The 57671-nt window shown below is 39.2% G+C and carries 44 protein-coding genes (1 of these 44 running past the window's edge); 31 read left to right on the forward strand and 13 right to left on the reverse strand.

Annotated elements, in window-relative coordinates; genetic code table 11:
• Positions 1–143: 143 nt before the first annotated feature.
• Complete coding sequence (locus tag CWC11_RS18140) at positions 144–386, reverse strand: hypothetical protein (RefSeq protein WP_104642520.1); 243 nt, start codon at positions 384–386, stop codon at positions 144–146.
• A gap of 242 nt (positions 387–628) precedes the next feature.
• Here CWC11_RS18140 and CWC11_RS18145 point away from each other — a divergent pair, with 242 nt between their 5' ends.
• Positions 629–1180, forward strand: coding sequence for a TIGR00645 family protein (locus tag CWC11_RS18145; RefSeq protein ID WP_138683811.1), 552 nt, complete (start codon positions 629–631; stop codon positions 1178–1180).
• Between the two features lie 287 nt (positions 1181–1467).
• Here the strand turns inward: CWC11_RS18145 and CWC11_RS18150 are convergent, their stop codons facing one another.
• Positions 1468–3093 carry an alpha-glucosidase family protein gene (locus CWC11_RS18150; RefSeq protein WP_138683812.1) on the reverse strand — a complete coding sequence of 542 codons (1626 nt, stop codon included), beginning with the start codon at positions 3091–3093 and terminating at the stop codon, positions 1468–1470.
• A gap of 653 nt (positions 3094–3746) precedes the next feature.
• Between CWC11_RS18150 and CWC11_RS18155 the strand changes: the two genes are divergently transcribed.
• The 6 genes from CWC11_RS18155 to CWC11_RS18180 all read left to right on the forward strand — a co-directional run bounded on the left by CWC11_RS18155 (position 3747) and on the right by CWC11_RS18180 (position 15876).
• Complete coding sequence (locus CWC11_RS18155) at positions 3747–6548, forward strand: TonB-dependent receptor (RefSeq protein WP_138683813.1); 2802 nt, start codon at positions 3747–3749, stop codon at positions 6546–6548.
• Between the two features lie 121 nt (positions 6549–6669).
• Positions 6670–8163, forward strand: a complete 1494-nt coding sequence (locus CWC11_RS18160) for a tryptophan halogenase family protein (protein ID WP_138683814.1) — start codon at positions 6670–6672, stop codon at positions 8161–8163.
• A complete protein-coding gene (locus CWC11_RS18165) occupies positions 8163–10016 on the forward strand; it encodes a glycoside hydrolase family 13 protein (protein WP_138683815.1) in 1854 nt (617 codons plus the stop codon). The genes CWC11_RS18160 and CWC11_RS18165 overlap by 1 nt, the downstream gene beginning before the upstream one ends.
• Before the next feature lie 90 nt (positions 10017–10106).
• Entirely contained in the window at positions 10107–11966 is a 1860-nt protein-coding gene (locus CWC11_RS18170; protein WP_138683816.1) for an alpha-amylase family glycosyl hydrolase, read from the forward strand.
• Complete coding sequence (locus tag CWC11_RS18175; RefSeq protein ID WP_138683817.1) at positions 11959–13455, forward strand: MFS transporter; 1497 nt, start codon at positions 11959–11961, stop codon at positions 13453–13455. The genes CWC11_RS18170 and CWC11_RS18175 overlap by 8 nt, the downstream gene beginning before the upstream one ends.
• Before the next feature lie 9 nt (positions 13456–13464).
• Positions 13465–15876, forward strand: a complete 2412-nt coding sequence (locus CWC11_RS18180; RefSeq protein ID WP_138683818.1) for a glycoside hydrolase family 15 protein — start codon at positions 13465–13467, stop codon at positions 15874–15876.
• Between the two features lie 104 nt (positions 15877–15980).
• Here the strand turns inward: CWC11_RS18180 and CWC11_RS18185 are convergent, their stop codons facing one another.
• The gene (locus CWC11_RS18185; RefSeq protein WP_138683819.1) at positions 15981–16997 is read right to left on the reverse strand and encodes a LacI family DNA-binding transcriptional regulator; all 1017 of its coding nucleotides are present in this window, start codon (positions 16995–16997) and stop codon (positions 15981–15983) included.
• 279 nt (positions 16998–17276) lie between these two features.
• Between CWC11_RS18185 and glk the strand changes: the two genes are divergently transcribed.
• The 7 genes from glk to CWC11_RS18220 all read left to right on the forward strand — a co-directional run bounded on the left by glk (position 17277) and on the right by CWC11_RS18220 (position 28513).
• Positions 17277–18269 (forward strand): glucokinase, encoded by a 993-nt coding sequence (gene glk / locus CWC11_RS18190; RefSeq protein ID WP_138683820.1) that lies wholly within the window; start codon positions 17277–17279, stop codon positions 18267–18269.
• A 36-nt stretch (positions 18270–18305) separates the two neighbouring features.
• Positions 18306–19319, forward strand: a complete 1014-nt coding sequence (locus CWC11_RS18195; RefSeq protein WP_138683821.1) for a LacI family DNA-binding transcriptional regulator — start codon at positions 18306–18308, stop codon at positions 19317–19319.
• Between the two features lie 323 nt (positions 19320–19642).
• Positions 19643–21493: a phosphogluconate dehydratase gene (gene edd / locus CWC11_RS18200; RefSeq protein ID WP_138683822.1), complete on the forward strand. Its 1851-nt coding sequence runs from the start codon at positions 19643–19645 to the stop codon at positions 21491–21493.
• 34 nt (positions 21494–21527) lie between these two features.
• Positions 21528–22148 carry a bifunctional 4-hydroxy-2-oxoglutarate aldolase/2-dehydro-3-deoxy-phosphogluconate aldolase gene (locus CWC11_RS18205; RefSeq protein ID WP_138683823.1) on the forward strand — a complete coding sequence of 207 codons (621 nt, stop codon included), beginning with the start codon at positions 21528–21530 and terminating at the stop codon, positions 22146–22148.
• Between the two features lie 9 nt (positions 22149–22157).
• Entirely contained in the window at positions 22158–23162 is a 1005-nt protein-coding gene (gene gap, locus CWC11_RS18210; RefSeq protein WP_138683824.1) for a type I glyceraldehyde-3-phosphate dehydrogenase, read from the forward strand.
• Positions 23163–23566: 404 nt separating this feature from the next.
• The gene (locus CWC11_RS18215) at positions 23567–26497 is read left to right on the forward strand and encodes a TonB-dependent receptor domain-containing protein (RefSeq protein WP_138683825.1); all 2931 of its coding nucleotides are present in this window, start codon (positions 23567–23569) and stop codon (positions 26495–26497) included.
• A gap of 126 nt (positions 26498–26623) precedes the next feature.
• Positions 26624–28513, forward strand: a complete 1890-nt coding sequence (locus CWC11_RS18220; protein ID WP_249330767.1) for an alpha/beta hydrolase family protein — start codon at positions 26624–26626, stop codon at positions 28511–28513.
• 122 nt (positions 28514–28635) lie between these two features.
• On the opposite strand, the gene CWC11_RS18225 is transcribed toward CWC11_RS18220, so the two are convergent.
• The 3 genes from CWC11_RS18225 to CWC11_RS18235 form a co-directional block, all read right to left on the reverse strand.
• Positions 28636–29922: a leucine-rich repeat domain-containing protein gene (locus CWC11_RS18225; protein ID WP_138683827.1), complete on the reverse strand. Its 1287-nt coding sequence runs from the start codon at positions 29920–29922 to the stop codon at positions 28636–28638.
• A 70-nt stretch (positions 29923–29992) separates the two neighbouring features.
• Entirely contained in the window at positions 29993–30706 is a 714-nt protein-coding gene (locus CWC11_RS18230) for a YebC/PmpR family DNA-binding transcriptional regulator (protein WP_058549057.1), read from the reverse strand.
• 293 nt (positions 30707–30999) lie between these two features.
• A complete protein-coding gene (locus CWC11_RS18235) occupies positions 31000–32781 on the reverse strand; it encodes an ABCB family ABC transporter ATP-binding protein/permease (protein ID WP_138683828.1) in 1782 nt (593 codons plus the stop codon).
• Positions 32782–32885: 104 nt separating this feature from the next.
• Here CWC11_RS18235 and CWC11_RS18240 point away from each other — a divergent pair, with 104 nt between their 5' ends.
• The 7 genes from CWC11_RS18240 to CWC11_RS18270 all read left to right on the forward strand — a co-directional run bounded on the left by CWC11_RS18240 (position 32886) and on the right by CWC11_RS18270 (position 38262).
• Positions 32886–33347, forward strand: coding sequence for a hypothetical protein (locus CWC11_RS18240; RefSeq protein WP_138683829.1), 462 nt, complete (start codon positions 32886–32888; stop codon positions 33345–33347).
• Positions 33348–33456: 109 nt separating this feature from the next.
• A complete protein-coding gene (gene secD / locus CWC11_RS18245; protein WP_138683830.1) occupies positions 33457–35295 on the forward strand; it encodes a protein translocase subunit SecD in 1839 nt (612 codons plus the stop codon).
• Positions 35288–36220, forward strand: coding sequence for a protein translocase subunit SecF (secF, locus tag CWC11_RS18250; RefSeq protein ID WP_138683831.1), 933 nt, complete (start codon positions 35288–35290; stop codon positions 36218–36220). The genes secD and secF overlap by 8 nt, the downstream gene beginning before the upstream one ends.
• 114 nt (positions 36221–36334) lie before the next feature.
• A complete protein-coding gene (locus CWC11_RS18255) occupies positions 36335–36811 on the forward strand; it encodes a GreA/GreB family elongation factor (protein ID WP_138683832.1) in 477 nt (158 codons plus the stop codon).
• Positions 36812–36954: 143 nt separating this feature from the next.
• The gene (locus CWC11_RS18260; protein WP_138683833.1) at positions 36955–37188 is read left to right on the forward strand and encodes a hypothetical protein; all 234 of its coding nucleotides are present in this window, start codon (positions 36955–36957) and stop codon (positions 37186–37188) included.
• Between the two features lie 69 nt (positions 37189–37257).
• A complete protein-coding gene (locus tag CWC11_RS18265; RefSeq protein WP_349304432.1) occupies positions 37258–37590 on the forward strand; it encodes a hypothetical protein in 333 nt (110 codons plus the stop codon).
• A 300-nt stretch (positions 37591–37890) separates the two neighbouring features.
• The gene (locus CWC11_RS18270; protein ID WP_138683835.1) at positions 37891–38262 is read left to right on the forward strand and encodes a hypothetical protein; all 372 of its coding nucleotides are present in this window, start codon (positions 37891–37893) and stop codon (positions 38260–38262) included.
• A 67-nt stretch (positions 38263–38329) separates the two neighbouring features.
• On the opposite strand, the gene CWC11_RS18275 is transcribed toward CWC11_RS18270, so the two are convergent.
• Entirely contained in the window at positions 38330–38668 is a 339-nt protein-coding gene (locus CWC11_RS18275) for a zinc ribbon domain-containing protein YjdM (RefSeq protein ID WP_138683836.1), read from the reverse strand.
• 305 nt (positions 38669–38973) lie between these two features.
• Here CWC11_RS18275 and CWC11_RS18280 point away from each other — a divergent pair, with 305 nt between their 5' ends.
• The 3 genes from CWC11_RS18280 to CWC11_RS18290 are packed head-to-tail and all read left to right on the forward strand — an operon-like array spanning position 38974 to position 42012.
• Entirely contained in the window at positions 38974–40368 is a 1395-nt protein-coding gene (locus CWC11_RS18280) for a RimK family ATP-grasp domain-containing protein (protein ID WP_138683837.1), read from the forward strand.
• Positions 40369–40372: 4 nt separating this feature from the next.
• Positions 40373–41482: a GNAT family N-acetyltransferase/peptidase C39 family protein gene (locus tag CWC11_RS18285; protein ID WP_138683838.1), complete on the forward strand. Its 1110-nt coding sequence runs from the start codon at positions 40373–40375 to the stop codon at positions 41480–41482.
• 17 nt (positions 41483–41499) lie between these two features.
• Positions 41500–42012, forward strand: a complete 513-nt coding sequence (locus tag CWC11_RS18290; RefSeq protein WP_138683839.1) for an MgtC/SapB family protein — start codon at positions 41500–41502, stop codon at positions 42010–42012.
• A gap of 31 nt (positions 42013–42043) precedes the next feature.
• Here the strand turns inward: CWC11_RS18290 and CWC11_RS18295 are convergent, their stop codons facing one another.
• Both CWC11_RS18295 and CWC11_RS18300 read right to left on the reverse strand, forming a co-directional pair.
• Positions 42044–43270, reverse strand: coding sequence for an EAL domain-containing protein (locus CWC11_RS18295; protein WP_138683840.1), 1227 nt, complete (start codon positions 43268–43270; stop codon positions 42044–42046).
• 75 nt (positions 43271–43345) lie between these two features.
• Positions 43346–44356, reverse strand: coding sequence for a GlxA family transcriptional regulator (locus tag CWC11_RS18300; protein ID WP_138683841.1), 1011 nt, complete (start codon positions 44354–44356; stop codon positions 43346–43348).
• Positions 44357–44480: 124 nt separating this feature from the next.
• Here CWC11_RS18300 and CWC11_RS18305 point away from each other — a divergent pair, with 124 nt between their 5' ends.
• From CWC11_RS18305 to CWC11_RS18315, 3 genes are all read left to right on the forward strand, one after another.
• Positions 44481–46388 carry a beta-ketoacyl synthase gene (locus CWC11_RS18305; RefSeq protein ID WP_138683842.1) on the forward strand — a complete coding sequence of 636 codons (1908 nt, stop codon included), beginning with the start codon at positions 44481–44483 and terminating at the stop codon, positions 46386–46388.
• 353 nt (positions 46389–46741) lie between these two features.
• On the forward strand, positions 46742–48556 hold the full coding sequence (locus CWC11_RS18310; RefSeq protein ID WP_138683843.1) for a CBM96 family carbohydrate-binding protein: 1815 nt from the start codon (positions 46742–46744) through the stop codon (positions 48554–48556).
• A 223-nt stretch (positions 48557–48779) separates the two neighbouring features.
• The gene (locus CWC11_RS18315; RefSeq protein ID WP_138683844.1) at positions 48780–49805 is read left to right on the forward strand and encodes an energy transducer TonB; all 1026 of its coding nucleotides are present in this window, start codon (positions 48780–48782) and stop codon (positions 49803–49805) included.
• A gap of 75 nt (positions 49806–49880) precedes the next feature.
• Here CWC11_RS18315 and CWC11_RS18320 read toward each other — a convergent pair whose 3' ends face one another.
• Positions 49881–51065: an acetyltransferase domain-containing protein gene (locus CWC11_RS18320; RefSeq protein ID WP_138683845.1), complete on the reverse strand. Its 1185-nt coding sequence runs from the start codon at positions 51063–51065 to the stop codon at positions 49881–49883.
• Positions 51066–51205: 140 nt separating this feature from the next.
• A complete protein-coding gene (locus CWC11_RS18325; protein ID WP_058549073.1) occupies positions 51206–51622 on the reverse strand; it encodes an MgtC/SapB family protein in 417 nt (138 codons plus the stop codon).
• A gap of 347 nt (positions 51623–51969) precedes the next feature.
• On the opposite strand from CWC11_RS18325, the gene CWC11_RS18330 reads away from it, so the two are divergent.
• Positions 51970–53475: a BCCT family transporter gene (locus tag CWC11_RS18330; protein ID WP_249330769.1), complete on the forward strand. Its 1506-nt coding sequence runs from the start codon at positions 51970–51972 to the stop codon at positions 53473–53475.
• A gap of 154 nt (positions 53476–53629) precedes the next feature.
• Positions 53630–54004: a hypothetical protein gene (locus CWC11_RS18335; protein WP_138683847.1), complete on the forward strand. Its 375-nt coding sequence runs from the start codon at positions 53630–53632 to the stop codon at positions 54002–54004.
• Here the strand turns inward: CWC11_RS18335 and fghA are convergent.
• Together fghA and CWC11_RS18345 are read right to left on the reverse strand one after the other, a co-directional pair.
• Positions 53958–54800: an S-formylglutathione hydrolase gene (gene fghA, locus CWC11_RS18340; protein WP_138683848.1), complete on the reverse strand. Its 843-nt coding sequence runs from the start codon at positions 54798–54800 to the stop codon at positions 53958–53960. The genes CWC11_RS18335 and fghA overlap by 47 nt on opposite strands.
• A 68-nt stretch (positions 54801–54868) precedes the next feature.
• Entirely contained in the window at positions 54869–55990 is a 1122-nt protein-coding gene (locus CWC11_RS18345) for an S-(hydroxymethyl)glutathione dehydrogenase/class III alcohol dehydrogenase (protein WP_089347549.1), read from the reverse strand.
• A gap of 131 nt (positions 55991–56121) precedes the next feature.
• Here CWC11_RS18345 and CWC11_RS18350 point away from each other — a divergent pair, with 131 nt between their 5' ends.
• Both CWC11_RS18350 and CWC11_RS18355 read left to right on the forward strand, forming a co-directional pair.
• Positions 56122–56994, forward strand: coding sequence for a LysR family transcriptional regulator (locus CWC11_RS18350; protein ID WP_171038450.1), 873 nt, complete (start codon positions 56122–56124; stop codon positions 56992–56994).
• 136 nt (positions 56995–57130) lie between these two features.
• Positions 57131–57671 carry the start of a lipoprotein-releasing ABC transporter permease subunit gene (locus CWC11_RS18355; RefSeq protein WP_138683850.1) on the forward strand. 677 nt of this gene lie beyond the right edge of the window, so 541 of the gene's 1218 nt are visible here — the first part of the coding sequence; its start codon is at positions 57131–57133; its stop codon lies off the right edge, out of view.

Here is a 57671-nt window from a genome sequence, read left to right on the forward strand (position 1 = left end):
TTAGAACAACTAAATAGCGAATTTTTTGCCTAGCTATCAACACATTTTTCCAGCCTCAAAATAAATCAATTAATTAAGCGAATTGGTATCAAATGTTTTCGCAACGGCTTTATTAGCAGTACATTCAACTAGGTGTATTGGTATTAAATCTTAACAGAAGATACTTTTTTATAACCTTCAGATTCAAGCTCATCATTTACGCATCTTAATACGTAGGCATTTATCTCTTCATTGCTTACGTCATCATCTTTAGCCCAGTTAACACACATTTCTGTGTACTCTTTTATCATTTCGGCTGAAGCTGTTGGCGTATCGTCTGCTACCGCGTAAGTCGCAGATACTGCAAATAGTGGAGCTACGATTAATGCTAACAATGCTTTTTTCATTCGTTTATTCCTAAATAAATGGTGTGATGACTGATTTAACTAGTCTAAATTAAAGTACAAATCAGTAGTGCCCAATCCAGAACAATTCTGTTGGTAAGTTGATTTTTAATCGAAAACGAAATAAAAGATAACGAAAAATTTTTATCGTGAAGATGAGAAAATTACGCTTAAATTATATTATAAGTATTTGTGTTGTAATAATTTATAAGCTAAGGTCGCTTTTTTTATAAAAAGTAAAATGAATGGCTGATCAGCAATCAAATGTCCCTCACGCACCTCGTACAGTACACAAGGTGGAGCAAGGGTTAGAATCGTTTATATTTGCAGGGCGTTGGTTATTCGCGCCGTTTTTTGTGGGCTTATTGTTTGCAGTAATACTATTACTTATAAAGTTTTTTAAACAACTTTATTTAATGGGCATTGCAACCTTTAGCGCAACAAATCAAGAATTACTCGTTGGTATACTTACACTGGTTGATACAGCCTTATTAGCAGGTTTGCTTTTGATTATTATTTTTAGCGGCTATGAGAACTTTGTCTCAAAGCTCAATATTGAGGGCCATGAAGATAGGCCATCTTGGATGGGGAAGGTTGGCTTCTCTGGTTTAAAAATGAAACTTATTAGCGCTATTGTAGCTATATCTGCGGTTGAGCTTTTAAAGGTATTTATTAATTCAAATATTCACTCAAGTGATGAGTTATTTTGGAAGGTGATTATTCATATTACTTTTGTAAGCTCAGGCGTATTATTTGCGCTCACTGACTATTTAAATAGTAAAACACAATCACATTAAAAAGGTTAAGTTATACCAATTCGCTTAATTAAGTGATCTATTTTGAGGATGGAAAAACGTGTTGATAGCTAGGCAAAAAATTCGCTATTTAGTTGTTCTAAATGAGAATTTTTTAACGCAGATAGCGATACGTTTAGCCCCACAAAATGATTAAGTATTATTGCGGATTGGTATTAGTGCTTTGGTGGCAGCTATTTCGTCTCATACCGACAAAAGTGGCCGCAAGCTTTAAGCGCACAAAAAAAGCCCGATAAAATCGGGCTTTTAAACTCTATGTTAGGGCTTTATTAATTTACAAAAGCAAAATAGCACCCAAAACCGCTTATGCTTAAGATATTACCATCTAAAGTGGCATTACAATGAGATAGTGAATCATGCGCTTGAGTCACTGTTTTACTCAGCTCAAACGTTTGATTTGTGCCAGCTAAATTAAACACACATAGCATTGTTTGCTCGTTTAACGTTCTGTAAAAGGCAAGAATTGGCTCAGCAGTGTCAATAAACTCAATGTCACCTTGTAATAATACAGCATACTCTTTACGCCATGCCATAAACTCACGGTAGGCATTAAGTATAGAGTCTGAATCTATATCCTGAACAGATACAGCACTTTGAGTGTGCGCGATATCTACGGGTAACCAAGGTTTTGCATTACTAAAACCCGCATGTTCTGAGCCATTGTTCTCCCACGGCATCGGTGTTCTGCAGCCATCACGACCTTTAAAGTTTGGCCAGAAAGTAATGCCATATGGGTCTTGTAAGTCTTCAAATGATACAGACGCTTCACCTAAACCTAGTTCCTCACCTTGATACATACATACACTGCCTCGTAATGAAGCAAGGAGAGCTGTAAGCATTTTACACTGAGCAGGGTCTATTTCATCGTTTTGGCTCCAACGACTTGCTACACGCTCTACATCGTGGTTACTGAACGCCCAACACGGCCAGCCCTCAAGCATTCGCTGCTCAAGTGTTTGTACAGTTTCTCTTATGTATTTACTTGAATAATCATCAGTAAGTAGTTCAAAGCTGTAACCCATGTGTAGTTTGTCACCACCTTGAGTGTACTCTGCCATTGTTGCCAATGAATCTTCTGATGAAATTTCACCTAACGATACAGTGCCAGGGTACTTATTAAGTAATGCGCGTATGTCTTGCATAAACTCAATATTTTCTGGCTGAGTGTTATTATAATAGTGATACTGAAAGGCATACGGGTTGTCTTCACTAAAACCACGGCCTTGGCGTTTATCTTTAGGTTTAGCTGGATTATCGCGCAGTTGTGCATCGTGGTAGCAAAAATTAATTGCATCTAGCCTAAATCCATCAACCCCTTTTTTAAGCCAAAACTCAACGTTATCTAGTACTGCTTTTCTTACTTCTGGGTTATGAAAGTTTAAATCAGGCTGTTCGGTTAAAAAGTTATGTAAATAGTACTGACCACGACGAGGCTCCCATTGCCAAGCACCGCCACCAAATATAGATAACCAGTTATTAGGCGCTGTACCATCTTCTTTAGAGTCAGCCCAAACGTACCAATCTGATTTATCATTATTTTGGTTTTCACGACTATCTAAAAACCATTGATGTTGGTCTGATGTATGACTTAATACTTGGTCAATTATAATTTTGATGTCGCGTTTATGTGCTTGATCTATTAACTCATCAAAGTCGTTCAAGTCACCAAAAATAGGGTCTATGTCGCGATAATCGCTAATATCGTAACCAAAATCTTTCATTGGGGATTTGAAAAATGGAGAGATCCAAATAGCATCAACACCAAGGCTTTTAATGTAATCAATGCGATTAATTATCCCTTTAAGATCACCAATGCCATCGTTATTGCTGTCTTGAAAGCTTCGCGGGTAAACCTGATAAATAACCGCACCTTTATACCACTGCTGTTGGGCCATGCTTTTCTCCGTCGTTCCACACAGTATTTATATTGTTATTAGTTTGATTGAAACAATCACTAAATTTTCAAAAAGCATACGTGAAGGGGGCTACTCTGTAAAAAGGCTGCATACGTATGCAGTTAATTTACTTATATATAAACGGTTTTTAATGAGTTTGTTTTGCGCTGAATCTTTTTACTGTGCGCTTTACCAATCAAGCTTTTTACTTATAAATAAAATAGAACGATCTGTTTTAGTGCTTATTTTAAAAGGCTTGCACGGTATTGGTGAAAGTGGTGAATGGTCTGACCAATTTAACTGTTTGGTATTTATAAAAAATTGTTATGTAAATTTAATAAAATGCCTTAGTTAACGCTATTTACAGACCATTTCATGTGGTTTTTATATAATATTTATATTCGTATTTATAAAACTTATTAACAATCATATTGCACCAAATTAAGATTTTAAAAATCAATAGCTTAAATGCCTTTCTGTGAATATTTTGTTAATTATTTTTAGTTTTCGTAGTGTTGAATACGTATGCATAAAGTTGTTAATAAAATAATTCGAGCGTTAATATTGATGCTGACAACAAAATTAGCTCGCCTGTTTGACTATCACTCAAATAAAGAAGCGAGTATCACAATATGGGTAACGGGAAAAACATCATGTCTATGTTCAAACCAAGTATATTAACTTTGGCATTAGCAACTGCAGGTTTAGCAAGCTTTACCTCTGTAGCAGCGCAAGAAGATACAGTTAAAAATGATGACGTTGAGGTTATCGAAGTAAAAGGCTTTCGTGGCAGTGTTGTTGAATCTATCAACACAAAACGCTTTTCTACACAGGTTGTAGAATCTATCTCTGCAGAGGATATAGGTAAACTACCTGACTCATCAATTGCTGAGTCTATTGCACGCTTACCAGGTTTAACAGCGCAGCGTTTAGATGGTCGCGCAAGCAGAGTATCAATTCGTGGTTTTGGTGAAAACGAAAGTGGTACTACCTTTAACGGCCGTGAACAGGTATCTATTGGTGATAACCGTGGCGTAGAGTTTGACCTTTACCCATCAGAAATTATGAGCGGCGTTACGGTATATAAAACGCCAAACGCAAGTATCGAAGCAGAAGGTATTGCCGGTGTTATTAACATGCAAACCGTGCGTCCTTTAAGTAAAGGCGAGCGTGTATTCCAAGTTAATGGTCAATACGAGCAAACCAGCTTTGATAAACTAAACCCAGACGGTAACGACGATGGTTACCGCGGTACTATTTCATACATTGATCAGTTTGCTGATGACACCATAGGTGTTGCATTTGCCTTAACTTCAATGAGCTCACCAAACCAAGAAAAACGTTGGAACGCTTGGGGCTACCCCGAAAGAGAAGTAGGTGGCCAAACATATTCAATTTTAGGTGGTGCAAAACCATTTGTACGTTCATCGACACTTGAACGTGATTCAGCCATGCTCGTACTAGAAGCTGCACCGACTGACAAACTAAATATGACGTTTGATGCATTATATGTAGATTTTACAGATGAAAAAATCTTACGTGGTATCGAAATTCCATTTGCATGGGGGCAAGGTGCACGAGACGAAGACTCATTTGTAATAGATGAGGAATCTGGTTTTATTACGAGTGCCGTTACCGAAGGTCAACGAGTTGTTGTTCGTAATGACTACGAAGAGCGTGAAGCAGAATTAACCGCGTTTGGTTTTAATACTAAATACGATATTGACGATTCATGGTCAGTTGAATTTGATGCAAGTTACTCGCATGTAGATCGTAAAGTGTGGAGCCTTGAAAGTTACTCAGGTACAGGGCGCGGTGATTCACGTGGTGTTGCAGATAACTTAGGTTACACCTTTAATGGCAGTAATACAGGTGCTACGTTTACTCATGACTTAGATTATAGTGATTACAGCCTCATTCAATTAGGCGGTCCTTTATCGTGGGGCGCAAGTAAGGCATTAAATAATCAATATGGTTTAATTGATGTTGATGGAAATGACATTTCTGGTTATAAAGATCAGGCACAGGATGGATTCATAAATGCACCAACGATTGAAGATGAGCTGTCTACGTTAAAGCTAGCTGCATCTAAAGTATTAGAAAACGAATACTTCAGCTCAATTGAGTTTGGTATGTCTTATAAAGAGCGTGAAAAAACAAAAGATTCGCAAGGTTTCTTTATGACGTTATCTGGCTTTTCGCTTGATAATCCTGGCATGCTAGCTGTGCCAGAGCAATATCGCATGGGTAGTGTTGACCTAGGCTTTATTGGCATGGGTGACATGATTGCTTACGATGTTAATGGGTTAGTAAATGACGGTTACTACAGCTTGTTAGATGAAAGCTTAACGAATACTAGCCATTTAACAAAATCGTGGACGGTAAAAGAAGAAATTACCTCAGTATTTGCACAGGCTAATATTAATGCCGAAGTAAGCGGCTTAGCACTTACAGGTAATGTGGGTGTACGTTATGTTCATACCGACCAGTCATCGCAGGGTAATGCATTTAACACTGTTGATGATATTGTAGTGGCATCACCTACCAATATTAGCCACGACTACTCACACGTATTACCAAGCTTAAACTTATCACTTGCGATTGATGAGCAACAAACAGTTCGGTTTGGTGCGGCTAAAACAATCTCTCGTGCACGTTTAGACGAAATGAATGCATCAATTGACGCATCATATAATACTACACAGGATGAAAATGGTAATTACTGGTCTGTATCCGGTGGTAATCCTAATTTAGAGCCAAAAGAAGCAACTGGTTACGATTTAACGTACGAGAACTACTTTAGTGATGAAGGTTACTTCTCTGCTGCATTTTTCTATAAAGACTTAACGCAGTGGATTTTTGATGGTAAATACGAAATTGATATGTCAGGTGTTGCAGATCCATCTAATGGAGAAATTCCAGCTACATCAGAGGGCACAGGTAGCGGTAAAGTAAATGGTGGCGGCGGTGACCTATACGGTTACGAACTATCTCTTGCGCTACCATTTAAAATTTTCCACCCGTCACTTGAAGGCTTTGGTTTAATTGCAAGCCATACCGGTATTGAGTCTGATATTGAAGATCAAAACGGTAACGAGTACGAACTTCCGGGTCTTTCAGATAAAATTCAAAGCTTAACAGTTTATTACGAAATGAATGGTATTCAACTGCGTACCAGCATGCGTAAGCGTAGTGCCTTTAAAGGTGATGTATACGGTTTAGGTTTTAACACCGAGCAAGTAGATATCCTAGGTGAAACAATTTGGGATGTACAAGCTGGGTATGACTTTAGTGAAGCTGGTGTTGAAAGCCTTGAAGGTTTATCAATTCAGTTCCAAGTACAAAACTTAACAGAAGAGCCGTTTACATCGCTTTCTGGTGATAACGCGCTACAAGTTCGCGACTACCAAGATTACGGTCGTACTTACTTGTTAGGCTTTAGCTACAAGCTATAATTAAGGTTGTGTGTAGGAGCCCTTGTAATTTGTGTTACAAGGGCTTTTTTATAGCTACTTTATTTAATACCAATCCGCAATAATACCTAACCATTTTGCGGGGCTAAACGTGGACAATAATATGAAACCAATAAAACACGTTGTCATTGCAGGCGGTGGCACAGCAGGGTGGATAGCAGCAGCCTTGCTTAATAAAGTGTTAGGTAAAGTAATTAACATAACGCTGATTGAATCAAGCACAATAGGCACTATAGGTGTTGGTGAAGCAACAATTCCGCCTATTATTCAACTTAATAATGCGCTGGGTATAAACGAGCTAGATTTTATAAACGCCACCAATGCATCTATTAAATTAGGTATTGAGTTCGAAAATTGGAAAACTCCCTCTCATAGCTACATGCATGCTTTTGGCTCATTTGGAAAAGACTTTCCTTTTTGCGATTTTTACAATTTTTGGGTAAAGGGAAAAATTACCGGCTCTGAAGATAGCCTATGGGATTTTTCGTTAAATTACCAAGCAGCTAAACAGCATAAATTTGCACCTTTAAATACCATACCTAATACGCAATTACCCGGCTTAAGTTATGCGTATCACTTTGATGCAACACGCTATGCAGAATACTTAAAAACGCTTGCTACTTCGCGTGGCGTTAAACACATAGACGCTAAAATAGAGCAGGTTAATCAATGTCTGCACTCAGGCAATATTACAAGCCTCACACTTGATGATGACACCCAAATTAATGGCGATTTATTTATAGACTGTACCGGTCAGCGTGCTTTGTTAATAGAGCAAACACTTAATACAGGCTTTGTCGATTGGTCTCATTATTTACCATGTGATAGCGCCGTTGCTGTGCAATCTCAAGGTACTGATTCTCTAAAACCTTATACTCGCTCAATTGCGCATAGTGCAGGTTGGCAATGGCAAATTCCGCTGCAAAACCGTGTGGGTAATGGGCTTGTTTACTGTAGCCGATACTTATCTGATGAGTCGGCCACGCAGTTACTATTAAATAATTTACCCGCTGAGCCCATTACAGCACCACGCGTTATAAAATTTAAAACAGGACGGCGCTTAAAGCAGTGGTATAAAAATGTGGTTTCGGTTGGGCTCGCCAGTGGCTTTTTAGAGCCGTTAGAGTCAACCAGTATCCACTTAATACAAAGTGCAGTAACCCGCTTAATAAAGCTGTTTCCGCATAATGGTATTAGCGATGCGTTAGTTGCAGAATTTAATAAGCAAAGCGTGACAGAAATAGAGCACATACGCGATTTTATTATTTTGCATTACAAACTAACAGAGCGAGAAGACTCGGCGTTTTGGCGTCAGTGTAAGCAAATGGAAATTCCCGATTCATTAGCTCATAAACTCAATTTATTTAAACACACAGGCAAAGTAGTTCGTGAAGACGATGAACTATTTGCAGAAGTTGCTTGGCAGCAAGTGTTTATAGGCCAAGGCCTTATTCCCGATGATTACAATAGTATTGTTGACTCATTAAGCAGTGAACAACTTAACGATTTATTTTCTACATTAAAAACTCTTATTACTTCAACGGTAGAACAATTACCTACTCATAAAGATTTTTTAGCAAAAATTAAAAAGGCCTAATGATGCGATTTTTAAATACACTTTTATTTGTAAATGCGTGCACCTTACCAACCATTAGCTATGCACTTGACGTCGAACCTGCCAATTGGTGGGTAGGCATGAATAAAAACACGATTAACATCATGGTGCATGAGCAAAATATTGCAAACGAGCAAATTAAATTAGCTAAATACAATGGCGTTAAGTTAAATAAAGTAACGCGCACAGATAACCCAAATTATGTGTTTTTGAATATTACTGTTACCGATGTCGCTAAAGCAGGAACGCTTAAATTTAATAGCAGCGAAGCGAGCCAAAGTTTTGAGTTTCCACTACTTGCGCGTGATAAAAACAGTGCAAAGCGCCAAGGCTTTACATCTAACGATACCCTTTATTTAATCAACCCAGATCGCTTTGCTAATGGTGATGAGCAAAACGATACTGTTCCTATCATGCTAGAAGCGGCAGATCCTAGTATAAAGGGCGGGCGTCACGGTGGTGATATACAAGGGGTTATAAACGCATTACCGTATTTAAACGATTTAGGCGTTACACAGCTTTGGTTAACGCCAGTACTTGAAAACAACATGCCAGATTACTCTTATCATGGTTATGCAATTACTGACTTTTATAAAGTTGACCCACGTATGGGCTCAAATCAGTTATATAAAACGCTCTCGGTAAAAGCAAAAAAGCAAGGCATAGGCCTTGTAATGGATATGGTACTAAACCATTTTGGGTCAGAGCATACATGGGTTAAAGATAAGCCTACCAAAGATTGGATTAACTTTAATGGTGAGTTTAAAAAAGGTAAAAACGCCACAAGCCATGCACGCCAAACTATACAAGATCCACACGCCAGTGAGTACGACAAGCGCCAATTTAACGATGGTTGGTTTGTAGAAACCATGCCTGATTTAAATCAGCGCCAACCACTGTTAAGCGAGTATTTAATTCAAAACGCTATTTGGTGGATTGAGTACGCTGATTTAAGCGGTATTCGTGTTGATACCTACTCTTACTCAGATAAAGCATTTTTGAGTGATTGGACAAAAGCCATTATGCAAGAATACCCAGATTTTAACATTGTAGGAGAAGAGTGGACATCTAATCCTGGAATTGCCTCTTATTGGCAACGTGGTAAAAATAATCAAGATGGTTATACATCAAGCCTACCAAGCGTGATGGACTTTTCTTTGCAAGAGTCGGTAATTCAAGCGCTAAATGAAGATGAAAGCTGGAATACGGGCTGGGTTAAAGTCTATGAGTCGTTGGCGAATGACTTTTTATACCCTGATACCAATAACATTATGGTATTTGCTGATAACCACGATATGAGCCGTGTATACACCGAGCTTGGACAAGATGTTGCAAAAACTAAAATGGCCATGACGTTATTTTTAACTACGCGCGGTATTGCACAAATGTATTACGGTACGGAGGTTTTATTAGATAACACTCCGAGTAAAGACCATGGTGATATTAGAATAGACTTTCCGGGTGGATTTAAAGGCCAAACAAGTAATGCATTTACAGGTAAAGGGCTTACCTTGCAGCAAAAAGACATGCACAAAACAATTAGTACCTTGCTTAACTTTAGAAAAAACAGCACAGCGCTAGATAAAGGCAAATTAGTGCACTTTACGCCTCAACAAGGTGTGTATAGTTATGCGCGTATTAGCGACGAGCAAACTGTATTGGTATTTATGAATAAAAACACAAAAGAGCTAACTAAAAATATTGAGTATATGCAGGAGGTAATACCAAAAAATGCTAAAGCGCTTAACTTATTTACCAACAAAACACAGTTGCTAGGTAATACAGTGGCTTTACCGCCAATGAGTGCAACGGTATTAGTTATAAATACCCCTTAATAGTTTACCTGAATACGTATGCAGCAACTGTATGGTTGCTGCACTAATCTTTAGTATAAAGTTATAAAAATACTGACAAAAAGACGCACAATGAAAAAATCAGTTTATGTACCCGCAATACTGTGTAGCGCACTTATTGCTATGGGTTGTTCAGAAAGTAACAAACCCGAGCAACCACATGCGCCAGCACAAACAAAAAACGAATTAACCAAGCCTGTTGTATACCAAGTATTTACTCGCCTATTTGGTAATACCAACACTTCTAATATGTCATGGGGCACTAAAGAGCAAAATGGTGTAGGCAAATTTGCCGATTTTAATGACGCAGCTTTAAAAGGTATAAAAGAGTTGGGTACCACACATGTTTGGTACACCGGCGTGCTACACCATGCGTTAGTTGGGGATTATACTGATTATGGGATTTCTCAAGATGACCCTGATGTAGTTAAAGGCAGGGCGGGCTCACCTTATGCTATTAAAGACTATTACGATGTAAACCCTGATTTAGCAGTTAATGTTACTCAACGCATGGATGAATTTAGCGCACTTATTGAGCGTACACATAACCATGGCATGAAAGTAATTATTGATATAGTGCCTAACCATGTAGCACGAAATTACCAATCCCTTGGCAAACCTAAAGGCGTTAAAGACTTTGGCGCGCAAGACTACACCACTAAAGCGTACGATAAAAATAATAACTTTTACTACGTACCAGGGCAGTCTTTTCAGGTGCCAACATCGCCAGAGTATAAAGTTTTAGGGGGTAATGAACACCCATTAGCGGATGGCTTTTTTGATGAAACTCCCGCTAAATGGACAGGTAATGGTGCCCGTGCAGCAAAACCCGATATAAATGACTGGTACGAAACAGTAAAAGTTAATTATGGCGTAAAGCCTGATGGCAGCTACGACTTTGTCCAATTGCCAAGTGAATACAAAAATAAAGACTACCGTGCTCATTATGCATTTTGGCAAGATAAAGAGCTTCCTAACAGCTGGTACAAATTTAGAGACATAGCACTTTTTTGGCTCGATAAAGGCGTTGATGGCTTTAGATACGACATGGCCGAAATGGTGCCCGTAGAGTTTTGGAGTTTTTTAAATTCGTCGATAAAAATGCAAAAAAGCGACGCCTTTTTGTTAGCTGAAGTTTACAACCCGCTAATGTACCGTGCGTATATTCACCAAGGTAAAATGGACTACCTTTACGACAAAGTAGGCTTTTACGACACACTAAAAGCCATTATGCAGGGTAAGCAAGCTGCTAATACTATTTTTGCAGCCCAAAGCCAAGTTACCGATATTGAAGCGCACATGCTGCACTTTTTAGAAAACCACGACGAGCAACGTATCGCAAGCCCTGACTTTGCAGGTAATGCTGCGTGGGGTAAACCGGCTATGGTGGTTTCAAACTTGATGAGCCGCGCACCCACGTTATTATATTTTGGCCAAGATGTGGGAGAGGATGGCTCAGAAAACGCAGGATTTGGCACAGCTACACGCACCAGTATTTTTGATTACATTGGCGTACCGGCGCATCAAGCGTGGATGAATAACGGCAAGTTTGACGGCGCTAATTTAACAAAAGAACAAGTAGCACTTCGTGATTACTATAAAGCCATTATGTCACTTAACAGCTTGCCTGCTGTAGTAGGTGGTGAAATGACAGAGCTTAACGTAACAAAAAGCGAGCGAGTTGTTGGCTTTATGCGCAAACTTGGCCAACAAACGCTGTACGTTTTAAGTAACTTTAGCAAACAACCTCAAACTATTACGGTTAACTTATCAAAAGCGCAATTAGCGGCACTTAGCGATCACACACAATTGCATGACTTACTTGAGCAGCATAGCACCGAGATCACATCAGGGTCGCAAGGCGCCACATTCACACTCACACTTGATGCATTTAGCAGCGCAGTATTAACAAATAAGGCTAATAATGAATAATCAAAATAATAGCGACAAGCCAAATTTAAGCTTTTGGCAAATATGGAACATGTGTTTTGGCTTTTTAGGCATACAGTTTGGTTTTGCCCTGCAAAACGGTAACGTGAGCCGTATATTTCAAACATTAGGTGCACAAGTAGATGACATACCCATTTTATGGGTTGCAGCACCGCTTACCGGTTTAATTGTACAGCCAATTATTGGTTACTGGAGCGATAAAACATGGGGACGTTTTGGCCGCCGTCGTCCGTTTTTCTTTGTAGGCGCGGTGTTAACAACGCTTTCATTATTTATTATGCCGCACTCGCCTACACTTTGGATTGCCGCAGGTATGTTATGGATTATGGATGCGTCAATCAACGTGACCATGGAACCGTTTAGAGCACTTGTAGGCGATAACTTGCCAGAAAAACAACGCGCTACCGGTTACGGTTTACAAAGCTTTTTTATTGGTATTGGTGCGGTACTAGCCTCAGCATTGCCATGGATGATGACTAATTGGTTTGATGTAAGCAATACGGCAGCGTCAGGGCAAATTCCTGAGTCTGTTAAATACTCATTTTATTGGGGTGGGGTTGTGTTACTCGTTGCTGTGCTTTGGACCGTTGCACGTACAAAAGAGTACAGCCCAGAACAATTAGCTGAGTTTGAAAAGCAAAGTGCTCAACCTACTATCAGCAAGCTGGTTGATATTAACTTTAATAAAGGCGCCATTATTTTTGTGGTGTTAGGTTTAGCAACCCTTGCATTAGTAATGGGGTTATCGCTTGAAAAAGAGCTTTACCTACTTGCTGGTGGTTTATTAGCGTTTGGTATTGTGCAGTGGATTGCAGCGGCCCTTAAAAGTGTTAATAAAACCCAAGGTGGTTTTTACCAAGTAGTACAAGATGTATTTACTATGCCAGAGGCCATGAAGCAGCTTGCATGGGTACAGTTTTTTAGCTGGTTTACGTTATTTGCCATGTGGATTTACACCACCGCCGCGGTAACAAGCTTTCATTATGGTAGTAGCGATGCAACCTCTAAAGCATTTAACGATGGTGCAGATTGGGTGGGTATTTTATTTGCCGCTTACAATGGTTTTGCCGCGATTGCCGCGATGTGTATTCCGTTTTTAGTTAAAAAAATGGGTTTAAAAGGCGCCCATTGTTTTAATTTATTACTGGGTGCATTAGGCCTTGGCAGCTTTATGTTTATTCAAGACCCTAAAATGTTACTTATTCCTATGATTGGAGTGGGCTTTGCGTGGGCGTCTATATTATCGCTGCCTTATGCCATGTTAAGTAACGCCTTACCAAGTAACAAAATGGGCGTTTACATGGGTATTTTTAACTTCTTTATTGTTATACCGCAGTTACTTGCCGCCAGTATTTTAGGGCTTATTTTACGTCACGCATTTTCAAATCAGCCTATTTACGCATTATTAATTGGCGCAGCCTCGTTCGTTGTTGCCGGCATTGCTGTAATGCGCGTTAAAAATTCTAATTAAGGACACACAATGAAAAAATATAACCTTATAACTGCCTCACTTTTAACATTGGGTTTAACTGCCTGTGGTGCACAAAACACAAGCACAGATAACAAAAATACCGCTGCACAGGTTAAATCAGCTCCTGGCGCACCAGGTGTAGAGCCATTTTGGGCTTATGCAGGTAAAACAGGGATTGGCACGTCTTACGAGCAATACCAAAAAGGCCAATACAGTGATTCAGCTGCAACAGGCGATGTATCTAAGGTATGGTTTTCAATTGCTAAAGGTATGATCACCGAAACCATGTTTGGGCTTATCCACCAAGCGCAAATTAAAGACATGCAGTTTGTTGTTACAGGTAAAGACTTTACTGTAACCGAAGCTGATGAATTAGATGTCACCATAGATTACTTATACAAAGATGCGCAAGGGCGCCCACTTTCGCTTGCCTACAAAGTAACAAGCACAGATAATCAAGGGCGCTTTAGCCTAGAAAAACACATATTTACCGACCCAGACGGGCAAACATTATTTGTTCGCAGTGTATTTAACACTGAACTTGAAGGGTTAAAAGCCTATGTTGTTGTAAACCCTTATATAAACAACAACGGGTTAGGTGACTTTGCTAAAACGACTGAGCAAGGCCTTGTAGCATGGGAAGACGATAACTATTTATCACTTCAATCAGCAACCCCTTTTAAAGCTAAAACAGTAGGTTTTACAGGCGAAAGCGATGGTATTAACGCACTTAAAACAACTCAAGCGCTAAACACTCATTATACAAATACTGGTGAAACTGCAGGTAACGTAAGTATGTTGGCAGAGCTTGGTGGAATAAGCGCTAACACCACCTTCGATTTAGCACTTAGCTTTGGTAAAACGCAGCAGCAAAGTATTCAGCAAGGCGAGAAAAGCTTAGCTAAAGGCTATCAAGCAGTGCTTGAACACTATAACGGTAAAGGTGAAGCGCTCGGCTGGCAAGATTACCTACAAAGCCTTAAACCACTTAATACCATGGTTGAGCAAACCGCCGATAACGGTAAGCTTTTATACACCAGTGCCATGGTTTTAAAGGCACAAGAAGATAAAACCAATGCCGGTGCGCTTATTGCGTCATTGTCAAACCCATGGGGCGAAACCGTATCTGCTAAAGAAGGCTCAACCGGTTATAAAGCGGTATGGGTGCGCGACTTTTACCAAGTAGCCATGGCATTTATGGCGCTCGGCGATACCGCCACCGCAAAAACAGCATTCGAATACCTTGAAAAAGTACAAGTAAACAGCAAAACCCCGGGCAATAACGGCGATACAGGCTGGTTTTTACAAAAAACACATGTAGATGGTGAGCTTGAATGGGTAGGTGTACAACTAGATCAAACAGCTATGCCTATAATGCTTGCTTGGAAGTTACACAAAGCCAATGTACTTAGCGATGAAGAGCTAAAAAGCTGGTACAGCAAAATGTTAAAGCCCGCGGCTGATTTTTTAGTTGATGGCGGCCTTGCTAAAATTTTATGGAACGATACGCAAATTACACCACCGGCAACCCAACAAGAACGCTGGGAAGAGCAAGAAGGTTATTCGCCTTCGACTACTGCGGCAATAGTCGCTGGCCTTATTACAGCCAGTGATATAGCAACGCTTAGTGGCGATGATAAAAACGCAAAGCGCTACTTAGATACGGCTAAAAAGTATAACAACGATATTGAATCGCACATGTTTACCACTAAAGGTAACTTAAAAGGCGAAAATAGTGATGGTGAATACTTTATTCGCATAGGCCAAGATACCGATGGAAACTCAGACACTAAAATTAACGCTAATAATGGCCGTGAAGGGTTTAATAAAAAGCAAATTTTAGATGGTGGGTTTTTAGAACTAGTACGTTATGGTGTACGTGGTGCTAACGACGAAAGCATTGTTAAAACACTGCCTGAGTACGATGATGAAACGCTTGAAGATAACCTACAAGTTAAATACAGCTTTAGCTTTGACGATGGTAGCGGCACATTTGCAGGCTACCGCCGCTACGGTAATGATGGCTACGGTGAAGATGAAGTAACAGGCACTAATTACGCAGAAGTCGGCAGCAACACACCAGGCCAACGCGGTCGTGTATGGCCATTTTTTACAGGTGAACGTGGCCATTATGAAATAGCTGCTGCCAATGCAAACAACGCCCTTGATGATGCAAAACAAGCCCAAATCAAAAACAGCTATGTTAAAGGCTTAGAGCAATTTGCCAATAATGGCCTAATGCTACCAGAGCAAGTATGGGATGGCGTAGGTGTAAATAAAGCAGGTTATAAGCTAGGTGAGGGTACTAATTCAGCAACACCACTGGCATGGACACATGCTGAGTATGTTAAACTGGTTCGTTCATTGAGTGATAAACAAGTATGGGATCATTACCCAGTTGTAGAGAAAGCCTTAAAGTAGAGTTACTTTGAAAAATTTAAAAGCCATGGTTAATAGCCGTGGCTTTTAGGTTTTAAAATGAGGCTTGAACGTTAAGCTGTTATATTAGTTTTAGTTATAGTGACTTAGCTGCTCCCCCTGGCAATCAATGCTGGTGGTAAAAGGGTGCTTTGTACTTCTTCTTCACGTATTAATTTAAGTAGGTTTTCTACTAGCATTTGCCCTGCAACGGTAGTGTCTTGCGCTATTGTAGTAAGCGGTGGATTAATATAGCTCGCAATAGCTATGTTATCAAAGCCCACAACGGCCACATCGGTAGGTACTTTTATGTTGGCTTCTTTAAGTGCGCGAATAGCGCCAATTGCGATTAAATCACTGGCGGCAAATAGTGCGTTAAACTTAATGTTATTAGCAATAAGTGAGCGTGTTGCATGATATCCCGACTCCTCAGTAGAGATAGCGTTAGCCATTTTTCGCTCATTTACAGTTACGTTATTAGCTAACAGCTCGTCTTTAAAGCCTTCAAAGCGAGCAAAAAACTCTGGACTGTGATCAGATGCATCGCCAATAAATGCACAATCTGTACGGCTATGAGCAATTAAATGAGCTGCTGCAAGTTTGCCTCCGCCGTAATTATCACAGCATACGGTGAGATCTGGGCGGTTATCTACAGTTGCCCCCCAACAAACAAACTTGGTATTTTGATCGAGTAGGGTTTTAAATTTTGGTTGAAAGTCTATGTAATCACCGTAGCCGAGTAAAATTATGCCATCGGCTCTGTGGCTATCCTCGTAATCTGCTTGCCAATCAGCACTTGCAGATTGAAACGAAACCAGCAAATCGTAACCTTCTTTTGCACATGCGCGAGTAATACTGCCAAGCATAGATAAAAAGAATGGGTTTATTTGTGATTCGTCAGAGGTAGGGTCTTCGAATAATAATAAAGCTAGAGTACTGCTTTGCTGAGTACGTAGGTTACTAGCATTTTTATCAACTTTATAATTAAGTTGCTTTGCTATGTCGTGCACGCGCTTGCGAGTTTCTTCATTAACAAGAGGGCTGTTACGTAAAGCACGAGATACCGTTGATTGTGAAACCCCTGCATAATGGGCGATGTCAAATGAGGTGGCTTTACCTTTCATTGTTACAACTTAATTAAATGCTAAATAATTGTGTCATTTTCGACTATTAATGAATTATTTCAAGCTTTTTACGATTTATTATTGATCTAGCCCTGACACCGGTGTCATAATGTCAATGTTTTATCATTTTGTTGTCAAAACGTATTAGCTGCTACTTAAAGTGGCAGCCTTTTTTACTGTGATAGCTACTTTGAGGTGATAGCTCAAAGTGTATAAATAACAACGCAATGCCGTTGTAAAATAATAAGCATAAGCCGCTTACACAAAAGAGATAATACCATGAGCCAAAATTCTTCTGCCCAGTTTACTCCCATTTTAGTCGCCGATATAGGCGGTACTAACGCTCGCTTTGCATTAATCACCGATTTTAACGAGCAATCAAAGCAATTTGTTATTGAGCATATTAACATATTTCCTAGTGCAAACTTTGGTTCTTTAGAAAGCGCTCTTGAACAGTATTTAACAACTATTCCCCACGTAACGCCAACTCACGCATGTTTGGCAGTTGCAGGCCCAATAAAAGCAGGCCAAGTACATTTAACAAATTTAGGTTGGCACTTTAGTGTTAACGAGTTTAAAGCACATTTTAATCTAACTCAGTTAGAAGTGATTAATGATTTTGCTGCATTTGCCTATGCCGCTCCTTATTTAGACTCAACGCAGAATATTACCATTAAACCAGGGCAAGCCGATGCTAACGCGAATATAGGTGTAATGGGCCCAGGTACAGGTTTTGGCGCTGCGTGCTTAGTGCGTACCGCGCAATCTACGGCAGTGTTAAGCTCTGAAGGCGGCCATATGACGCTTGCACCGGTAAATGAGCTTGATTCTTTATTAATAAATGAGCTTCGTAAAGAGCATCCTCATGTTTCAATCGAAACTATTTTTTCAGGCCCAGGTATTGCTCATTTATACAAAGCAATGGCTGCAGTGAAAGGTGTTCCAGCTAAAAATTTAGATGCCGCGCAAATTAGCAGCTTGGCTAACAGCGGCGAGTGTGAAGTGTGTGATGCAACACTTAACCAATTTTGTGATTGGATAGGCAGTGTGGCTGGCGACTTAGCAGTAGTGTATGGGGCATTGGGTGGATTGTTTATAGGCGGTGGTATTTTACCTCGTATGCAAAGCAGATTAATAGAGAGCCGTTTTGTAGAGCGTTTTTCGCAAAAAGGTGTAATGTCTCAATATGCAGGCCAAATTCCGGTTACGCTAGTAACACAAGATAACATTCCGCTTATTGGCGCTGGTGCGTGTTTATATAACAGCAAATAGTTTTTTGCTTAATGGTTGTATTTGGATAATGAACAAATGAAAAAAGTAACCATAAATAGTGTAGCAAGCCATGCGGGCGTTTCTAAAAAAACGGTATCGCGGGTTTTAAATAACGAGCCTAACGTAAGTGCTGCCACACGCGAAAAAGTGCTTAAAGTATTTAAAGAGCTTGATTATACGCCAAACCCAATAGCACGCGGACTTGCGCAAAATCGTAGCTTTATTATTGGCTGTTTGTACGATAACCCAAGTAAAAGTTATATAACGCGAGTGCAAACAGGTGCACTTGCTGCCTGTAAAGAGAATAACTACAACTTATTAATACACCCATGCGAATTACGTGGCGATGATTTAATTAACGATATAGAACAGTTATTACAAACATCACGTTTAGATGGCGTTGTACTTACTCCGCCATTTGGTGATTTTGAAAAGCTCGCTAATTTTTTAAAAGCTAAAAAAATACCGTATGCACGCGTAGCATCAGCACTGCTCGAAGATGATTCAATTTCAGTGCGTAGTAACGATGAGCAGGGCGCTTATGAAATCACTGAGCATTTAATTTCGCTTGGTCACAAATCTATTGCCTTTATTAAAGGGCACCCTGATCACAGTGCAACTCAGCAGCGCTTTAAAGGTTACAGACGAGCTTTAGCTAGTCATGGAATAGAATTTGACGAGCGCTTGGTAGAAGAGGGTAACTTTAGTTATCACTCAGGTGTAGATAGTGCACGCAGTATTTTAGATTTATCACCAAGGCCTACGGCTGTATTTGCATCGAACGATTACATGGCGGCAGCGGTACTAAAGCTTGCCACACAACGCCAATTACGCGTGCCAGATGATATATCTATAGCAGGGTTTGATAACGCGCCAATTGCACGCCACATTTGGCCAGGCTTAACAACTATTGCACAGCCAGTTGAAGAAATGACTAAACAGGCTGTAACACAGCTTATTTCGCATATATCACAACCTCAAGAACAGCCGTATCAGGTAACACTTGAATCACGACTAATAACGCGAGAGTCCACAGCGGTCATAAAGTAAACTTTATTTGTTTTTCACAGTAACCCGAATATGAGTGACGCTTATTCGGGTTTTTTTTGTGCGGATTTTAGTAAATAAACTAAAATTACTATGTTCATTAATTGGTCACGTTAAAATTTTACACTATTTTTGTTACCCAGGGTTGACACCGGTGTCAATGCTATGCGTTAATACAGTGACACCGGTGTCAGGGTTGTTGTGAGAGGCTCCCTGGTAGCGTACCTTTGAACGGGTAAATCAAAGATGCTCAGGGCAGTTATTTACGTGGAGTCTGTAATTGCTACTGAGCCTTTTTCCTCTAACTAATAGAGATGAGCTAAATTATGTTGCACCCTCGCATTGAAGAAGTCACCCAACGCGTTATCGAACGCAGTAAACAAACCCGTCAAGATTATTTAGATCGTATTTCGCACGCAAAAAAACAAACAAGAGTTCGTGCCGGACTAGGCTGCGGAAACATCGCTCACGTTATGGCTGCGTGTAGCAGCGACGACAAAGCGCGCTTAAAGGCTGATGAGCAGCCTAATCTTGCTATTATCAACTCATATAACGATATGCTTTCGGCCCATGTGCCATACAAAGACTACCCAGATTTAATTAAAGACCTTGCAACTAAGTACGACGCAACAGCACAAGTTGCTGGTGGCGTACCTGCAATGTGTGATGGTGTTACGCAAGGGCGTGACGGCATGGAACTATCGCTTTTTTCTCGCGATGTTATTGCAATGTCTACAGCTATTTCATTATCGCATGACGTGTTTGATGGCGTATTTTGTTTAGGCGTGTGTGACAAAATTGTCCCTGGTTTATTAATTGGCGCATTATCATTTGGCCATTTACCTGTGTTCTTTTTACCAGCAGGCCCAATGCAATCTGGTATCCCAAATAAAGAAAAAGCACGTATTCGTCAAAAGTTTGCACAAGGCTTAGTAAGCCGCGAAGACTTGCTAGAAGCTGAAAGCGCGTCTTACCACAGCGCGGGTACTTGTACGTTTTACGGTACTGCTAACTCAAACCAAATGCTTATGGAAATAATGGGCTTGCACCTTCCAGGTAGCTCATTTATCAACCCATACACAGAGCTTCGCGATGGACTAACAGGTAATGCTGTAGAAACCATGCTTAAGCAACTTACAGATGATAAAGAAAGCCCATGTTTAGCAGATGTGATCAGCGAAAAAACCATTATTAATGGTTTAGTTGGCTTGCTTTCAACAGGTGGCTCTACTAACCACGCTATTCATATTGTTGCTATTGCAAAAGCGGCTGGTATTCAAGTTACTTGGAAAGACATGTCTGATTTATCAGAAGTTGTTCCACTACTTACGCGTATTTACCCGAACGGCTCAGCAGATGTAAATCACTTTCAAGCTGCAGGCGGAATGGGCTTTTTAATGCGTGAACTTGCAAGCGCTGGCTATTTACATACCGATGTTAAAACAATGCTAGGTGATGGCCTTGCACCGTACATGACAGAGCCGCGTCTTGATAAAGACGAAAGCTTAATCATGAGCGATTCAAATGGCCCAACTAAAGTTAAATGGGTAGATTGTCCTGAAAACTCTCTTGATGAAGAAGTACTTCGCCCAATTAACAACCCATTTAGCAAGCAAGGTGGCTTACAACTACTTACTGGTAACTTAGGTAAAGCAGTAATTAAAGTATCTGCTGTAGCAACCGAGCACCAAGTAGTAACAGCGCCTGCTAAAGTATTTAGCTCACAAGGCGAACTGCAAGAGGCATATAGCCGTGGCGAATTAAACCAAGACTTTATTGCTGTACTTAAAGAGCAAGGCCCTAAAGCTAAAGGTATGCCAGAGCTTCATAAATTAACGCCGGTAATGGCAACCCTTCAAGACGAAGGCTTTAAAGTAGCCATTGTTACTGATGGTCGTATGTCGGGTGCATCAGGTAAAGTGCCTGCTGCAATCCACTTAGCGCCAGAAGCTGTTGAAGGTGGCATTATTGCAAAAATTCACGAAGGTGATTTAGTAACTCTAGATGCGCCTAACGGAATATTAAAAGTACATGTTAGCGATGAAGAACTTGCTAAGCGTGAACTACAACTTAGCCAACCAAGCTTAACGTTTGGTACAGGCCGAGAGTTATTTACTGGATTTAGAAATATTGTAAGCAGCGCCGATTTAGGTGCGAGTGCTTTTGGACTTGAATAATAATTGCCACACACTGGGTAATGAGGAACAAGTAATGAGTATTGAAAAAATCTTAGCATCGGCACCCGTAGTGCCAGTGGTTGTAATCGAAAAACTAGAAGATGCAGCACCACTAGCTAGAGCGTTATATAATGGTGGCTTAAAAGCCCTTGAAATTACGCTACGTACACCTGTTGCTGTTGAAGCAGTAAAACTTATGAAGGCAGAAGTTCCAGAAGCTTTCGTTGGTACAGGTACAGTGGTTGATAAAGCAAGCTTTGACGCTTCAGTAGAAGCGGGCGCTGATTTTATGGTAAGCCCAGGCGTAAGTGATGAATTATTAGCATTGGCTAAAAATTCAGATATTCCATTTTTACCTGGTGCTGCAACTGCGAGCGAAGTTATGCAGTTAGCAAGTCATGGTTTTAAGTATTTAAAATTCTTCCCAGCTGAAGCCGCTGGCGGAACAGCAATGCTTAAGTCGATTGGTGGCCCATTACCACATATTACTTTTTGCCCAACCGGTGGCATTAGCCTAGCAACTGCACCTAACTACTTAGCGCTTAAAAACGTTATTTGTGTTGGTGGTACGTGGATGCTAGATAAACAACTTATTGAAAATAAAGACTGGCAAGCCATTGAAGCGCTTGCTCGCCAAGCAAGTGAACTTAAATAGGAGTCTAAAATGATTAATGTAGCAATTAACGGTTATGGTCGTATCGGTCGCAATGTATTACGAGCGCTTTACGAGTCAGCACAAAACAGTGAAATTAAAATTGTAGCAATTAACGATTTAGCACCTGCTAACGTAAATGCACACTTAACACAGTTTGACTCAGTTCATGGTCAATTTTCTAAAAAAGTAACACTTGCAGATAACACCATGCTAATAGGTGATGACGTAATTACGCTTACTCAAGAGCGTGACCCTGCAAACTTACCGTGGAAAGAGCTAAACGTAGATATCGTTTTAGAATGTACGGGATTTTTCACTAAGCGTGAAGACGCGGCTAAGCACATTACAGCTGGTGCTAAAAAAGTAATTGTATCAGCACCTGGTAAAGACCTAGACGCAACTGTAGTACATGGTGTTAACAGCGACGTAATTAACGCTGATAGCAACATCATCTCTAACGCTTCTTGTACTACTAACTGTTTAGCGCCAATTGCAAAAGCAATTAACGACACAGTAGGTATTGAACAAGGTAGCATGACAACAATTCATGCTTACACAAACGATCAAAACTTATCTGACGTTTATCACCCAGATCTATACCGTGCGCGTAGTGCAACACAATCTATGATCCCAACTAAAACAGGTGCTGCTGCAGCTGTTGGCTTAGTACTTCCTGAGCTTGCGGGTAAATTAGACGGTATGTCGGTACGTGTACCTACTATCAATGTTTCTTTAGTAGACTTTACGTTTATCACTAAACGCGACACAACAGCTGAAGAAATCAACGAAGTAATGAAAGCCGCAGCAACGGGTTCAATGAAAGAGATCTTAGAATACAACGAGCTTCCGCTTGTTTCTATCGATTTTAATCACAACCCAGCTTCATCAATTTTTGATGCAACGCAAACTAAAGCTGATGGCAAATTAGTTAAAGTAATGGCTTGGTACGACAACGAGTGGGGTTTCTCAAACCGCATGTTAGACCAAGTTAAAGCATTAGGTCAGTACTTATAATTGACCCTGTAAAAGTTTAGCTTTATCCAACCAAGCCGCGTATATCGCGGCTTTTTTGTATTTATAGAACATTTATATTTAACCTCCAAATCTAAAAACTCAAGCTCCCTAATTTACAAAGTTAACAATAAGTACAGATGTAACTGGTGTGTTTACAGTTGTTTACAAATGAAAAGCATGGTTCTTAATTTTAATTTAGCTATATGTCATTGAATTTAATTGTTTTTATGTTTGAATTCAACTTTTCAATTAACACTTACTATCTTGTTTATGTTTTTGAAGCCCCTCGATGTTGAAATTATGGTTTTATTAATACTATTATTAACAGCTAGTTAACGTTGTTAGGTGTTGACTGGTTTCATAATTATAAAAACCATAGGTAGCTATGGCCCAGGGAGAAATAAATGTTTAATAATAAAGTATCTAAAGCAGTCAGTTTAGCATTAGCATGCTCAGCTCTGTCTTACACATCGTTCTCATTTGCAGCAGAAGAAGAAAGTGCAGAAAAAGTAGAAAGAATCCAGGTTACTGGTTCTCGTATCAGAACTGATAGCTTTGCTAGTGAAGTTCCAATCGATATTATCACTGTAGAGGATGCCGAAAATGAAGGTATTAAAACGCTTGGTGACTTGTTAAGAACTAGTACAGCAGCTGCTGGTTCAAACCAAATTACTTCTGCGCTTAGTGTTGGATATGTTACTGCTGGTGGTAAAGGAACAGAAACTGTTTCACTTCGTGGTTTAGGTGCATCTCGTACGCTTATTCTATTAAATGGCCGTAGAGCAGGCCCTGCAGGTACTCGCGGAGAAGTTTCAGGCTTCGATTTAAATACTATCCCACTTTCTACTGTAGAGCGTGTTGAAATTTTAAAAGATGGTGCCTCATCTTTATACGGTTCAGATGCAGTTGCGGGTGTTATAAATATTATTACTAAAAAAGGCGACTCAAAAACAGTGACTGTTGATGTTAGCCAACCATTTGAATCAGGTGGTGAAGAACAACGTATAAACTTCTCTTACGGTGAAGAATTTAGTAAAGGTTCTTTTCGTGTAACAGCAGATTATAAAATTACAAAAGAATTAAAACGCGGAGACCGTGATTTTCTTGATTGTTCTGAAAGATTATTAACATATGAAGACGGCTCTTCAGCGGATCCTATCGATCCTCGTACTGGTGAAGCTCACTGTAATGAAACAGGTTATGGATTATGGGTATATAGTGGTGGAGCTTCTAATATAATTGGCAGTGGTCCGCAGCTTGCTTATGATTACGATGGATTCTTTGGTAATAATGGTTACAGTAACTATAACACCACAGCTTCAGAAGCTGGTGATTTAAGAACGCCTGATGGTTGGTACCCAGTTTCTTATGATAAAGAAAGTGATGGTTGGTGGAATATGGATCATCCGTTCCGCGATGAAGAAACCATGAACCCAGAAAATAAAGTATGGTCAGTATATGCGTTAGGTGATTATCAAATTACTGACGATATTACAGCTTATGCAGAGTTTATTCATAGCTCTAGGAATACAAAGACCCAAAGCTACCGTCAATTTTGGACTGCTGATGTTGGCATAATCCCAGCTGATAACTTTGATGGTTTCTCTGGAGACGCTTACTTCCTACCAGTAGCTTTATCAGACCATTATTCTTCAGATACCACTGTAGATTATACCCGTGTTGTTTTAGGTGCTACTGGTAGTATTGGTTTTTGGGATTGGGATGTTTCTTACCAGAATAGTTATAACGACGGTGAATATAAAAATGATATTTTTTACCGTGACTCATTGGTTATGGCTCAGCTAAATACTGCAAACGGCACATCGTGTAATGGTGAAGTTACAGAGTTTTCAAATAAAACTTGTGTAGATTTACCATGGACTGATCCTCAGTTCTTATACGGTAACCCTTCTGATGAAGTTAGAAACTTTATCTTTGGTGAAGATATTGGTAATACTGTTTATAAGCAGCAAACTTTTGAAGCTTATATGACTGGCGATATAGTGGAAGTTCCTGCAGGTTCAATTGCGACTGCATTTGGTATTTCAATCCAAAAAGACGAAATTGATGATACTCCTGGTGAAAACACGCTAAACGGAAACTCATGGGGCTTATCAGGAGCAGGTAAAACTGCTGGTTCTCAAATTTCTCGTGCGGTATATGCTGAGTTTAAAGTTCCACTAATTAATGATATGGATTATGTTGATTCATTAGATCTAACAGCATCAGCACGTTGGACTGATGTGTCTACTTACGGCAATGATACAACGTTTAAGCTAGGTTTGAACTGGGTTATTGTTGATGGTCTAAGTGTTCGTGCAAATCGTGGTTCTTCTTTCCGCTCTCCTGCATTGTTTGAGCTATTCTTAGCAGACCAATCTGGCTTTAGTGGTCAGTTATCGATTGACCCGTGTTTAGATTGGGCTAATGAACAAGCGGCAGGTAATATCACTGATACTGTAGCTAATAACTGTCAAGCTGCGGGTATTCCTGCTGATTACACTGCTGGCGGAAGCTCTGCAATTATCTACACTAGCGGTGGTGCTGGTCGCTTGAAAGCTGAAACAGCAATAAATGAAAACATTGGTGTTGTATGGACTAGTCCTGAAGATACTTTTGCTGCGTCAATTGATTACTATGACATTGTAATCTCTGATGAAGTAACTAGTTTATCTGGTAGCCAAATAACGAGCAGATGTTTTGAATCTAAAGATTTCGCAAACGAGCCTCTATGTGATCTATTTACTCGCCGCAACGGTGATAACAATGATTACGGTATAGATGAAGTTAGAAGTGGTTATGTAAATGTTGCAAACCAAATTGCACGTGGTGTTGATTACAACTTTACTTATCAAGATGATTTTGATTTTGGTTCACTTCGTATGCGCCTAGAGCATACAATGCAAATTGAACGTAAATATAAGTTATTTGAAGACAGTGAAGAAAATAACTACGTAGGTGAATTAGGTGAGCCTAAGCATACTGGTAATGTTTCTTTAACTTACTCAAAAGATGACTACAGCTTAACGTGGACAACTCGTTATGTAGATTCAACTAATGATTACGAATACTACAATGATTCGAAAGAAACTACTTATCAAGGTGAAACTGTTTATGCTACTCGTGAGACAAGATGGGTAACCTATCATTCACTTTCTGGTACAGTTGATACTGATATGGGACTTAAAGTAACAGCAGGTATTGCTAACTTATTTGATGAAGAGCCTCCTATTTTATCAGCTAGTGGTACTTTAAATGTTGGTAATGCGGCATTGTATTCTCAATATGACAGAGTTGGTCGTCGTTTCTTTGCGAACGTAACTTATAGCTTCTAATTATTGGATATTTCTAAAGCTCTCAATATGAGAGCTTTTTTATTTTAAGGACGTAAATAAATGTATTTCTCTCGGTTGTTTTTTTTGTTGATTTTAATATGTTCGTTCAATGTAAGTGCGGTTAAAGTGGAGCAATCTGTTTTATCTGCTTACGCTAAACATTCACAATTTATTGATATTAAAATATCGCCATCGGGTGATTATATCGCATCAACATCACGTAATGATGAAGGTGTGATTAGCTTAACGGTATTAGATTTAAATAAAAATGAAATTATATCCGTAACACGAGGCAAGGGTAATGAATCTGTAAGTACATTTACATGGTTAAATGAAGAAAGATTATTACTTACTATGGCAAGAGAAGTCGGATCGTTTGAGCTACCAAGACCCACTGGTGAACTTATAGCAATGGATGCAAATGGTAAAAGAAAAGTCATCTTAACAGGCCCTCGTTCTAAAACTGGGGATATTAGGTTCTCATCTATTATTGATATTTTACCAACTGAACCAGATCAAGTGTTGATTTATAGCGTGGAATGGACTGCGTCTGAGCCATATTTAGACTTATATAGAATGAAAGTAACTACAGGTCGTAAACGTAGCTTAGGTAGGGTTCCTATGCGAGTTTACAAAGGAAGCGGTGTTGCTGTTTACACTAATAAAACTGGCGAACCATTAGCAGCCCAAGGCATCGATCCTAATAGAGGTAATAAAGCAGTACTTATGGCCCGTTTAAGTATTGATGATGATTGGAAGGTTATACTTGAAACTAATCAATATGAAGGCTCTTTTACTCCACTAAAATTTATTGATAATGAAACTTTAATAGGTTTAAGTGATTTAGAAACTGATACACAATCAATAGCAACATTAAACATAAGAACTAAGAAGCACACTGTGCTGGCATCACATAATGAAGCTGATTTATCCCCTGTGTTTAGTGTTAAAACAGGCCAAGCAGATGAGATAGTCGCAGGGGCATATGAGTATGATGAGGTAGGTATCGTATTTCTCGATGATGTAGACGATCCTGCAAATCAAGCTCTTATTAAGAGCTTAATGGGCACTTTTAAAAATCAAAATGTACGTGTTACTTCTTCTACGTACGACAATAAAACAATGATATTGAGTGTTTCATCAGCTAATACTCCTCAAAAGTTTTATGTGTATGATAATGAAAAACGTAAACTTTCAGTATTAACAGCTAGCAAACCATGGCTAAAATCTTCTTTAGTTCCGAAAACACAAATCATTACTTATAAAAATCGTGATGGTGACCTTTTAACAGGGCTTTTAACGTTACCGAAAGATAAATCGACTAATTTACCGCTTATCTTATTACCTCACGGTGGCCCACATGGAGTTCAAGACTCAATAGCAAATTTGAATTCAGATGTAAAAGTACTCTCTAGTCACGGCTACGCTGTTTTTCAGCCAAACTATAGAGGCTCAGGTGGATATGGTCGCTCATTTTTAACGAGCGGTTTTAAAAACTGGGGGACATCTATGATTGATGACATGACTGACGGCACCCGAACACTTATAAAACAAGGTATTGTCGATAAAACCAGAATGTGTGTTTATGGCGGTTCTTATGGTGGTTATGCAGCACTTCAAAGTGTTATTAGAGAGCCAGAACTGTATAAATGCACAATAGGTTTTGTAGGTGTTTATGATTTAGATTTAATGTACACCGAGGGAGATATTAAAGAGAATGAATCAGGTACTAACTATCTAGATACAGTATTACCTTCAGGTAATCAAAGAATTGCTCAATCACCAGTACATAATGTAGATAAAATTAAAGTGCCTGTTTTTATTATCCAGGGTGAAGAAGATGTTCGAGTACCGAAAGAACATGCATTTAGGTTAAGAGATGAGCTTAAAAAGCGCAATATGCCTTTCGAGTGGATGATGAAAAGCGGTGAAGGGCATGGTTTTTATAAGCCAGAAAATAATATTGAGCGTTGGACTGAAATGCTTGATTTTCTTCATAAACACATAGGTAAATAGTTTCTATACTATATAAATAAAGCCACTCAATGAGTGGCTTTTTGTTTTGTGGTTTTTAACTGATAGGGGTTCTTTAAAGCTCTGCTGAGTATATTAAAAGCGTGAGCAATTTTAAGGTCTACCTAGCTTAATTTTGATTCAATTATCTTAAAATTTGGTCTTTTTGAAATCTCATGTTGCTTTGCCAGCTGAGCTATATGGGACATTTTACCAAATAGTTCGCTTTGCTTATCTGCTGTGCTAACAGTACTTAGTAAATCCTCAATTAAACACCCAAAAGCGCGCACTTCTATTAATTGTATTTGCTGTTGCTGATATATCCTGAGCATAGCTAAGTTTGTAGCCGCACCAAAATCGCCAAATAAAACGTCATATTGTTCATTTATCATGGTGTTGTGTGCGTAAATATCGCCATGGCTTACGTAATTGTCATGTAGGTGAGTTAGCGTATTTGCCATCTGTTTTGCTATTTTATAAACAGCTTCAATAGGGTAATTACAACCATCATTAAATGTATCGCGGGTACACGTTTCTAAACTTGGTGGTAAACCCAAATTTGTATAATTGGTATCTATTAATTCCATTACTAAGCCAAGCTGTGTGCTTTGCTCTATATAGCTTAATACATTTATTAGGTTTGTATGATTTGCAGCTTGTAGGCAACAATTTACTTCATCAAGTGGGTAGCCATCGCTTGTAATTGCTCCTTTAAAAAGCTTTACCGCCACATTGTTATTTTCTGCATTTGCAAGGTGTATAACGCCCGATGCACCTTGGCCTATTACTTTTTTAAGCTGAAAATTTTCAAGCGGGGTATTTTGTAAAGTACTTTTAGTTAAGCACTCAGCTTTATTAAATTTATTACCTGCAAAGGCTAGCCAGGCAAGTTTTGGTAATTCTAATAGCCAATCATCAATTTTTGTTAAGTTGTTTGCAGAGAGCCTTACAAGCTCTAAATTAGTACAGTTAGCCATGCTTGTCGGTAAATGTTTTAGGTTATTACCTGCAAGCGCAAGCTTTTTAAGCTGGGTGTAATTACCAAAGTCTTCAGGCAGTTCGCTTAACGTGTTATCGGTGAGTATTAACCATTCAATATGTTTTGGTAGGCTTTTTAGTTCAAACTCTGAAATTTGATTACCTTTAAACGCGACCGTAATTAGGGCAGGGCATTTAGCGAGCACTTTAGGAATATGCTTAAACTGGTTAAACGATAAAAACACGCGTTTTAAACGGTGCAAACATGTAAACTCAGCTGGTAAATCAGATAAATTATTATTTGATAAATCGAGTACTTCTAAGGTATCTGCAAGGGTAAAGATTTCAGGTGGAAATTCAGTCAACTCTTCAACGAGTTGCAAATGTGTTACGCCATTTAACTTACCAGCTTTAAGCTCTGCAAGGGTATTCATAAATTTTCACAAGCCTTTTAAAATGAAAAAGCCAACATCTCTGTTGGCTTAAATTTAAACTATAAAAAGTTTAGAATTGTGCGTTATGGTAAACGTTTTGTACGTCGTCACAGTCTTCAAGCATAGCTAAAAAGCGTTCCATTACTTCAACATCTTCACCTTCAATAGGCGCTTCAATTTGTGGAACAAAGGCAATTAAATCCTCGTCAAATTCTGTAACGCCCATTTCTTCAAGTGCTGTGCGTGTGTTGTTGTATTCAGTATGCGGAGCAAAAACAGTTACTTTGCCGTCTTCAACTTCTACATCTGTTACATCTACATCAGCCATCATTAATGCTTCAAGTACTGCTTCGTCGTCATCACCGTCAAAAACAAAAATAGCAAGGTGATCAAATAAATGTGAAACCGAATTTTGTGCGCCAATTTTAGCATTTGCTTTTGTAAAACAAACACGCACATCAGCAAAGGTACGTTTGTTGTTGTCTGTTAAACAATCAACAATAATCATACAGTTACCTGGGCCGTAGCCTTCGTAACGAGTTGCTGCGTAATCTTCACCGCCACCACCTTTGGCTTTATCTATAGCTCGGTCAATTACGTGTGCTGGTACTTGGTCTTTTTTAGCGCGTTCAATTAAACGGCGTAGTGCTAGGTTACCATCTGGATCTACACCACCGTTTTTAGCGCATATGTAAATTTCTTTACCGTACTTAGAATAAACTTTAGTTTTAGCACCCGCAGTTTTAGCCATTGAATCTTTTTTGTTTTGGTAAGCTCTTCCCATCTGCGTTTCGCCTTAATGTATTTAAATAATAGAATAAAATTGCAAGGCGGTATTCTAAAGGTAAAGCCGCCTTATCGCCAGTAAATGGGCGTAATTAACCTAAACTGTGGATAATAAACCTATCTCTAGCTGCTATTTTTAGCGCTAACTGTGTTGAATTTACTTGCAATAGGCTAGCTATTGACGCGTAAATTCGCCTTGTTTTCACTGAAAACCGCTAGCTAGAGAAAATAAACTTAAGTATCACCTTGATTCAATATGTTAGTAACTTTCTTAACCAAAGTTCAGGTTAATTAATCTTCCTGCTGTTGTAATTGCCACATTTGTGCATATTGGCCATTCTTTAATAAAAGTGCTGAATGCGTGCCTTGCTCAACAAGCTCACCTTTATTAAATACCAGTATGTTATCGGCGTCTATAATGGTTGAAAGCCTATGAGCAATCACCACGCTGGTATGGTTTTGAGTAACTGCACGCATTGCATTTAATATTGCTTGTTCAGCGTGCGAGTCGAGTGCTGAGGTTGCTTCATCAAATATTAAAATAGGGGAGCGCTTTAAAATAGCGCGTGCAATGGCAATACGTTGTTTTTCGCCGCCTGATACCTTTAAACCCCGTTCGCCAACCAGTGTTTTATCGCCGTTTTCTAATGTTGAAATAAAGTCTTTTAAGTATGCCATTTCTATTGCTTTATCTATTTCAGCATCGCTCGCTGAGGGTCTGCCATAGGCTATGTTTTCTCGTATGGTGGTATTAAATAGCACAGTGTCTTGTGGCACTATAGCAATGGCGCTGCGCAGGCTATTAAGTGTAACTGAATCTATGGCTTGGTTATCTATAGTAATAGTGCCCGAGCTCACATCGTAAAAGCGATAAAGTAACCGTGCTAATGAGCTTTTACCTGCGCCACTTGCCCCTACAACAGCGACTTTACTGCCTGCATTTATTTTAAAGCTAATATCATTGAGTATTGGGCGACTGGCATTGTAACTAAAGCTTACATTATTAAACGCTATGTCGCCGTTAGTAAGTATTAGGTTTTGTGCATTAGGTCGCTCAATGACTTGTGGCTTTTTATTAAGCAAACCCAGCATGTTTTCTAAATCGGTAAGCGCTCGCCTTATTTCACGATACACAAATCCCAAAAAGTTAAGCGGTAAAAATAATTGGATCATGTATGCGTTTATCATTACAAGTTCACCAATTGTTAAAGCGCCAGTTACCACTTCTTTGGCGCCTAACCACATCAGCGCCGTTATAGCACTGGCTATAATTAGCGCTTGGCCAGAATTCAGCGCAAGTAACGACATTCTATTTTTCAAACGGGCGGTTTCCCAGTTTGCTAAAAAGGAGTCGTATGTTTTGGCCTCAAATTCTTCGTTGTTAAAGTATTTTACAGTTTCAAAGTTAAGAAGGCTGTCTATGGCGCGAGTATTACTCAAATTATCGGCGGCATTTGCCTCACGTATAAAGCGGTTTCGCCACTGCGTTACTGTTACGGTAAAGGTAATATAAATTGCAACCGCTAATAAGGTTATTAACGCAAACCAAACAGAAAATAGCGTCCCAAAAATAATAGCAACGGTGAGTATTTCAAAAAGAGTCGGTACAATATTAAACATCAAAAAGCGCATTAAAAAGCTTAGCCCACTCGTGCCGCGTTCTATGTCACGGCTTATCCCGCCGGTTTGTCTATCTAAGTGAAAGGCAAGCTCAAGCGAGTGTAAATGTTTAAAAACTTTTAAACCAATATCGCGCATGGCGTGCTCTGTCACACGAGAAAATACTGCATCGCGTACTTCGCCTAAAAAAACACTTGCAAACCTAAGTCCACCATACATAAGCAGTAGTAACGCGGGAATAACTAAAATTGGATTAATTGATTTATCTACCGAGTCGATAATTTCTTTTAATGCCCAAGGCATTAAAAGTGTTGCGCCTTTAGCACCTATGAGAGCTAAAAGTGCAATAAATACTCGCCCTTTAAATTTAGTAATGTAAGGCCACAGCGTTTTAATGCTTTGTTTTAAGGTCATGGCATCGGCGCGTTTTTCTGTGGTTTGTCTAGAGCGCATTAAAAGCCTCGGAAAATTAAATTGAATACTAAATAGATATGCATTGTATTTTAAATACTTGCCCTTATATACTACGCATCCCTTATTTTAGTTTTAAAATAAATATGTTTAAATTTCGTGTGTTTATAACTGCCTTTTTGCTACTTGCTGCACTTTTTAGTGTGCAGAGCAATGCTGCGCAAACAACACAAAATTTAAACCTTGCTGTAAGTTCACACACTTTATTTACAGACGCCGTTGATATAACTAAAACAAAGCCTGTCACAGAGTCTGCAGGCGTACCTACGCATAAAAAAACGCATCAAACAGATTTTTCAGCTCACCAGCCACGCCTTACTGCCAACAATTCATCGTTTTTTTTGCACAGTGTACAAAGTGAGCCAGAATACGACGTTGTTTATGAGTTTTTTGCGCAGCATCTTGTTAGGCAAATATTTTTACGCCCCCAAGCTGTAAATGCTATTCAGCCTTGGTATACGCTTGTATATCACAGTAAAAAATCGCGTTTAAGTGGCTGGAAAGATGCGAACTTACTCTATAGAGCAGTAACTACCTACCACGCTTAATTTTCTTATTTAATTTTTATTAGGTTTAACGTTTTACGTTTAAGCCTTGAGATTAATTGTACTTTTAAAAAGTACGTTGCCAGTAATTAACTGGCAATAAGGAAAAAACATGTTAAGTGTAAAAAAAGATCAAAAGCCATTTATGGCTAAATTTAAATTAAGCTATATAGCCATGCTTATTGTGCTGATTTTATTAGCTATTAGCGCATTACCCAACTTATACCCTAATAAATCGTGGTTGCATGTAAGCAACGCGCCTCATAGCGAAACGAAGGCCGTGCCAAGCACTAAAGCACTCGTTACTTTTTTAAATAACCAAGGCTTAGACGTTGAACAGGGCGTAGATAAGCAATCAACTATAAATATTCTGTTAAACGAGCCAACTAAAAGCGCCCAAGCGCAAGCGGCTATAAAGGCGCAGTATCCAAACACGCAAGTTAAAATTGTAGAGCATGCAACCAGCCCACCATGGTTACAAAATTTTGGTTTATCACCAATAAAGCTGGGTCTTGATTTAAATGGCGGCGTGTTATTTGTACTTGACGTAGATTTAGATAAAGCCGTTGATGAGCAATTAGTCAGTGCGTACCAACAAGCTAAATCAATCATCATAAAGCAAAAAGCGCACGGCCTTAAAGCGCAGCAAACTAAGCATGGCTTTGAAATTAATGCACTGCCTAACGCGGTGCAAAAACTTAACCCAGTGATTGATGAGCTACAAAGTCGCTTTGCTAATTTAGCGGTTACAACCGCCAATAACGGGAATGTTAAAAACGCAAAATTTAGCTACTCGGAGCAAGGGCGCAGCAACTTCGATAAAGAAGTAATGAGCCAAACGCTTACTACGCTTCGCTCACGCATTGAAGAATTAGGTATTACCGAAGCCGTAACGCAGCAACAAGGTAAACAGCGTATACGTATTGAGTTGCCTGGTGTGCAAGACCCAACCGAGGCTAAGCGTATTATTGGCGCGACTGCATCACTTGGGTTTTATCAGTTAAAAGAAATAGGTGGTAAAACATTTAATATGCAGTCGGGTGGCACCATAAACCTTGACCCTGTGCCTATTTTTACAGGCGATCACATTAATAATGCAAACATTGGCCGCGACGATTGGGGTAAGCCACTGGTTCAACTTAGCCTAGATGGGCAAGGCGGCGATGCTATGTCGGCTTTTTCAAAAGCTAATATTGGTAAGCCTATGGCCACGGTTTACTCTGAGTACTCTCAAAACGCAAGCGGTGAAACCGTTAAAAAAAGTGAAGTTATAAATGTGGCTAATATAGCGCAGCATTTAAGCTCACGTTTTAGCATTACCAATATGAAAAGCCAGCAAGCAGCGGCCGATTTAGCCCTGTTATTACGAGCAGGTTCACTAACCGCGCCTGTATCAATAGTGCATGAGCAAACAATAGGGCCAAGCCTTGGCAGCGAAAATATTAGTAATGGTTTAGCCGCATTAATGCTTGGTATGGGTATTACACTTGCCTTTATGGCGCTGTGGTATCGCCGCTTAGGGCTTATTGCAAACGTAGCGCTGTTATTAAATTTAACATCGCTTGTTGGCCTAATGTCATTATTACCGGGGGTTGTATTAACCCTTCCGGGTATTGCTGGGCTTGTGCTCACTATTGGTATGGCGGTAGATACCAACGTTATTATATTTGAGCGAATTAAAGAAGAGCGCCGTAAAGGGCGTACGCCATACCAAGCAATTCAAGAAGGGTATAAACAGGCGGCCAATACAATATTTGATGCCAATATAACCACTATGATCACCGCGCTTATTTTATACGGCATAGGTTACGGGCCAGTTAAAGGCTTTGCCATAACATTGGCACTTGGATTAATTACTTCAGTATTTACTGGCGTGTACGTATCAAAAGTACTAAGCCAAACGTTATATTTAAAATTGGCTAAAAAAGCAGGAGTAAATGCACATGCTTAACACTTTTTTAAAGGGCGAGGCGGGCACTCGTCTGCGTTTTTCAGGCATGCTTTTGAGCGCCATACTCGTACTACTATCGGTATTTACGCTTAGTCAAAAAGGGCTTAATTTTGGCCTAGACTTTACCGGTGGCTATCTAACGGAATTTACCACCAGCCAAGGTGTTGAGCTAAAAGAGCTTAAATCGTTTATTACTAAAAATCACAATGGCGAGTTTGAGCTAACAGCGCAAGGCAATAGCCACTTTCAACTACGCGAAGCGCCTAGCGATTCAACAGCAAATAGTAACGATTGGCAGTCTGCCATTACTCAAAACGCAGATATAAACGCTGAGGTATTATCGTCAGCGTATATTGGCTCACAAGTGGGTGATGAATTATTTGAGCAAGGTTGTTTAGCATTATTTTCAGCGATGGTTGCAGTAATGCTTTATTTAGCGGTGCGGTTTGAATGGCGTTTAGCTGTAGGCTCAGTGGTTGCGCTAGTACATGATTTACTACTCGTACTGGGGCTATTTTCGCTATTAAATATTGAGTTTAATTTAACCGTACTTGCCAGTTTACTCGCCATTATAGGTTACTCACTTAACGACTCTATAATAGTGGGTGATAGAGTACGCGAGCTTTTACGTGTTAAATCTAATAATGCACTTAGCCCTGCAAGTATTATAAATAGCGCGATAAAAAGCACCTTAACGCGCACACTTATTACATCGGGTACCACGCTTGCAACGGTTGCCAGCGTTTGGTTACTCGCAGGCGCACCATTACAAGGCTTTGCTATTGCATTATTTACAGGCATTGTAGTGGGCACGTTTTCTTCTATTTGTATTGCGGCTACCTTACCTGAGCTTTTAGGGTTAAGTGCTAAAAACTACGAAGAAAAACTAGATGTAAAAACCCAAGCATTAATGGATATGCCATAAATGCGAGTCTTAATAATTAAGTAAACATATCGGCGCTTAAAATAATGGTTTTAAGCGCCTTATAACGTTAAAATTAGCCACATAGTTTACAGCATTGGTTATTAGCGCTCCCCCATGAATAAAACCCACGTAATTGAACACCTTAAATTTGCACTTGAAGCACAATTAAACAGCGCAAAACAAGCTGCCAAAGCCGCGCACGACGCCGCAACTCACGAAGAAAGCGTAGCAGAAACGCAGTACGACACACTAGGACTAGAAGCCGCTTATTTAGCACAAGGCCAAGCCGAGCGTGTAAACGAATGCTACAAAAGCATTAAACAATTTGAAGCCATTTTTAAAGAGCCTACTCACCATAAAGTGATTATAAGCTCGCTCGTTTGTTTAGAAGATGAAAACACCATACAAAAATGGTTTTATTTAGGCCCAGCCGCAGGTGGCTTAACGGTTGAAGTAAAAGGGCAAACTATTCAACTTGTTACACCCGAAGCCCCGCTAGGCAAACAACTTTTAGGCAAACAGCTTGATGATGAAATAAGCCTAACCATTGCAGGCAAAAACCATGAATATGATGTGGTAGAAATTTTATAAAACATTGGTTTTAGATGTAGGTCGGATAAGCGAAGCGCCATCCGACAAAGCTAATTTGTCTCATAACATTATTAACAGTCGTTTTGGTGTGTTATAAATCATCAAAATGGTGTTCAATAAGATGTTATGTGAAAAGAGGACGTATGAAGCTGTCAGAAAAAGATTTTGAGGATTTTACTGAGATGTTGCTCAAGAACACTGCCGAACTTTGTCCTCCTGAAGAACAAGAGATTGTTAAGAAAATTACATCTTTTAGGCAAGTTCTAATAGAAGAGTCAGACCGTGGTTGTGCTTTAATGGCTGTCGCATTTATCGACGAACTTCTAATAGATCTGCTTAAGGCGTACTTTATCGAGAATGTGGCCTTAATTGAATGAATGCTTAGTTCCAGTGGTAGTCTTGGCAGTTTTTCGTCTCGAATAGATATGGCATATGCGTTAGGACTAATGTCAAAGAATGTAGTTCATGACTTAAATATTCTTCGCAAGATTAGAAATGACTTTGCTCACGTATCTAAACCTCTAACTTTTGAAGAGGATGGCTTAAGGTCTCGATGTTTTGCATTAGCAGTTATGCCTTTTCCTGCAGGTTTGAAAGCTCGGTCTAGGTTTTGCCGTTCAATGGTTATTGCTGCCAATGAAATTGAGTTCGCTCGTCTTGATTTAACAAAATGTCAGGTTCGAGCTAACTATAATGGTGAAAAAACGGCAACATCTTTAAATGAGTTAAAGAAATTTGTCGAAGATCGCTTTAGTGTAGACCTTTCAAACAGCATTTAATTTTCACATAACAAAGCATTTAAGAGTGATTCGCAACGCTCGGCATTTTTGTTTCGCTCAAGTTTAGCCGAGAGCTGCTAACACCTTAACGCGGCGTTAGCTATACTGGCGCTTCAACAAGGACAAATACTGGTTGGCTCCTATGCTGCGCTTCGGATTATAGCTAACCAGTGTAGTAAATAAACAAGACACCCATCCTAAATTTGCACTTAAAACATAATTAACTAGACACCCACCTAAACTTTGAAATTAAGATAGATGTCAGTCTAAATAAATAGTTTGAACGGAGCAATTTTCGCAATGCTCTTTTTATTATCAGCTTGCACTACAGGAAAGCTTTATTACACGAAGGCTTCTGGCGAACGTGTTTTAGGGTGTGATGTGGAGTTTGTTGGTATACCAAGCGTGGATAAGTTCGCGGTTGAATATGCACTTAGCCTCTGCGCGAAAAGCTCTGTGACAAAAGGGTATTCCATAGATAAAGAAAAGGAATATCTACTTACCCTAAAGCTTCAAATTCCAGAGTCAAAATGCGGTGAATCATGGAACCATAAGTCGGCAAAAGAGCAGTACAAAACTGGCAAACTGTCAAAGAAGGAATATGGCTATATTGTAGCTCACATAGACTTGGGTTTAGCGGTTGTTAAAGAATGCTCACCAATAACTAAATAAAATCAATTATTTCGATCGTTGTGGCGAGACATGCTGTGTGGCTTCGCCATTTATCCGACCTACCCAACTAGTTAGCTTTTTTCACAAACTTCGCTGTTACCATCATTTCGCCAATGCCATCTACTTTGCAATCTAGCTCGTGATCTTTTTTATCAAGCACACGCCTAACGACTGCTTTTGTACCAACTTTAATTACTTGTGAGCTGCCTTTTATTTTTAAATCTTTGGCTACGGTTACTTTATCGCCATCATTAAGTAGTGTGCCATTGGCATCTTTAACTGAAATTGCGTCTTCATCGTTTGTACTATTTGGGTTCCATTCATAGGCGCATTCAGGGCATATAAGCAGTTGCTGGTCTTCGTAAACATATTCTGATTGGCATTGTGGGCAGGCTGGGTGTGACATTTATAACGCTCATAAAATATTAATTTTGCGTATTTTAATCTGCATTAATAGGAAAATATAGTTAATCAATATTTTTTATCTTCACGCTAAAAATATCTCGTTTGTGTGGTTTTTAAAAAGGGCATATAAAGCAGATGTCGCTTAAGCAATTTAAGCGCTAACACATACAGTAGGTATTTGTTAAAGCACCCATCGTATTAAGTGATACGCGCAATGCCCACTTAGTACGATGGGTGTTTCTATTTATAGTGCTGAGTATTTTATTAGGCATGTTTTTTATATTTCTGACTTAACTAGGAAAAGTCGTGTTTAAAACCTTAATAGTGGTTGATAACAACGAGCAAACACTTGCTCAATCGTTCGAAAATGTAATTACGTTTAATAGTTACTTACGTGATTACCCAAAACATAATGAACCTAAAACCCGCATTATTAATTTATGCGACTCAAGCCAATACTTGAGCAAAGGTTACTATTGCTCACTACTTGCTGAGGCGCGCAAGCACCAAGTTTTGCCAAGTGTAAAAACAATAAATGCTCTTCGTAGTGGCCAAGCCCTTATGTTAAATGTGGGCCAAATAGACGGCACACTTTACTTTGGTAATGCACTAAACGATTTACAATCAAAAGCGGCAAAGTCGGTATTTAAACAATACCCAGCGCCAATTTTATTTGTTGACGAGCAAGGCTTATTACAAAAGGGGTCGTTGTCGTCTTTAAATGAGCAGCAGTACAGCGACTTTGTTGCCAAGCTAGATAACTTTACTAAAACGCAATGGCGAATTGGTGCGGTGCAACGTCGTTTTAGATGGGACATGGCAATACTTGTTGATCATAACGAAAAAGTGCCGCCGAGTGATAAAGACGCCATTGCACGTTTTATAAAAGCAGCGGCTAAACACGGTATTTATGCACAAGCATTAAGCTTTAACGAAATTGACAATATTGCCCAGTTTGATGCGTTATTTATTCGCCAAACTACAGCGATTGACCACCCAACGTATCGCCTTGCAAGCAAAGCGCAAAGCCTTGGTTTAGTGGTAATTGACGATGCTGAATCTATTTTACGTTGTTGTAATAAAGTGTATTTACACGATGCGTTTAATTATCAAAAAGTGCCCAGTTTAAAAACGGTTGTAGTGGCTGATCAATCAGCGCAAACGCTTGAGCAATTAGAAGAGGCGTTTACCTATCCGCTGGTTTTAAAAATGCCTGAAGGGTCGTTCTCAAAAGGGGTGTTTAAAGTTACAAACCGCAGTGAGCTTGAAGCTAAATTAACCGAGCTGTTTGAATATAGCGCATTGGTACTTGCACAAGAGTACATGTACACAGAATACGATTGGCGAGTAGGTGTATTAAATGGCCGCGCTATATATGCGTGTCGCTACTTAATGGCGCGCAACCATTGGCAAATTTATAATCACGATGCTAAACGGTTTTTCTCTGGTGGTTTTGAAACGCTTCCTACCTTTGAGTTACCAAAAGCCGTACTAGATGCCGCTTTAAAAGCGTGTAAAACAGTGGGTAAAGGGTTATATGGCGTAGATGTTAAAGAACATCAGGGCCGTGCTTATGTGCTTGAAGTAAATGACAATCCAAGTATTGATCACAAAGTAGAAGACGGCTATTTAGGCGACGAGCTATACATGATTATTATGGACGAATTTAAACAACGTTTAGAAGCGCGAGGCCGTGGTTAATAACATGAGCAACCTTGTTATTAGAAAGGCAATTAGCAGTGATTTAAACGCACTAATAGACGTTGAAAACGCTTGCTTTAATAACGATAAATTGAGCCCGCGTAGTTTAAAGCGTTGGTTAAGTGCTAAGCACGGTATTTTGCTAATTGCAGAAAATGGCGAGCAACTATGTGGTTACGGGCTAGTTTGGTGCCATAAAGGCACACGTTTGGCGCGTTTATATTCGCTTGCGGTACTACCCACAATGCAAGGTAAAGGCATTGCCAAAATACTATTAGCTGCGCTTGAAAAACAAACCAGTGAGCGTGGGCGAATTTACTTACGCTTAGAAGTGGCCGTAAATAACGAAAGTGCCATTGGGCTTTATAAAAGTTTGGGTTACAGAGTGTTTGGCCAATATAGCGATTATTACGATGATCATAGTGATGCGCTGCGAATGCAAAAAAATATTCGCCAAACGAGTGAGTTAAAAGTAGCTCGATTAACGCCGTGGTATCAGCAAACGACCGAGTTTACCTGTGGGCCAGCGGCGTTATTAATGGCAATGGGGGCACTTAAGCCAACAACGGAGCTTAGTCAATCACATGAGCTGGCACTTTGGCGTGAAGGTACCACCATTTTTATGACCTCAGGACATGGTGGTTGCCATCCGTTTGGTTTAGCACTTGCGGCTAATAAACGCGGCTTTAAAAGCGAGGTCATGGTAAATACCACAGAGCCTTTGTTTTTAGATGGCGTACGCAATGAGAACAAAAAAGTGGTACTTACAACAGTGCACCAACAATTTGTTGATGGCATTGCACAGGCAAATATACCGCTTACGCATAAAGATGTTGAGCTTGAGCATATTGAACAGTGGTTAAGCCAAGGCTTTAGTGTGCTGTTATTAATTAGCACATACAGTTTTGATGGTAAAAAATCACCCCATTGGGTGTGCGTTACCCACCTTGATGAGCACTGCGTGTATGTTCACGACCCGTTTTGTGAGCCAGGAAGCGACAAACAACTCGCAATAGATTGCCAGTACGTACCTATAGCGCGCAGTGATTTTAGTAAAATGTCAGCATTTGGTGGCCAACGGCTAAGAACCGCAGTGGCCATTGCAAATAATTAATAGGTTTAATGTAAAGAGTGACTTTTTTAGATTTAATTGATGTAGCCCCTTATTCATGGGCAGCCATTGGCACCGCCGCTTTTTGCGGTGCCATAATTGGTATAGAGCGCCAGTTACGCGGTAAACCTGTGGGTATTCGTACCTCAGCTTTAATAACGCTGGGCACGTATTTGTTTTTATCGACCGCGTTTAACTTACAAGGCGATGTGATTGATCATTCTCGTGTAGTGGGGCAAATAATTACAGGCATTGGCTTTTTAGGCGCTGGCGTTATGCTTGCAAAAGACGGAGCCGTTGTAGGGGTTACCTCAGCTGCAACCATTTGGGTGCTTGCCTCAATTGGCGTAATGATAGCTACAGACAATTTAGCTGCTGCTATTAAACTTTCAGTGCTGGTGGTCGGTATTTTATACGGTGTAGATGTACTTGAAGCAAAATTTAAAAGCTTAAGTAAAGGCGTTCATACTAAAGTAAAAAGCTATCAAAAGCGTTACTACCGAAAAGAGTTTAACGACACAGAACGCCACTAATTTAGTGGCGTACTACGTTAAAATGTATTAGTTAAAGTGTGACTGCTTGATACTCTATTGCCTCGTTAATTGGCGCGGGGCGACCAATAAAATAACCTTGTACGTTATCTACATTTAGTTTTCTGAGTGTGAAAAGCTCATCTTCATTTTCTATGCCTTCAGCTACAATTGAACAGTTAATTGCTTTTGCAAAACCACATAACGCCTTTGCTAATAAAAACTTTCTACGGTCGTTATTTATATTTTGGGTGAGGCTAATATCAAGCTTTATAATATCGGCTTCTAACTCTAATATATGTTGAAAAGACGAAAAGCCAGCGCCTACATCGTCTATTGCCAGCTTTACGCCTTTTGCTCTTAATGGCTCAAGTGCAGCGCGCATAGCCTGGTAGTTTGTAATAGGCGAATGCTCAGTTACTTCTAATATTATTCTGGTGCAATCTACATCTTTTAATACGTTATTAATTGCACCCGATAATATATGCGCTGGCGATGTATTAATGGTTATGTAGGCATGGGGGGCAAACTCATCCATGCAGTGCAGGGTATTTTGTATAGCAAGTATTTCTAGCTCTTCACCTAGCCCTAAATTATCGGCATCTTTAAACCATACATCGGGTGTTTTGTAAGGCTCGGTAAAAAATCGAGAAAGCGACTCATAACCCGATAGCCGGTTAGTCGCTAGGTTAAAAATGGGCTGAAAATAAATAGTGATAGCTTTTGTTTTTATAATATTTTCAATGAGTATTTTTGTCTCAATACTTAATGTATCAGATTGTGCTTTTTGCTCTATTAGCTCGCTAGCAAGCTCTGATATAAGCTTTAAAAACGCCAAATCTTTATTATCTAAATTGCTATCAAATATCGTTTTATAGCAACAAAAGGTGCCATAAATTTTACCTGATGCTAAAACTATAGGCACACCGATATATGAGCCAATATTTAACTTTTTGGTAACTGGCATAGCCTTAGTAATTGGGTGTTTATGCGTGTTTGGTATGATGGGTTCAAGTTCGTTATCTGAGATTTTTTTGCAATATGTTTGGCAAATAGGATCTGAATTACCAACTGATACACAGGCGTTGTTGGTTTGGTTATCGACCACTTTAAAAACGCGATCTGTTTTTGTAAACTCCGATATAAACGCAACATCCATTTTTAGGTGTTTGCGCACAAGCGAAAGCAGGCGTAATAATTTTTCGTCGATAGAGCCATCACTTTGTTGCTCAAAAAGCTGTTTTTTTATTTCATCGCTCATACAATAACCTGAATCGGGTTTTAGGTAATAGTGTAATTTATATAACAATAAAAGCCACTCAATAACTATTATGCATTATCCAAATAATTTTCTTCTCACTACTTTTCTGTACTCGCTTGGCGTTTGGCTTAGCACTTTTTTAAACACGCGAGTTAAATGGCCTTGGTCGTTATAGCCGACCTCAAGCGCCACTTCTTGAATAGTTAAATTAGACGACGCTAATAATTCTTTAGCACCTTCAACCCGTAATTGCTGCCAATATTCTATAGGGCTTTGATTAGTTGCAAGCTTAAAACGCCGTGTAAAGGTACGGTAGCTTAAACTAAATTGTGCCGCTACTTCTTGCAGGTTTAATTCGCTGGCTAAATTAGTTTTAAGCCAAAACTGAATTTGCGCTATTAGTTCATCTGGGTGGCGGTCAACCGCGCCTTCAAGGTAGCGCTGATCTTCGTAAGGTTTACGTACTTCGTGCGAAAAGTTACGTTCTACGTGCTGCGCAGCTGCTTTGCCGTAATATTGGCTAATAATATGTACGATCACATCGGCAAGTGCATTTAAGCTTGCCACCGTATACATGCGCTCAGATTGGGTTATAAAAAAGTCGGGTTTTAGCATTACCAATGGATAGTCGTGGTTAAATTGTTTTGCATAATGCCAGTGGGTTGTAGCAGGGTGCCCATCAAGTAACCCTGCCTCTGCAACTAAGCAATTACCAGTACCAACACCAATTATATGGCTGCCAGTTTCAAAGCTTTCTTGTAGCCACTCAACTATCTCTTTATTAGTACGAACGACAGGACGAGGGTTTCGCCATATGCCGGGTACTATAATTAAATCGTTATACGGTGCGTTATCAGTAGTGCAATCGGGAACTATAGCAAGGCCAGTACGGTTTTGTATTGGCTCATTATTTTTAGCAATTAAATTGATACTAAGTGGTCTAAAGTCAGCTTGGTTTAAATGCCCTTTTGCATAGGCTTCGCCGGCTCTTAGCATTTCAATGGGTAGCGTTAAGCTGGTAATGAGTAAGTGTGGGTACACAGTAATTGCAATATTTAACGCGGGATTAAGCGATTTTTTATTCATTCCAAAGCTCCGACCAGTACTTTTTGGCCTTTAATGCTGAATATTTGGCTATTAAAGCACAAAGTGTTGTGGTTAATCCATTTAAACTGTTTGCTTCTCCAATAACACGCTTTAAAGGTTAATTATGACAGCATTACCTGTAATTGTAGGCATGGGCGGTATTAACGCCGCAGGCCGAACTTCTTTCCATCAAGGTTACCGCCGTATCGTGTTAGATGCATTAAACGCACAAGATCGTAGTGAAACATTTTTAGGCCTCGCCACATTAATGAACTTGGTAAGCGTTGTTGATGGTAACCTTCAAGATTCAAATGGTAATAATGTTGAGCAAAGCGACATAGAAGCACGCTTTGGTGAGCAAATTATTGCTGGGACGCTTATTCGTAAAATTGAAAAAGAACATTTTGATGCAGATGCCACGCCTTGGCAGCAAAAAATGACATTAAAGACATCTGACGAAAACGCAATTGTATTTGAAACTCGCGCACGTGATTTACCAACCCCTGTGCCTGCAAGCTGGAATGTGCAAGAGCTTGACGGCAAAAAAGTAAAAGTAACGATAGCCGCAGACTTAGACGTAAAGCTTGATTCTACACGTGACAACCCAATTAAATCGGCGGGGCAGTTTCCTACTGGGTTTGATCCATCAATTATGTATAACAGCCGTTATCAGCCACGCGGTTTGCAAGCCACCATTTTTGCTGCAAACGATGCTATTAAATCAACAGGCCTTGACTGGCAACACATAATGAATAGCGTAGAGCCAGATAAAATTGGTACCTATTCAGCCTCTGTTATTGGCCAAATGGACGATAAAGGATTAGGTGGTTTAGTTAAAGCGCGTCAGCAGGGCGATCGTGTTAGTACTAAGCAATTAGCACTTGGTTTAAACACGATGTCGACTGATTTTATAAACGCGTACGTTACAGGTAATGTAGGTACTACGTTTTCTACCTCGGGCGCATGTGCCACATTTTTATATAACTTACGCGCTGCAGTAAACGATATTCAAGCAGGGCGCACCCGTGTTGCGGTTGTTGCAAGTGTTGAATGCGCTATAACGCCTGAAGTAGTCGAAGGGTTTGGTAATATGAGCGCCCTTGCAAATGTTGAAGGCCTGCGCCGTTTAGATAACTTAAGCAGTGAACAAGAGCCCGATTACCGTAAAAGCAGCCGCCCATTTGGCGAAAACTGTGGTTTTACATTAGGTGAAGGCGCACAAGTCACTATTTTAATGGATGATGCATTAGCACTAGAGCTTGGTGCAGATATTATGGGCTCAGTACCTGATGTATTTGTAAATGCCGATGGTATTAAAAAGTCAATCACCTCTCCTGGTCCGGGTAATTACATTACCATGGCTAAATCTGCGGCATTGGCAACAAGCTTATTAGGTAAAGAGGCGCTTCAAAATCGCAGCTTTATTTTAGCGCATGGTTCAAGTACACCGCAAAACAGAGTAACTGAGTCACTTATTTATCATAAAGTAGCGCAAACCTTTGCCATTGATAGTTGGAAAGTAACAGCGCCAAAAGCTTATGTAGGGCATACAATTGCACCTGCTAGTGGCGATCAGCTGGCTATTGCGCTGGGTGTATTTAGCCATAATATTATGCCGGGCATTACGACTATAGATAAAGTTGCTGACGATGTTTATGCAGATCACTTAGATATACGTAACAGTCATTACGATTGTGGCGATATGGACATAGCCTTTATAAATTCAAAAGGCTTTGGCGGTAATAACGCCACAGCGACTGTACTTAGCGCTAAAGTAACGATGCAAATGCTTGCTAAGCGCCACGGTGATGAGGTTATGAGTAATTATGCAGATAAAAATAGATCTGTTGCTGCTTCGCAAAATACCTATAAAGCACAAGCAGACCTTGGCAAATACGAATTAGTATACCGTTTTGGCGATGGCGCCATTGACGATAACGACATTGTAATTGGCGAAGACTGCATAGAGCTTCCTGGTTTTGAGAAAGCGATTTCGTTTAGTACAACCAACTCCTATCAAGATATGTTTTAAGCACACATACTTGAATCCCAAGGCGCTGCTTAAAGCGCCTTTTTTATTTAAATATTAATTCAATTTAAAAAACATCATATTATTTTTATATTCAAAGTTATGATATGTAATTAAAAATTGAAAAAATAAGTATATCTCATTAGTTTTAATGCTGGCTTTAATTGAAAATTATTATATCTGTTCCATACTATTTATTAATAGATAAGCCATATCAAAACTATTCCTAAAACTAAAAAATTATTAATTTGGCTATTAACTGTATTTACATTTATTTGTAACTAGGTTTTTAATCACTTGGTTTTCGGCTGAGCTGATTTTAATACTCAATATTATTAATCAATTTAGGAATAGCAATGAAATTAACATCATTAATTAAATGGCTTATTAGAGCAAAGTACCTCACTTTTTATATTATATTTTTTGGGTCACAGGTTAGTTTAGCTTCAACTGTTTTATTTGATGACACACCGCAAAATGGAACATCATTATGGTCTACTTCATCAAGTAAATCATCATTAACACAAGCAGATGATCCCGTCGCAGATGGTTCTATTGCAATAGCGATGAAAGCTCACAATTGGACACAATCTGGATTACGCATTGCTAAAATCCCTCCTTATAAAGATACAATTCTTGAAGCAAAAATTTTCAGAGTGTCGGGTAGTAAAGGGACATTGATGTTTCGCCGTGGAAAAAACTCTTTAAAAATCAATCTTGATGAGTCCAATAGTGAATTCTGGACACTAAATGGACAGCCTGGACACAGTGATTATATTGATAATAAATGGCATAAGATTCAAATTCACCTTAAGCATTTTGACTTAAACGAGGGTGAAAATGTTTTAGCGCTTGGAATTCAAGGGCCACAAGGGACTGGAACGTTTTACATGGACTCTGTGTCTTTTATTGAAAGTGAACCAGATATAAGCACTTCCCCACCTGTATCTGGGGATTGGGTTGTGTCTTTTGAAGAAGAATTTGATACAAGCACCCTTGACCCTAGTTACTGGCATGTAGGAAAACAGTATTTAGGAATGAGTGGTATCGCTGGGAATGCGGGGCGTGAAAATATTGATGTTGAAGCAGGTATGCTATCACTTAAGGCAGAGAGAAGTAATCTTGATCAGGGGAGTAAATCATATAAATACAAAGGTGCAGAAGTCAGTACTTTTAGAAAATTTAGACAGCAATATGGGTATTTTGAAGCGAGGATAAAGCACGAGTCTACACACGGTGCTTGGCCTGCATTTTGGTTGCTCCCAGACAAAGGTATTTATGGTAATAATTCATACAGAAGACAAGCATTATTAAAGTTTGATCTTAATGACATCCATGAAGCTGCTTACTCCGCAATTTTACGGTTCAAAATCTCCGAAGCAACAAATAAAAGTAGTATTGCAATACATAAAACACTTACAACGGACTGGTCTGAAGATACTGTTACTTGGAATACTAAGCCAAAAATTGATCCTGCTTGGTTTGTTCAAAGATATGGAGAGACAAGAGGTAATATAATTGAAGTTGATGTTACTGATTATATACGCGATCAACAAATTGCAGGTAAAGAGGCTAGTTTTGCATTAGTAGATAATTATATGCGAAAGCAGCTTGTTGAAGTTTTTAGCACTGAGACCAATAATTTAAATGATAGACCTATTTTAATTGTTAATGAAAACAATATTGTTGCAACGGATGATGCATACGTTCGTGGAGGAGAGTACTCAGATGAAAATTATGGTGAATACCCATCTCTTCTAGTTAAAGACGTGTGGGGTGACACTTCGTCTACCTTTGGTAAAGGAATGGAGTTCGATATTATGGAGTACCTTGGAACTTGGGGAGAAGGTGTAAGTTGGTCAGCTCTTCACTGGGATGGTTATGGTAGGAAGCATGAATCAAAAGATTCTGGAGAACTTTACCTTAATAGCTCGGACAATGGCTTTCATGTTTATGGTATGCATTGGGAACCTTATTATGTTGCTATGTACATAGATGGAGACAAGGTCTGGGAGTTTGAGAGCGAAAGAGTAGGTAGTTTACCCTCATATATAATATTATCATTACAAGTAGGTGGCTGGGATGGTAATTCAAGTAATATTGATGATGACTTTTTTACTAATATGTTAGTAGATTACGTAAAAGTTTGGAAAAAGGCAGAATATGATTAGTCGTTTAAAATAACATTTATAAACTTTAGTTAAGCATATTAACTATAAATCTTTATATAATTTAATTGAACTTAAGGCGCTGTTTGAAGCGCCTTTTGTATTTGAGCTTTACATAATTAATAATTCATCGCTCGAAAAAACATCATGTTGGTTGTTTCTTATCTTGCGTTTATAAGCTAGATTTGTTTTTATAATAGAAACATAATCTAGGATGGATAAATCGATGAAAAAACTTTTACTCGCACTTTCTCTAGCTTCAACCTTTACTCACTTATCAGTATCAGCAGATGATTTTGTACCAGCACAGGTGATAAATAAAAATTACGACCAGCTCACTAATACGTCACCGCGTGCCTCAAGGTTAGAGGGGATTAACCTGAGCAGTTATGTAGTCGATAAAAACGGGCAAGTAAGTGATATCGAAATTGTGGCCACAGCAGGGCAAAAAAAGTATCAACGAGAAGTTATCGATTACGTTTCTAAACTTAATTATAAAAGTGCACAACTTAATGGCGGGGCTATTTCTTCAGCTAAAACTATTACTGTAAGCTCACAAAATGTACATGCCAGTTTTTCTAACGATCAGGCATCTCCAGGGTTTTTCAACGATTATGAAAAAGCCAGCCAGCTTATTGATAATAAAAAGTTCGATGAAGCTAAAACGTATATTACTGAATTAGAAAACGAGCATACTAAAAATACTGTTGAGATAGTTTTACTCGCGTGGCTCAAAAGTCAACACAGCTACTTTGTACAAGACTGGCAAAGCTTTGATGAGCATATTTATGAAGCGTTTTTATTTAGGGATAACTTACCCGACCAAATTAAAAAGCGAGTGATTAAAAATGCATTGCAGTGGTTTATATCAAAGCAAGATTATGTGCGCGCTTACGATGCTATTGAGGCATTAGGCGATATAGAATCTATAACCTTTTCAGAGCAAAATAAAGCGCAGTTATTAGCGCAAGTGAACGATATATATAAAAATTCGGGTGATATAAATCAGCAAATATTGCTTGAGTCTGAGCAAGCTGTTTTACCTTTATTGTCGAAAAGTGAAGTTGAACTAAAGACTGAAAAGCCTTTATCTAAAGTGCAGCTTCGCTGTGAAAATAAAGTAGTAGATTACGATACAAGCGCTATTGATAAAATTGTAATTTCGAAAAACGATGTGCGCTGTGGGTTACTATTAAAAAGCGCTCAGGCTCAAACAGTTACAATTAAACAAAGTGGTGAAAGCTTTTTATAAAAATTTACTAAGTATACTTACTAATTATATCCCCGCAGACTAATGCGGGGTTTTTGTTTTTAAAGTATTTAAATTTTATATATATTTAGCAATTAAACTGCGTTTGTTATTTCGCTTCCAGGTAATGTAGCGCTTAGCAAGTAAGGTGGTAAGCCCAATCACTACAGCTATAAATGTAAGCGTTGCTATGTAGCTCATCCCATAACCTGGTGGTAAACCCACAAGGGTTTCTCCGTAGGTCATATCGCTAAAGTTAAGCCCTAAAAAGGGAATTAATAGCCAGGCTATTGCATGCAATAAATACAAATGTACTAGGTATGAAAACATACTGGTTTTACCGAGTACTTGTAAAAAGCCATGAGAGAAGTCTACTTTAAAGTGGCTCAAAAGCTTAAGTGCTATAAGGCCCAAGCCTACTGTTAACAGCATAAACTGTAAGGAAAGAGGGTATTTTGTTGGGTTTAAAAACGACATAACGGTTTCAAAAGTATTACTATGAACTGTAAATATTGAAGCGTCACCGTATAAGTTAAAACCGCGTAGCATTGCATATAAAGCTAAGCAACTTATACCCAGTAAAGCTGCATGGTTTATCGCTTTTGTACTGTATTCTTTCGCTTTGTAATAAACACCGGCGCAATAAGCGAGTGCCATTAAGCCTACAATGGGGGCTACAGGGTAGGTTGTTCTGATTTTAAAGTCGAAAGGCAGTGCGAGTACATTTTTTTGATGAGCTATAGACCAAAGCGTATTTGCTAGAGTATTAGGCTCAAAACTTACACCATCAAACATATTGTGGCCAAATACTAATAGCAAACCCGCTATAAATACAGCATGTAAGCCAACTAAACGAAGTAGCCCCAGCATTACAAAGCCCCAACCTATAGCCCAAATAACTTGTGCGTATAACATAGGAAATAACGGGTTAAAGCTCCACGACCATGAAACGATAGTAAATTCAAACAAAATAAGTACTAAACCGCGGACAATCAAGTTGAGTGAAAATGCTTTGGTAGAGGCGTATTTATGCTCGGTTATAGCCGCAGACAGCCCCGCTAAAAATACAAAAAGAGGCGCACAAAAGTGCGAAACAAAACGGGTGAAAAAGGTTAGGGGATCAGTCCCCGGAATAGTCATCGGATCGTTCACTGAATAATTTAGGCAGTAATACATGCCATGGTCTATAACCATAAATATTATGATAATACCTCGAAGTAAATCAATGTGATGCAGTCGAGGCGTAGCGGATGTGATTGACATTAATAAGTTCAAAACGCGTGATAAAAATTTGCCATTATTATATGTTATATAATAACACCATGCGAGTTTGAGGGAGTTAGTTTATATACATTAAGCTAACTCTTTAAAGTTCGTAAAAAGTTTAGTATCCAGATTTGTGGCTATTTAAACTTTTTAACGTACCTGAGTGTTATAAAATTAATAACAGCGAGCAGTATCGCTATTTCATAACGGCTATACGCTACAGCAATGCCAATTAACCCCATATTCCAAATACTTGCTGCAGTTGCAGTGCCTGACGTTGACTTATTATTTTTTAAAATTGCACCACCGCCTATAAAACCAATACCGGTGATTATGCCTTGCAGCATTTTAGATTGCGCCTCAGCACCATCTAGTACCGACATCGCTATTAGCGCATAACCACATGATGCTACGGCAACTAAAGGGAAAGTTCGTAATCCTGCACCATCGTGGCTGCGCTCTCTATCGTAAGCCATAGGAAGAGCAAGCAAATAGGCTATGCCGAGGTGAATTAAATTATCTATGATTTCATTCCACTGTAAATCAATTTCCATTGTTATTCCTGTTGGTAAAGTTTGTAAATTAATAGCAATAGATAAGCCAACTTAAAACTAATTATAAAACAGTGGTTTATTAGTTAATTGTGCCCCTAGAGTTAAAAGAGCTAGAAACATTTACACAATCAGTTACGCTTTTACTCAATAATGAACATAAATAGCAATGGGCAGACGTTGCTTTTTAGAGAATTTTAATAACACGTTTTTCATTACTTCCACCGAGGTTTTTACCTATAAAACCCTAAATTAGCTCACTTAATTAAGCAATTGACATAAGAACATTTGAACTGTGTCTTAAAGCGCCTTATTCTTTTAAACATAAACAACATATGCGCGAGAGCCACTTGCACTTAACAACTTCAAAGCTTGAAAAAACAGCCTTATTACTTTGCCTTAGTTTATCTATTGTCGCTTTTTTATTTCCTGAATTACTAACGACAAACTTACAGCCAGTTATTAATGATTTATTAGGCTTGTTAGGAGCACCATTTTTTATTTTGGTAAATCTTTTACTATTTGCGGTAATTGCCATTGCGATTAGCCCAATTGGGCAACGTAAAATGGGTGGAGAACATGCTCATATTGAATTTAGTCTGTTTGGCTGGCTTTCTATGCTTTTTGCGGCGGGTATGGGGTCTGGGTTAATTTTTTGGGGCGTAGCTGAACCTGCACTTCATTCAGTTAATTCTGTACTAAAACAAAGTTTATATGCAAACACTCAAACTAGTGGCTTGGCGCTTACACTTGTAAATTGGGGAGCGCATGCATGGGCACTGTATGCGGTGTTTGGTTTAGTTTTAGGAGGGCTTAGTACTCAAAGTGGTAAAGCTGGCGATATAACCGCGCCTGTAATTAATGCAACCAAAGGGATTATTAATAGAGGTTGGCAATTAAAGTTGAGCTTTAGTATTAAACTTATAGCCATATTTGCAATATTTTTTGGCGTCGTAGGGACTATTGCAAACTCAACGTTATTGCTTCGTAAAGGATTGGAGTTAAAGCTTGGCGTTGAGTCGGTATTGCTTTCAGGTTTTATTATAATTAGTTTGATCGTTATTTTGTATACGGTTTCTGCAAAGCTTGGCCTGAAAAAGGGTGTTCAAGCGCTGAGTAAGTTTAATGTTTTTTTAGCTTTTGGGCTGATTATATGGTTATTATTTTATGTACCGATAAAACCAATTATTGATATAGCAATAGGGGGGACTTGGGATTACATTCAACTCATTACTACTGGTACTTGGCAATTAGAAAGCGTACTTAAAAACCCTGAGTGGGCAAATGGTTGGACCTATAATTATTACTTTTGGTGGTTAGCTTGGGGGCCATTTGTAGGTGTGTTTTTAGCTAAAATAAGCCAAGGTAGACCAGTTTGGCAATACATTATAGGCGTAGTGTTTGTGCCTACTTTTGTAACCATAATATGGTTTAGTGTTTTTTCGGGGTCGGCCATAGCATGGGACCAAACGCATAATGCAGGTATTTTAGCGGCTATTAAAGCCGATTATACACAAGGGCTATTTGTATTTTTTGCACAATTAGGCTGGCAGGGAAGTATTTTAATTTGGTCAAGCTTACTGCTTCTGCTAATTTTTGTAGCAACATCGGTAGACTCAGCAATACTTGTAATAAAGGAGTTAAGTTCGTCAAATAAAAATATGCATACTAATAACTCAGCTAGTTTATATGGGTGGTCTTTTGCTTTAGGTTTATGTGCCTTTGTATTACTTGTTCAAAATAACGAACCACTCAATAGAAGTGTGGCCATTATTGGCGCGCTTCCCTTTTTGGTTATTTTTATTTTACAGCTGGTGGGTTTTATTAAAGAGTTTATAAGTGAATTTAAGCACTAGACTTATACTGGTTTTAAAAACATGAGTAAGCATCGTATTAAATAGTAGGTTTACTGTGTTCAAAATTAACTATATTGATTAGATATACATATTTTTACAATGCTGTTTGTAAAGTTGTATATAATTTAGGTAATATTTTTGATCAGGATGAATCATGAGAACGCTAACTGTATTTTTATGTGTTATTAACCTAGGTGGCTGCACTGTCGCCGGTGCTATAATTGATGGGCAAGCACAGTCAAATGCACGTGATAATAAATATAGTAATAGTCCTGCTCGTTCAGAGCCTTACAAAAATCCACTCGAACCTGTACCTACAGACAAAAACGGATTCAGTTTTACCGATATTGGATTGAAAATGGATTCATTACTGATCAATTTAGTAAAAGGTGAGGGCAATACTGTACAAGTATGCAGGCAAGTGAGTAGGGTGTTGAAAGAGTGTGTAGAAGTAGATAAATCAAATCTACACACTAATGAGACTACGCAGTCAAAAACTGACTATGAAATAATAAGTGTTGGTCAATAAAACTACTTATAAAAAAGTAACTATGATCGTAGCCTTCTTGCATTTCAAGCGTTAACGGGTAACCTTTCTCGTGAGCGACAGCTAGTAAGTTTTGCGGTTTAAGTTGCTCTTCTAAAAAGCCGTCAGCGCCTCCTTGAGTGGCTAGCATAGGTAGATAATCGTCTTGCTTTGCTAACTTCATAAGTTCGCACGTATCGTATTGTGCCCAAAGCGATTTATCAGTGCCTAAATAACCTGTAAACGCTTTTATGCCCCAAGGGCAATTTATTGGGTTAACTATTGGGCTAAACGCAGATGCACTAACGTATGCTTTAGGGTTTTTAAGCGCAACCATTAAAGCGCCGTGTCCACCCATAGAGTGACCACTAATTGCTTTGGTACTTGTTACCGGAAAGTGCTGCTCTATAAGTGCTGGTAGCTCATCAACCACGTAGTCGTACATATTAAAATGTGTATTAAAAGGTGCTTGCGTTGCATTTAGATAAAAACCAGCACCTTGACCAAAGTCGTAATTCTCATCATTGGGTACGTTATCGCCACGCGGGCTTGTATCAGGTGCAACTATTGCTATACCAAGCTCGGCGGCTTTTATAAACGCGCCCGCTTTTTGCATAAAGTTTTCGTCTGTACAAGTTAAACCCGATAGCCAATAAAGCACAGGTACTTTGTTTGTTTCACTTGCACCTGGTGGTAAAAATACCGCAAAGCGCATAGTGCAATGTGTACTTGTTGCAGGGTGAGTATATTGCTTATGCCAACCACCAGCTACTTTTGTACTTGAGATATTCTCTAACATAATAATCCTTAAAAGCCGCAAACCTTTTGGTTTTACGGCTTTTTATTAAGTCGTTTACTAAGTGCTTATTAGTAATGAATTACTGTACGAATACTTTTACCTTCGTGCATTAAATCAAATGAGTCGTTAATTTGTTCAAGGCTCATTGTATGAGTAATAAAGTCGTTTAACGCAAATTCACCCGCCATGTAGCGCTCAACTATTTCAGGAAGTTGCGAGCGACCTTTAACGCCACCAAATGCGCTACCACGCCATACACGACCAGTAACCAGTTGGAAAGGGCGTGTAGAAATTTCTTGGCCAGCACCGGCTACACCAATTATTACCGACTCCCCCCAACCTTTATGACAACACTCAAGGGCAGAGCGCATTACATCAACGTTACCAATACATTCAAATGAGTAGTCAACGCCACCGTCAGTCATTTCAACAATCACTTCTTGAACTGGCTTATCGAAATCTTTAGGGTTTATTAAATCTGTTGCGCCAAGTTTTGTCGCAAGGTCAAATTTACTGGTGTTAATATCAACACCAATAATACGACCTGCACCTGCCATTTTTGCACCAATAATTGCTGATAAACCAATACCACCCAGGCCAAAAATTGCGACTGTGTCGCCAGGTTTTACGTCTGCAGTATTTGTTACAGCACCCATACCAGTTGTTACACCACACCCTAATAAACAAATTTCTTCAAGCGATGCTTCTTTGTTTACTTTAGCTAATGAAATTTCTGGAAGTACTGTGTACTCAGAAAACGTTGAGCAACCCATGTAGTGGTAAATTGGTTGGCCGTCTTTAAAAAAGCGCGTTGTGCCGTCTGGCATTAAGCCTTTACCTTGTGTTTCGCGTACTGCTGAGCACAAGTTAGTTTTGCCAGATGTACACATTTTACAAACGCCACATTCAGCTGTGTATAGAGGAATAACGTGATCGCCCACTTCAACACTCGTTACGCCTTCGCCAACTGCGTATACAACGCCTGCGCCTTCGTGGCCTAAAATAGCTGGGAATATACCTTCAGGATCTTCACCTGATAAGGTAAATGCATCGGTATGACAAACACCAGTAGCGGTAATTTTTACCATTACTTCGCCTTTTTTAGGCATCATCACATCAACTTCTTCAACGCTTAAAGGTTGGTTAGGGCCCCAAGCTATCGCCGCTTTTGATTTTATAAATTCAGACATGTGTTTATCCTTTGTAGTGGTATTAAATATCAATTGTAGACCCAATTTGTTTGGGTGATGCGACTATTGTATTTGTTTCTCATATAATGATAATCTCTGATTTATTAAAACACTTTTACAGTATGGTAATAATGGCGCGTTGGGACGGGATTGATGAATTTATAGCAGTCGGTGAAGAAGGGAGCTTTACTGCTGCGGCAAAAACGCTGGGGCTTTCGGTTGCGCATATTAGCCGGCATGTAACCGCCCTTGAGCAACGTTTAAATACCCAGCTTTTAACGCGTACCACCCGAAAAGTTGTTCTTACCAAAGAGGGTGAGATTTTTTTACATCAAATAAAGCACTTACAGCATGCAATGGACGATGCTACGCAAGGTCTTGCGACACATCAAACTACGCCTAAAGGAAAAATTAAGTTAACGGCCCCTGTTATGTATGGGGAGACATTTATTATGCCTATTGTGCACAATTTTATGCACGATCACCCTGAAGTAGAAGTTATTGCCACTCTAAGTAACGAACAAGAAGATTTACTAGAAGGAGGGTTCGATTTAGCAATACGGTTAGGGCATTTAAAAGATTCAAGTTTAAAAGCACGAAGGCTAAGTGCTCGGCGCTTTATTATGTGTGCATCACCTTCGTATTTAAGGCGCTTTGGTGAGCCACATACGTTGGGGGAATTAAATAATCACCAGTGCTTAATAGGTAATAGCAGTTATTGGCGTGTACACGAAAGTGAGCGTGAAAAACACATTAAAATTGCTGGCAGGCTACAGTGCAATAGTGGGTGGGCACTTGTTGATGGTGCTAAAAAAGGCTTAGGAATTGTACAACTGCCTGACTACTACATAGGGGGCGAGATTAACAGTGGGGAGCTTGTGCCTATTTTAACGTCATATCAACCTAAGCAAGAAGGTGTGTGGGGCGTTTATCCGCCGCGTCAATTTGTAGCTACTAATGTACGTGTATTGCTAGATTATTTAGTTGCTGGCCTTAAAGAATAAAATAGGCTAATAGATTGCTGAAAAATCAGCCAAGTCTCAGATTTATAAATTATTTCTTACATTTATGGTCATATTCAATAGCGCTAATTTCGTGCTACTATAGCTGCACACTTTTAGCATAAATGTTTTAAATAATATGTTTCAACCGGTTAGCTTATTTATAGGACTTAGATACAGCCGCTCCTCAAAAGGGAACGCGTTTATATCGTTTATTTCATTTTTTTCTATTGCCGGTATTGCTATTGGTTTAATGGCTTTATTTACAGTAAGTAGTGTAATGAATGGCTTTGAGAATAGCTTAAAAACAAACATGCTTGGGCTTATACCGCATGTAGAAGTTCAAGCAAACAAACACACCAACACACAAATGACAGAGCTTAAGTTAAGCTTAGAGCAATCTCCTTATGTAAATCATGTCAGCCTTTATAGGCACGGCGAAGCTATATTACAGACTAACAACGACCTTCACGGTGTGTTATTACAAGGATTATTTGACGACAACGGCTCGATCTATAAAGTAACTGATAAAATAGTCCAAGGTGATTGGCATAGTGTTGTAAACAGTAATTACAACATTGCAATTAGCCGTTACTTGAGCCGAAAATTAGGGGTAGGAGTAGGCGAGAAGCTTCGTGTAATTATGCCTAATGCTTCAACGTATACGCCTCTTGGTCGCG

The organism is Pseudoalteromonas sp. S3178 (genome assembly GCF_005886985.1).
Classification (GTDB): Bacteria; Pseudomonadota; Gammaproteobacteria; order Enterobacterales; family Alteromonadaceae; genus Pseudoalteromonas; species Pseudoalteromonas carrageenovora.

Bases quoted from the DNA above. Each gene is read 5' to 3' on its own strand.
- CWC11_RS18140 (WP_104642520.1), bottom strand. From the start codon at position 386: ATGAAAAAAGCATTGTTAGCATTAATCGTAGCTCCACTATTTGCAGTA.
- CWC11_RS18145 (WP_138683811.1), top strand. From the start codon at position 629: ATGGCTGATCAGCAATCAAATGTCCCTCACGCACCTCGTACAGTACAC.
- CWC11_RS18150 (WP_138683812.1), bottom strand. From the start codon at position 3,093: ATGGCCCAACAGCAGTGGTATAAAGGTGCGGTTATTTATCAGGTTTAC.
- CWC11_RS18155 (WP_138683813.1), top strand. From the start codon at position 3,747: ATGTCTATGTTCAAACCAAGTATATTAACTTTGGCATTAGCAACTGCA.
- CWC11_RS18160 (WP_138683814.1), top strand. From the start codon at position 6,670: ATGAAACCAATAAAACACGTTGTCATTGCAGGCGGTGGCACAGCAGGG.
- CWC11_RS18165 (WP_138683815.1), top strand. From the start codon at position 8,163: ATGATGCGATTTTTAAATACACTTTTATTTGTAAATGCGTGCACCTTA.
- CWC11_RS18170 (WP_138683816.1), top strand. From the start codon at position 10,107: ATGAAAAAATCAGTTTATGTACCCGCAATACTGTGTAGCGCACTTATT.
- CWC11_RS18175 (WP_138683817.1), top strand. From the start codon at position 11,959: ATGAATAATCAAAATAATAGCGACAAGCCAAATTTAAGCTTTTGGCAA.
- CWC11_RS18180 (WP_138683818.1), top strand. From the start codon at position 13,465: ATGAAAAAATATAACCTTATAACTGCCTCACTTTTAACATTGGGTTTA.
- CWC11_RS18185 (WP_138683819.1), bottom strand. From the start codon at position 16,997: ATGAAAGGTAAAGCCACCTCATTTGACATCGCCCATTATGCAGGGGTT.
- glk (WP_138683820.1), top strand. From the start codon at position 17,277: ATGAGCCAAAATTCTTCTGCCCAGTTTACTCCCATTTTAGTCGCCGAT.
- CWC11_RS18195 (WP_138683821.1), top strand. From the start codon at position 18,306: ATGAAAAAAGTAACCATAAATAGTGTAGCAAGCCATGCGGGCGTTTCT.
- edd (WP_138683822.1), top strand. From the start codon at position 19,643: ATGTTGCACCCTCGCATTGAAGAAGTCACCCAACGCGTTATCGAACGC.
- CWC11_RS18205 (WP_138683823.1), top strand. From the start codon at position 21,528: ATGAGTATTGAAAAAATCTTAGCATCGGCACCCGTAGTGCCAGTGGTT.
- gap (WP_138683824.1), top strand. From the start codon at position 22,158: ATGATTAATGTAGCAATTAACGGTTATGGTCGTATCGGTCGCAATGTA.
- CWC11_RS18215 (WP_138683825.1), top strand. From the start codon at position 23,567: ATGTTTAATAATAAAGTATCTAAAGCAGTCAGTTTAGCATTAGCATGC.
- CWC11_RS18225 (WP_138683827.1), bottom strand. From the start codon at position 29,922: ATGAATACCCTTGCAGAGCTTAAAGCTGGTAAGTTAAATGGCGTAACA.
- CWC11_RS18230 (WP_058549057.1), bottom strand. From the start codon at position 30,706: ATGGGAAGAGCTTACCAAAACAAAAAAGATTCAATGGCTAAAACTGCG.
- CWC11_RS18235 (WP_138683828.1), bottom strand. From the start codon at position 32,781: ATGCGCTCTAGACAAACCACAGAAAAACGCGCCGATGCCATGACCTTA.
- CWC11_RS18240 (WP_138683829.1), top strand. From the start codon at position 32,886: ATGTTTAAATTTCGTGTGTTTATAACTGCCTTTTTGCTACTTGCTGCA.
- secD (WP_138683830.1), top strand. From the start codon at position 33,457: ATGTTAAGTGTAAAAAAAGATCAAAAGCCATTTATGGCTAAATTTAAA.
- secF (WP_138683831.1), top strand. From the start codon at position 35,288: ATGCTTAACACTTTTTTAAAGGGCGAGGCGGGCACTCGTCTGCGTTTT.
- CWC11_RS18255 (WP_138683832.1), top strand. From the start codon at position 36,335: ATGAATAAAACCCACGTAATTGAACACCTTAAATTTGCACTTGAAGCA.
- CWC11_RS18260 (WP_138683833.1), top strand. From the start codon at position 36,955: ATGAAGCTGTCAGAAAAAGATTTTGAGGATTTTACTGAGATGTTGCTC.
- CWC11_RS18265 (WP_349304432.1), top strand. From the start codon at position 37,258: ATGTCAAAGAATGTAGTTCATGACTTAAATATTCTTCGCAAGATTAGA.
- CWC11_RS18270 (WP_138683835.1), top strand. From the start codon at position 37,891: ATGCTCTTTTTATTATCAGCTTGCACTACAGGAAAGCTTTATTACACG.
- CWC11_RS18275 (WP_138683836.1), bottom strand. From the start codon at position 38,668: ATGTCACACCCAGCCTGCCCACAATGCCAATCAGAATATGTTTACGAA.
- CWC11_RS18285 (WP_138683838.1), top strand. From the start codon at position 40,373: ATGAGCAACCTTGTTATTAGAAAGGCAATTAGCAGTGATTTAAACGCA.
- CWC11_RS18295 (WP_138683840.1), bottom strand. From the start codon at position 43,270: ATGAGCGATGAAATAAAAAAACAGCTTTTTGAGCAACAAAGTGATGGC.
- CWC11_RS18300 (WP_138683841.1), bottom strand. From the start codon at position 44,356: ATGAATAAAAAATCGCTTAATCCCGCGTTAAATATTGCAATTACTGTG.
- CWC11_RS18305 (WP_138683842.1), top strand. From the start codon at position 44,481: ATGACAGCATTACCTGTAATTGTAGGCATGGGCGGTATTAACGCCGCA.
- CWC11_RS18310 (WP_138683843.1), top strand. From the start codon at position 46,742: ATGAAATTAACATCATTAATTAAATGGCTTATTAGAGCAAAGTACCTC.
- CWC11_RS18315 (WP_138683844.1), top strand. From the start codon at position 48,780: ATGAAAAAACTTTTACTCGCACTTTCTCTAGCTTCAACCTTTACTCAC.
- CWC11_RS18320 (WP_138683845.1), bottom strand. From the start codon at position 51,065: ATGTCAATCACATCCGCTACGCCTCGACTGCATCACATTGATTTACTT.
- CWC11_RS18325 (WP_058549073.1), bottom strand. From the start codon at position 51,622: ATGGAAATTGATTTACAGTGGAATGAAATCATAGATAATTTAATTCAC.
- CWC11_RS18335 (WP_138683847.1), top strand. From the start codon at position 53,630: ATGAGAACGCTAACTGTATTTTTATGTGTTATTAACCTAGGTGGCTGC.
- fghA (WP_138683848.1), bottom strand. From the start codon at position 54,800: ATGTTAGAGAATATCTCAAGTACAAAAGTAGCTGGTGGTTGGCATAAG.
- CWC11_RS18345 (WP_089347549.1), bottom strand. From the start codon at position 55,990: ATGTCTGAATTTATAAAATCAAAAGCGGCGATAGCTTGGGGCCCTAAC.
- CWC11_RS18350 (WP_171038450.1), top strand. From the start codon at position 56,122: ATGGCGCGTTGGGACGGGATTGATGAATTTATAGCAGTCGGTGAAGAA.